This is a genomic window from Bacillus sp. 220_BSPC (genome assembly GCF_001054655.1).
Taxonomy (GTDB): domain Bacteria; phylum Bacillota; class Bacilli; order Bacillales; family DSM-1321; genus Peribacillus; species Peribacillus frigoritolerans.
The window spans coordinates 1-44,364 of sequence record NZ_JVPL01000160.1 but is presented as its reverse complement, the minus strand read 5'-3'; the positions used below and the strand labels follow the sequence as shown (position 1 = coordinate 44,364).

Sequence of the window (44,364 nt, the reverse complement as noted above, 5' to 3'; positions counted from 1 at the left end):
GTTGGCGCTTTGTTTTGTTCAGTTTTCAAAGAGCAATTTCGATGTCGTCTCTCTCAGAAGCGACCTCTATAATGTAACACATTCCGTCACGTTTCGTCAACAACTTTTTTAAATTCTTTTTAACAACTTGTTAGCTGTTTAAGTTGCTGTCTTAGCGACAAGAAATAATATACCATGTACTAAAAATGTTTGCAATACGTTTTTTAAAACTTTTTCAAAAAAAACATTTTCACCTATTTCCCTCTATATATTCTTTATCACACCTCTCCCCTGACATCCAGGCCATGCCCATGTTTTATGAATAAACGAAGCATATTTCCAAAGAAACACAAATAGTCATATATAGATATCTTTTTTCCATGAGGTGAAGCAATGAATCTGCCATTAATCGGATTACTCATTTCTTACAGTATGGCCCTTTACTTATTCAGTACCGCTTTTTATGAAGCCATCAAGTTCAGCAGAGAAAAAGGCAAGGTGAATGGTACGACGTTTTTATTCAGCTTTACTTTCGCTTTGATTTTCACACGGATCACCTATTTGTTTCACCCATATTAGCTAAAAGCAGTAAGTCGGGAGACTTACTGCTTTTATACGGAGACTTGCGCCTCTTTATGTTCCTTGCTTTTCTTTTCATCCTTTAAGAACATCATCAAACCACCCAATATGATGGTACCTCCAAGGACCTGCGTCCAGAGTATCGGTTCATCTAATATGAAATAAGCCAGAATTGTCGCTCCCACCGGTTCAAGCAATATTCCCATCGAAAGCGTCGATGTGCTTAACCATTTTAGTGACCAATTGAATAAAGAATGTCCTAATAAAGTCGGGAAAATGGCAAGCAAAACGAAATAGATCCAATCGGAAGCAGGATAAGGCGCCAATGCCTCTCCCTTGAAGATCACATAGAAAAACAAGGCGACGGCGCTGATTGCATACACGACAAATGTATATGTTATAGAAGAGATGCGTTTTCGGACATTTTGACCAAACAGTAAATATCCGGTTACGAGCGCACATGCGATAAGAGAAAGAATATCTCCCCAAAGCGCCATGCCGCTGATTCTCAAATCACCCCAGCTAATGACAAGGCTGCCTGCTATCGCAATGATGCCGCTCAATATTGCCTTCATTGAAAATCTTTCTTTAAAAAACAGGTAGGCTCCGGCAAAAGCGAATAAAGGCTGGAGGGTTACAAGGACGGTTGAACTTGCGACCGATGTGTAATTAAGCGATTCAAACCATAAAATAAAATGAAAAGCCAAAAACACTCCTGCCGCAATCGAATACAGCCAATCCTTTTTTTCAATGAATTTAAGTTCATGACGGTATTTCACCATGAAAACCGGCAACATAAGAAGGACGGTAAATAATAATCGGTAAAAGGCGATAACACCCGATGGAGCGGTCGCCAGTTTAACAAGGATGGCCGAAAAAGATACGGATGCCACACCGATCGCCAACGCTACATAGGGATTCACTTTTGGCATTTGCACTTAGATTCCTCCTTTCAACGGAATTACGTTACATAGAACTCTATTCTACTATGTTAAAATTATTAGGGTAGTTTTTTTTGAAAAACGGGTATATGGCAACAGACGATTTTATTCTTCGATAATAATTCGGAAGTGGTGAAACAAAATGGAATGGACATTCGACCCTCAATCGGAACTGCAAATCCTTATCAAATTGGGGATTTCTGCTCTCCTTGGACTAATTATCGGCCTAGAGCGAGAAATGAAACGAAAACCCGTTGGATTAAAAACAAGCCTGGTCATTTCAATCGTCAGCTGTTTATTAACGATCGTTTCCATGGAATCCGCTTATAAATTCCCGGGTAGCGACGACGTTAATATCACAATGGATCCCTTGCGTCTTGCGGCCCAGATCGTTTCCGGCGTCGGTTTTATAGGTGCTGGCGTCATTCTCCGGCGTGACAACAACAGCATATCCGGTTTAACGACAGCCGCCATCATCTGGGGAGCGGCGGGAATCGGGATTGCCGTTGGAGCTGGTTTTTTTCTCGAGGCCATAGCCGGCGTCATCTTATTGATCATTAGTGTGGAATTGGTGCCCGCAATCGTCACCTGGCTCGGACCGATGAAGTTACGGCAAAAAGAAATCTTCCTGCAGCTGGTCGTACAAAATAAAGATGACATTGCAATCGTACTGAAAAAAATCAAAGAAGAAAAAATATTCATCAAAAATCTCAGAATCAAAGATGTGGCAAATGACAACCACCTTTTGACCCTTAAAGTTCTGGTCGATCACAAAGTCAGAACATCGGAAGTGTATTACACCGTCTCCAATCTTAAGGAAATTGCACGGGTGGAAATCGAAAATGTATAATAAAAGGGCCGTTTGACTGCACTCAAACGGTTCACTAGATAAAAGGGTTGGGAATTAAACATTCCGAACCCCTTTTGAAATTCTCCTTAACTTTCCTCCATACCTATACGAGTCCACTCTGTTAAACCATTTTTGACCCCTTGGCAAGTCCATTTAGGCATCAATTAACGGCTAAGTCTTGCCTGCATAAACCAATCGAAACTTCCACAATCATCAGTTTTTATCTCCAGCATCAGAATCTAACACCTATATATGGACATTTACTATCATCCACCTGTCAGTGAGGAAGTCTGGTGTTACGTTACTTCACTGCGGCCTTATTCATCTATGGGGTCCACTCTATACATTTATTATAAATTTGCAAAATGACCAAACCGATATCCTGCTCTATACGTTTATATATAGTGAAAGGAAGAACTCCGGCTTGATTAAAAATTTTAAAGGAAGGTGGTCAGGACAACCAGCATGATAATGACAGGGATATAAAAAATTATCAAGAAAATAATTTCCCGAGGTGAGTGATGTTAAAAAAAATGAAGGTAAAAAGTATATGGATTATACCCTTACTATTTGTGTTTTTCATACCAAATATAATAGGTGCTTCTTCTATTAAAAGTAAAAGCCCAGAGTTGGCGACAGGCTTTGACACCCACATCACCAACAATTCCCTCGCCGTAAGTCCGGATGAACAAATAGCGATTGTCTCGGATAGCCGTGAACAATCCATCCTGGTCTATGATCTTACCAAAGGCAAGTTGCGTAAAAAGATCGACGGCTTCGGTTCACCGAGAAACATCGTGTTTATTGATGGCGGCTCAGAGTTTGTCGTCTCTGACAGTACGCTCGGTACGATTCGTTTTTACAGCTTAAAAAATTTCACCTTGAAAGATGAAGTTGTCGTTGGTCCGGGTGCATTTGGGACTGCTGTCAGCCCGGATGGCAAGACATTGTATGTGAACAATCAAGCACACAATTCAGTCACGGTCGTGGATCTGGAAAAACGAAAACCGATTGACGTCATTACCGGTTTCGCCCAACCAAGGCAGGGCATCAAAGTCTCTTCGGACGGAAAATATATCTTTGTCACGAACTTTCAAGGAGATAAAGTGTCTATCGTTGATGCCACCACCAAAAAAATCATTCGTGAAATAACTGGGTTCTCCAGTATACGCGGAATCTCGATTACCGCTGATGGAAAAACATTATATGCCGCCAACAGCGGACGCAACAGCATTTCCGCAATTGATACGCTAGACGGTAATATAAAGGGTGAAATCAAAGTGGGATGCGAGCCATATGGCGCTGCTCTATCGCCTGATGATAAACTCCTTTTCGCAAGCAACAAAGCTGATCATACGATTGACGTGATAAATGTCGCTGATCACCGCATAGTTAAAACAATCGGGGGGGTTCAAAGAACCAAGGCAAGCAATCGTCTTTAGCCAGGATAGGGATCAGGCTTATGTATTAAACCGTGATCTCTCCATTGCCCGTGTTGATGTTAAAACATACACCATCACGGATATAATTCAGGATGAGTAAAAAAATATAAGCTTAAATACTGGAATCTGATGAAGCACGTGATAAATGAAAAAATAAACCCAGAGATGGATTAACATGAAATCTTTTGCGGCAGGTCTTTTACATCCCAATCGTATAAACAAAAAAGCTGTAGGTTTACGTGATTCATCGCGTCTATAGTCTGATCCGTTTGACTACACTCAAACGGGTTTTTTATCATTTTTGCAAAAATCTCATATTTTATATTGACTTTTCACCAAAATCCGATAAAATAATTATTGTACCTCATTTCGGGGCATTAGCTCAGCTGGGAGAGCGCTACGCTGGCAGCGTAGAGGTCAGCGGTTCGATCCCGCTATGCTCCATTTCCGAAAACCCTTGATATATCAAGGGTTTTTTCTTTTTGTCAATTTGTCCACCACTGCCCCCTAATATTTCTTCAATCACTGCGATAAAATTTTCATGCTTTTTTAAACGTAATGTATGAGCCTTTTCCTCTCTCATGGTCGGAAGAAAATATTTTGCTTATTAACTCGATATAAAGAATAAAAAACCTACCCCCTTTAAGGAAGTAGGCGTAAAAAAACAGCGAAATAACTTATAGATTAACAAACTAACAATCCTTCAGGACAAACTAGATGCGATAAGCTGTCCTAGTCTTCGTATTCCCTCGATCATTTCTTTCTCATTGGCAAAACTGAACGAGAGCCGGAGAAACTCGGCTCCATCGTTTTGATCCAAGAAAAAGTATTTCCCTGGAACATATGAAACACCCTCAGCCAGAGCCTGTGATAATAACTGCGATGTATCCACTCCTGGAATTCTCACCCATACAAAGTAACCGCCATCTGGAACATACCAGGAAACGGATTCTGGAAGGAATTGTTCCATAGAATGGATTAACGCAGTGCATTTAGAACGATACGTATCTTTTAGAAGGTCGAGCCGTTTCTCAAAATCGGTGTTTTCTAAGTATACAGCCATTGAACTTTGAGCAAATGGATGGTCTAAATCTTTTTTAAACCACTCAAAAGCCTTGATGAATTCACTTTCTCCCGCTATCCATCCAATCCTCATTCCTGGCGCAACAACCTTGGATAATGACCCGACTTGGAGGACTCGCCCGCATGTATCAATAGATTTTATCGGGACCGGATTTTTATCGAAGGATAATTCCCCGTATGCATCATCCTCCAGAATGAGGAAATCATACTCGATGGAAAGCTCCAATAAATGCTTCCGGCGCTCAATTGTCATAGTCGTTCCAGTTGGATTTTGAAAAGTTGGGATTGTATATACAAAACGCGGGAGGGTTTGACCTGTGCGTTTCCTTTCATCCAGCATTTCCTTTAATCGGTATGTTTGGAGTCCCTGTTCATCTATAGGTATACTAATAATCCGTTTCGTATAGTTTTGAAAAACCTCCAAAGCCTCCATGTAGGTGGGAGACTCTACCGCTACAACCGCTTTATCATCAAGAAGAACGCGGGCAATAAGATCAATCCCCTGGCAAGCTCCTGATGTAATCAAAAGCTGTTCTTCCAAAACGCAAATTCCACGCTCTTCCAACCTTTTCTGGATTTGCTGCTTTAGTCTTGGAATTCGCGGACTTCCGAGATAATGGAGCGGCAAATCCTGCTCCTCATCAAGAAGTCTGGCTACAGCTACCTTGAGCTCCTCAGCAGGAACGAGAGCAGGATCAGGATAGCCTGAACTCAAGCGAATACAACCATCTGGCAGATCTGGCATCCATGCACCGGGCGGATCATTCTTAAGTGCCGCTTTAATGTTCTCAGAAAAAAAAGATTCAACTTTCACTTCAACCAAACACCTTTCCTTCAACCAAATCTTGATTGATTCTCGCAATCTTTAAAGTTAGCTGCTTATTTTAAGATACAAATCATAACCTACTATTAATTTTAAACGTTCTTCTGATGAGAGACAACAATCCCCCTCTTTATATTTTCCAAATTCCGGAGTCCTTCTTACACGTAAAAAATAAAGAAAGGCAGATCGTCCGCCTTTCTTCACTTTTTATTCAACTCATTCCATTTCTTTACCATACGCTTCGGTGCCGCACGTAAATAGCCTTCTTGAATTAGATAGGTCAATTCATCCCAGTCTTCCCTATCCGGATTTTGAATGGAAACCCAACCGTGACGACCTATATATGGGGTTTTGAAATATTTCTCTTTCTGCAGCAATAATTCTTGAGTTTCTCGATCTGACTTGAACGACAAGCTGAATCCTTCCTCGCTTTCACCAGTAATCACGAAGGATTTTCCATTGATTTTAAAAGTATTGTGACCGAAACCATCAATATGTTCATTAGCTTCCGGCAGTGCAAGACAGATATTGCGTATAATATCAAGCATCGCTTCCGTGTCTCGTGATTCCATGTTTCAATTCACCTATTATCCACTCTATTTTGCATTCACATCGGGTTGATGAATTCCAAAAGTATTGCCTTCGGGATCGATATAGTATCCTTGCCAAGCCATTCCGGGCAGGGCAAATTTGGGCATTGCGAGCTTGCCGCCATTCTCAATGATTTTAGCTTCCGTTAAATCGTAATTTCCCACGCCAATGGTACACGCAAATGCATTTAACGCTTGGTGTGTTTCCGGCGGAGCACTAGGACGCTGCATCAAAGCACCATCGATACCATGTTCATTCTCATTGCCAGTCACTGCTCCAAAGTAAGGCATCCCTGCATAATCACTCCAGTCTTGAAATGACCATCCGAACACCTCTCCATAAAACGTCTTTGCCCGTTCCATGTCATTCACATGAATTTCGAAATGAACTATTCTTCCCATGATTTCCTCCTAAGGTACATATGAATTAGCCATTCACTTACATTATTCAGTCTGTGTTCGCTGTCTATTTAGTATTATAATTTAAATGGAAATAAATTCAAATTAATTGAAACTTCATCATACAACCAACCCGGGAACCGCTTTTCAATTTTGCATCCCAAACATTTGCGAAACTATGTGTATATTTTTGTGAAAGCTGGACGAGACTGCTAGTAAATCATTCTAGGAGGTTATCAAATGTTTAGATTCGGGAAGAGAAAAGCGCGAAGCAAGGTCGGTAAATTAATCGATAAACACGGATATACACAAGAGGAGTTTGTAAGTGCGTCAGGAATTTCACGCAATACGATAAGCAGAGTTTGCAGTGATCCCAAGTATGTGCCGTCAGCCGGGGTTTTAAAGAAAATCATGAAGGCGGTTCGAAGTATAGATGCAGGAGCTAAGGCAGATGACTACTTTAATTTGTAAACAAAAAGGCCCTCGCTTATGGCCGGGCCTAAATGTATTATTCAATTCTTGTTCATACTCTCCTATCCAGGCTCCTAAAATCCAAGCTTTACTTTCAGAAATAACCTTCATTCCAACGGCCTCATCTTTTCAAATTCCAGGTGAAAAAGTTCATATCAGATTCAACGACATCCCCTGAATAAAAATCCCCCACTTCCATTAGGAGCGGGGGATTTTCTTCATTCACGGGTGATATGTATATATTTGGGGCTCTTTGTCCCTTTTAGACAAACCTTGCAGGGGTTTCATTAACAAGGGCCAGTTATCGATTAGGGACAAAAGGTCATGTATTCCGCTTGAGCTATTTTCGACCGACCATTTTCTTTATGAACTGAACCACAGGTGACACGATGGATTCATGTACATTCGTAAGCGCATAACCGATCAGCCCCATAATTACCAGGGCCATTATTAATCCTACTATCAATCCCGATGTTTCTCTAAGTTCTTCAAGTACAGCATCCATTCATTATCCTCCCCGGCTTGCCGATGCACTTATTTTTACGGTTTTTCATCGATTTTACGTATGAAAGCTCCATTTATCGTTTTTTCTTCGAACATTGACCGATTCTGTTAAATAAGGTTCATTATAACGTATTGGATGATTATGGTCGAGCTGCCACTTTTAAACGCATCCATAGAAGTCCTAATCACTAATAAAGGCTTTACTCTAGCGTTTCTCTTTAAGTCAAAAGATAAACCTTCGTTACAACTGCAGAAATGTAAACCTTTTCATTTGTCCAAAACCGACAAACAAATGACAGAATTATTGTTTTTTGAGAACATTGAGAATATTGTCGAAAAACCTTAAGCTTAATTTAAGAAATACATCTTCTTAGGGGGTGCGCTTTATATGGAAGCCATTACAAGGGACTTTTTCTTATTTTTATCTAAGAATAACCTGCTTAATAATATTGCTAAAAAAAGCGGAGGAAATTTTGCTGCTGGAAAGATCATTGGGGGAACCGATTTCCAAAGTTCCATTAAATTCATTAAACAACTTAATAATAGCGGCTTGTCGGTTACAGTCGACCATCTTGGGGAATTCGTTGATTCCAAGGAAGTGACTCTGGAACGGACGGCAGAATGCATCGAAACCATCGAAATGATCAGCAGGGAAAAACTTGATTCACAGGTTTCTCTGAAAATGACTTCTTTGGGTCTTGATATCGATCATAAACTAGTGATTGAGAATATGACGAAAATTCTTGATACAGCCGAAAAACATAAAGTCATGGTCACGATCGATATGGAAGATGAAGTTCGCTGTCAGGCAACAATCGATATCTTTAGACAGTTCAAAGAAAAATACAACTGCATAAGTACTGTTCTACAAGCATATTTATTCCGCACAGAGAAAGATCTGGAGGACCTTGGCCAATATAAGCCATTCCTGCGTCTTGTAAAGGGTGCCTATAAGGAATCTCCAGAGGTGGCTTTTCCCGAAAAGGATGATGTAGACGAAAACTATAAAAAGTTGATTAAGCAAAGTCTTCTTAACGGAAATTATACGGCCATTGCCTCACATGATGACAAAATCATCGAATATACAAAAGAGCTAGCCAAGAAATATGACATCCCAAATACACAATTCGAATTCCAAATGCTTTATGGCATGAGGAACAAGACTCAATACGAATTGGTCAAGCAAGGTTACAAAATGCGCGTCTATGTACCATACGGTCTGGATTGGTATGGATACTTCATGAGAAGGCTTGCAGAAAGGCCATCCAATATTGCCTTTGCCTTCAAAGGGATGGTCAGAAGCTAAATATACTTTCAACATTATTAATTGTTACAAAAAATCTATTAAAAGGTGTGATTATCAATGATTTCATATAAACACGAACCATTTGTTGATTTTAAAAACGAGGAAAACAAAAAAGCATATCAGGAAGCACTTCAAACTGTTGAGGGCTACTTAGGCCAAGACTACCCTCTTTATATCGGGGCAGAGCAAGTGACGACTGATGAGAAAATCGTTTCATATAACCCTGCAGATAAGCAAGAAATCATCGGCCGCGTATCGAAAGCTAATAGGGATCTTGCTGAAAAAGCCATGCAGGAAGCTGTTACCGCTTTTGAAAGCTGGAAAAAAGTGAAGCCGGAAATCCGCGCTGACGTTTTATTCAAAGCGGCAGCCATCATTCGCAGACGCAAGCATGAATTCTCTGCGTTATTGACGAAAGAAGCGGGAAAACCTTGGAATGAGGCTGATGCTGATACAGCGGAAGCGATCGATTTCCTTGAATTCTACGCCCGTCAAATGCTGACGCTTAAAGATGGTGTGCCTGTTCAAAGCCGTCCGGGAGAATTTAACCGCTATGATTACATTCCATTAGGGGTAGGCATCATCATTTCTCCTTGGAACTTCCCATTTGCCATCATGGCAGGTACAGCTGTTGCCGCTATCGTTACTGGTAACACAATCCTATTGAAACCAGCTTCGACTACTCCTATTGTTGCTGCGAAATTCGTTGAAGTGATGCTTGAAGCCGGCCTTCCAGCAGGTGTGTTGAATTTCGTTCCAGGAAGCGGAGCCGAAGTGGGCGACTACCTGGTCGATCATCCAAAAACACGTTTCATTTCCTTCACAGGTTCACGTGATGTAGGTCTGCGCATTTACAAACGTGCTTCTGAAGTGAACGAAGGCCAAATTTGGCTGAAGCGTGTCATTGCTGAAATGGGCGGAAAAGATACGATGGTCGTCGACAAAGAGGCAGATCTTGAATTGGCCGCTCAATCGATCGTGAAATCTGCATTTGGATTCTCGGGACAAAAATGTTCTGCTTGCTCCCGTGCTGTCATCGTAGAAGATGTATACGATCAAGTTTTAGATCGCGCTGTAGAGTTAACAAAACAACTTACAGTTGGTAATCCTGTAGAAAATCATTTCATGGGACCGGTTATCGATCAAGCAGCTTTTGACAAAATCATGAGCTATATTGAAATCGGGAACCAAGAAGGACGCATTATGACTGGAGGAGAAGGAGATAGCTCTAAAGGCTACTTCGTTCAACCGACAATCGTTGCTGATGTAGATCCGCAAGCCCGCTTGATGCAAGAAGAAATCTTCGGACCAGTCGTTGCCTTCACTAAAGCGAAGGACTTTAACGAAGCTCTTGAGATTGCCAATAACACTGAATATGGTTTGACTGGGGCTGTCATTACGACAAATCGCCTTAACATGGAAAAAGCACGCGAAGAATTCCATGTAGGGAACTTGTATTTCAACCGCGGCTGTACTGGTGCAATCGTAGGCTATCAGCCATTCGGCGGGTTCAACATGTCAGGAACCGATTCCAAGGCAGGCGGACCGGACTACTTGCAGCTTCATATGCAAGCCAAAACAACATCAGAAACGTACTGATAATGTTATTCGATCAAGCAATTTGAAGATGATTTGAAACCCCTATGGTTTTCGTATCTTCCATACTGGATACGAAAACCAAAATGAGGTTAAATGGAGGAAGTGACAAATAGGTTGCTTCCTCTTTTAAAACAAAAAATTATAAATTTCAACCTGAAGGGAGTCTTTTATGGATTACGCATTAATAATTTCAATCAGCATTTACATGGCTGGCATGTTGCTAATCGGATATTTCGCCTACAAAAGGACCTCTAATCTAAATGACTACATGCTTGGCGACCGGGGTCTTGGTGCAGCAGTCACTGCATTAAGTGCCGGGGCTGCGGATATGAGCGGTTGGCTTTTAATGGGGCTGCCTGGTGCCATGTTTGCAACAGGATTAAGTTCAATGTGGATCGTATTTGGCCTGACACTGGGTGCCTATGCGAACTGGCTTTATGTTGCACCAAGATTGAGAACCTATACGGAAGTCGCCAGTAACTCCATCACGATCCCCGCTTTCCTGGAAAATCGTTTTGGTGAGGGTTCAAGAATCCTAAGGTTCATTTCGGCTTTGGTTATCCTGGTATTCTTCACCTTTTACGTTTCATCAGGAATGGTATCCGGCGGGGTCCTATTCCGGAGTACATTCGGCCTGGAATACCATACAGGCTTATGGATCTTAACAGGAGTTGTTGTGGCATATACCTTGTTCGGCGGATTCCTGGCAGTTAGCTGGACGGACTTCGTTCAAGGAATCATCATGTTCGTCGCCTTGATCCTTGTACCAATTGTCACCCTATTCCACGTGGGAGGTTTCGGTCCTTCCATCGACACGGCACGCTCCATTGATCCAGCTCTATTGAATATTTTCACTGGAACGAGCTTTTTAGGAATCATCTCATTGTTTGCATGGGGACTGGGATACTTCGGACAGCCTCATATCATTGTCCGCTTTATGGCAATCAGTTCTATTAAGGAAATTAAGAAGGCTCGAAATATCGGGATGGGCTGGATGATTTTCGCCAGTATCGGTGCCATGCTGACAGGGTTCATCGGAATCACTTATTTTTCTCAAAACGACCTGAAATTAGATGATCCTGAAACCGTCTTCATGGTTTTAGGAGAAATATTATTTCACCCATTCATTACCGGCTTCTTGATTTCTGCAATACTTGCAGCCGTTATGAGTACGATAGCTTCACAGCTTTTAGTAACAGCCAGTTCTTTAACGGAGGATATTTACAAAACCTTCTTCCGGCGTTCAGCTTCTGATAAAGAGCTTGTCTTTCTCGGCAGATTATCCGTGCTGATCATATCCATTATCGCGCTCATCCTATCTTGGGAGCAGAATGACACGATTCTTGGACTTGTCGGATATGCATGGGCAGGATTCGGTTCTGCATTCGGTCCATTGATTCTGCTTAGTCTGTGCTGGAAACGCATGACAAAGTGGGGTGCTTTAGCAGGGATGATAGTCGGTGCCGGTACTGTAATTTTCTGGTCCATGGCAGGATTATCAGATACGCTTTATGAAATGATTCCTGGTTTTGGCGGAAGCTTGATCGCCATCATCGTGGTCAGTCTTCTTACAGCGAAACCATCAAAAGAAGTAGAAGATCAATTTGAAGAATTCGAAAGAATATTAAAACAATAATAAATCCCCTAAAAGGAACGGTATTTTTTCATATACCGTTCCTTCTTTGTGCTTGCCCCTATACACGCCATCCGTTTAAAAGTATTATTAAACTAAGTTGTCATACACTTCAAAAAATAACAGGGGGCCATATATGTCATTAGAAAAAATCCTGACTCTTACAAACATCAACGATATAACGGATATGGTCAGCACTTATTTAAAAAAACCAGTCGTCATCGAAAATGACCAATTTTTATTGCTGGCATATAGTTCATATTATATCGAACACTTCGACCAAGCCAATCGGCAAACCATCTTCACAAAGCATTGGCCGATTCCAATTTTGGAGAAATTCATGGATGAGGGCATTGTCGAACAGCTTAAAACGGTGGATCATCCATTTAGGGTGAAACAAATTGAGGAAATCGGATTAAATCAAAGAGTCGTTGTGAGCGCCGTTCACAAAGGACAGGTCTTCGGATTCATTTGGGTCCAAGAAACGGAAATGATGACTGATTCCGATTTGGAATTTTTACATGAAGTTTCCCATCATATCGGCAAGCTCCTTTATCAGAAAAAACAGATAAACATAAAAAAAGATGAAGAAAAAAATGAGTTTTATCAAAAGGTCATAGATGAAGTCTATCAAACGGAAAACCAAATAAAATGGGAAGCTGCCAATATGAATCTCCTCATTCCGGAAACTTTCCTTGTAAATGTCTTTACAATCGCTCAATCCGATGCGGAACATTTCGATGAATTAACGGATACAGTCAGTCTATTCGCCAATGCATTGAATCATTTTTCCCATGTATTCACTAACCAATTGAAGATCATCGTCTTGATTGGCAGCAACGGAAAAGGGAAAGAACTCCTTTCTGAAAGCGCCAATGATTTAACGAATACGGTTCTATCCCAATTCAATGACAAAAAGGTATTCCCTGGAATCGGAAATGAATATTCTTCGATTCTTCAATTAAGAAAATCCTACCTCGAAGCCCTGGAAGTAATCAATGCAGCGAAGTTCATCGGTAAACCTGAACAGCTTCCTTTCCAATATAGCAAGCTCGGGATTTTCCGTTACCTCGATATGATCTCCAATCATCATATTAAAACGAATTATATCAATATGGATTTAGCGATTCTTCAAAAGAAGGACCAGGAAAGCCAAACCAAACTCCTTCAAACACTGGAAATATATCTGTTTAACAATTGCCGGATCAAACCGACAGCTGAACAGCTATACATTCATACCAACACATTGAAATATAGATTGAATCAAATAACCGATCTCACCTCAATCGATTTTGATGACTTTCATTCGAGAATGCAACTATACATCGATTTACAGCTTATAAAACAGAGATCTTAAAGAGCGTCCGGTTTTTGAGTTCGGGAGATTCAATAAGCTAAGGAGAGAAGAAAACGCGGCTAGGTCTGCCGTATTCCTCTCTCCTTATACATGTTTCACCTATTTTCAAAAGGTTTAGAGTTTCGTTTTGTTACGATTTTACTGTACTCACCTTATACGGAACTTTATGCGTCCCAGTACGAATGAACTCCATGATTTCCTCTTTCGATAGTTTGCTGAGACCTAACGTTTCAATGGTTCTTCCACTTTGCCGATTCTCGATTTATCGCTTGAACCAAGCACCATTCCGTCTTTATCCGTAGTAAGCACATCATGGCCGATTACTTCACTGGTTATGTTCGCAATTTCTTGGGCTAGTTTCGCTAACATATCATCCCCCCTGGTTATCAACACCATGAAAAACCAGCTCGTAAATAACTTGAGCTGGTTTTTCATGTATCTTCTTCTATTAAAAGAATTCAAGGGCATTTTCCCTCAAGAAACGTTTTCCTTGTCGCCGGTGTATTCACGCTCCCAAAAATCGGCGTTTTTTATGCCTAAAGCTTTTGGATTGAAAACCGGATCGATTCCTGCTTTCTTTTGCTTTTCGTAATCCTTTAACGTAATGAGCGCCGGTTTAGCCAGAATTAAAATGGCAATGACATTGAGCCATACCATAATTCCTAATCCAGCATCACCTAATGCCCAAGCCATCTCTGCAGTACGAATGGTTCCATAGAAACTTGCCGCAAGTATGATAAGTTTCAATGCCAGCATGGCCCACTTACTGTTCCGCTTACGCATTAAATAGGCAATATTGGTTTCTGCAATATAATAGTAGGCCATGATCGTCGTAAAGGCGAAGAAGAAAAGGGCTATTGCAATAAAGCCAGCACCAAAACCTGGGATTACACTATCGATTGCCGCTTGTGTATACCCTGGACCAGGTGTTACTTCTCCCAAATTATTGACGATATATGAACCATTTTCCGCTTGTGTATTATACATGCCTGTAAATAAAATCATGAAGGCCGTAGCGGAGCAAACGAACAATGTGTCGATATAAACCGAGAATGCTTGGACAAGGCCCTGTTTTGCCGGGTGCGATACTTCTGCGGCGGCAGCCGGGTGAGGACCTGTGCCTTGTCCCGCCTCATTCGAATAAACGCCGCGTTTCACTCCCCAAGCTATCGCCATCCCGATTAGCCCGCCAAATGCAGAATCCATCCCGAAGGCACTTCTGAATATTAATGAAATGACACCTGGTAATTCTGTAATGTTCATTAGGACGATGACAACGGATAGCAATATATAGCCCAGGGCCATGAATGGAACGATTATTTGTGCAGCATTAGCTATCCTTTTTACACCGCCGAATATAATGAAACCAAGTAATAGAATGACAGCTATACCCGTGATTGCAGGTTGAATTCCAAATGCATTCTCCATACCGGCAGCGATTGAATTGGCCTGAACACCAGGCATCAGTACAGCCATGGCTATAAGGGCAGCGAACGCAAAAAGGACAGCAAACCACTTCACGCCCATTCCTTTTTCAATATAATAGGCAGGGCCCCCTCGATATTGACCGTCTTGTTTGACTTTATATATTTGAGCTAAAGTGGATTCCACAAATGCACTTGATGCTCCAATGAAGGCAATTGCCCACATCCAAAAAACAGCACCAGGACCGCCAAAAGCGATGGCCGTCGCCACTCCTGCAATGTTACCTGTACCGACCCGACCCGAAAGGGCTATGGATAAAGCCTGGAATGAGGAAACGCCCGCTTCCGAACTTTTGCCTTGGAACATCAAAACGACCATTTCCTTAATATGCCTCACTTGCAGAAACCGGGTTAAAATAGAGAATAATAAACCTACTCCCAATAAAATATAAATGACTGGCGTACTCCATAAAACCCCATTTAAAGCCGTAATAAAATCAGACAATCAAGCTCCCCCTTTAATCGAATTTAGAAAATTCAAACTTATCTTTTATTGATTATATTTCATCTTAATGGATTAAACAATAGTTTTTGCGTCAGGAAACCTAACATGGACATTTTTATTTTTCCACTTGCAAATGTCCCAATAATCACATTCCGAATTCAAAAAAAACGCCAGCGATTCCGCCGGCGTCATGTTTTTGCATATAGGTCAAGATACGCTGATTGCACCTAGTATTTCCTGTTCCAATTGATTGGTTCTCTCCATTTTTGTTGATTCCATCCATCCGAAATACACAGCCATATAATCGATCACTGCACGTTTATGCGCTTGGACTAAATCGATATCGAATAACAGGGTCCCGGTCCTGCGGAAGAAGAAGTCCACTGGAGTTGCGGCCATTTCATGATCTAGTGCGTATTTCAGCTGTACGAACAATTTCTTTGGAAGGTCACTGCTTGCTCCTCCGTCTCCTTCGCGTTTTGCGAAATCGAATAACACAGGTGCGTTGGACCCGTACATGGCCAATATCTCTTCGGAGTCCTTAACAGTGAGTCCTGAGTCAACTCCCCTTTGAATATGTTGCTTGATATAATCGGAGAAGTTGCTTGATCCCCCGACATCCCCTCCGGAAATCGGCATTCTTTTAGTGGTGCTGGCTGGGTAAGTTTTATTGGATTGCTGGGCAAGCTTCCCTGCCAAAAGGTCGACCGTCGTTTTTGCCATTTTGCGATAACCGGTCAATTTCCCACCCGCAATCGTGATAAGGCCAGAATCGGACTCCCAGATTTCATCTTTCCTTGATATCTCAGAAGGATCTTTCCCTTCTTCAAGAATCAACGGCCTTACCCCAGCCCAGCTGGATTCGATATCATCATCCGTAATGTTCACTTCTGGAAACATATAATGTATGGACTTTAATAGATAGGCACGGTCTTCGGAAGTAACGGTCGGCACTGCAGGATCACCATCATAAAAAGTATCCGTAGTCCCTACATAAGCTTTACCGGCTCTCGGGATGGCAAAAATCATCCGGCCATCAGGCGTATCAAAATAAAGCGCCTGCTTCAACGGGAATTTCGATTGGTCGATGACCACGTGAACACCCTTGGATAACTTCAGCGTCTTCCCTTTTTTCGATTGGTCCTTCTCACGAATGGAATCCACCCACGGACCTGCTGCATTAATAACTTTGTCTGCGTATATTTCAAAAGAATCACCTGAAAGTAAATCGGCAACTTGGACGCCGTTCACCTTTCCATTTTCATATAACAATTTATCTACTTTTGTATAATTTATCGGTGTTGCACCTTTATCGACAGCCGCCTTCATGACTTCAATAGTAAGACGTGCATCATCTGTCCGGTATTCAACATAGTAGCCTCCGCCCTTCAGTCCCTCTTTCTTAACGAGAGGCTCCCGCTTTAGTGTTTCATCTGCCGAAAGCATTTTCCTGCGTTCGGCTTTTTTAACACCCGCAAGGAAATCATATACCCGAAGTCCAATGGAGGTACTGAATTTCCCGAAGGTTCCTCCTTTGTGCATCGGTAACAGCATCCATTCCGGCGTGGTCACATGCGGCCCATTTTCATAAACGATTTCTCGCTCTTTACCAACCTCGGCAACCATTTTTATTTCAAATTGCTTCAAATACCGCAACCCGCCATGAACAAGTTTTGTCGAGCGGCTTGAAGTACCTGCTGCAAAGTCCTGCATTTCAACCAAAGCCACTTTCATTCCACGGGTCGTTGCATCCAGGGCGATCCCTGCACCGGTAATTCCCCCACCAATGACAACCACATCATATTTCTCTTTTTTCAGAGTTTCGACCGTTTCTTCCCGATATATATTTGAAAACCTCATGCCTGACTCCTCCTTTAAGTATTGCATTCTATTGTTTTTTGTATGAATTGGCGCTGTTCACTCGTGAATTCTGCACTTTTACTCGTGAATTCGTATGATTTACTCGTGAATTCTGCACTTTTACTCGTGAATTCGCACGGTTTACTCGTGAATTCACACGATTTACTCGTGAATTCGGTCATTATATTCAATTGGTTCATTTGTTCGCATAAGTTATATAGATATTAATATCCCTAATCTGCCGTTAAAAACAAAAAAAGAGACCATAAATGCACATTATCGAATTAACGATAACGCATTCATGGTCTCTCCTGTTCTCCGGCCGAGTTATTAACTTGATTTCATTATAGCATACTCCAGCTCATTTGAGAAAGGATACATGTTGTTTTTTATTTAAACGCCATAGCGGCATGTACGGCTTTCTTCCAGCCTTCATATAATTTTTCACTTTCTTGCTCTTCCATGGATGGTTCAAAGGTTTTATCCACCGCCCATTGCCGGGAGATTTCTTCTTGATCCTTCCAATACCCGACAGCAAGGCCTGCTAAGTATGCAGCACCTAATGCAGTGGTTTCGTTTATGGTCGGCCTCTCGACGGGCACACGTAATAAGTCGCCCTGGAATTGCATCAAGAAGTCATTCTTGACTGCCCCGCCATCCACTCTTAATGTTTGCAGCTCGATTCCTGAATCTGCCTCCATTGCATCAAGGACATCCTTCGTTTGATACGCAAGTGATTCAAGTGTGGCACGAATGAAATGTTCTTTTGATGTGCCGCGCGTCAAACCAAAAACGGCTCCCCGCACTTCGCTGTCCCAATATGGAGTTCCAAGTCCTACGAAAGCTGGTACCACATATACTCCATCCGTACTTTCCACCCGTTTTGCATAGGCCTCGCTGTCCTTGGCATCATGCAGCATCCGCAGGCCATCGCGGAGCCATTGGATGGCGGAGCCAGCTACGAATATACTGCCTTCAAGTGCATATTCGACCTTCCCATTCAAGCCCCAAGCAAGGGTCGTCAATAGTCCGTGTTCGGAGCTGACAGCCTTGGTTCCTGTATTCATGAGCATGAAACAGCCTGTTCCATACGTATTTTTAGCCATTCCTTCATTAAAGCAGGCTTGGCCGAATAATGCTGCCTGCTGATCACCGGCTGCCCCGGCGATCGGAATCGATTGGCCGAAGAAATGATAGTCGATCGTACGTGCATATTCCTCTGAGGAAGGCCTCACTTCCGGCAGCATCGACTTTGGTACAGTCAATATCTCAAGCAGTTCTTCATCCCATTTCAGTTCATGGATATTGTACATCAATGTCCGGGATGCATTGGAATAGTCCGTTACATGAGCCTTGCCTCCTGATAGCTTCCAGATCAGCCAAGTATCGATGGTACCGAATAACAGCTTGCCTTCATCTGCCTTTTGCCTTGCCCCTTCCACATTATCGAGGATCCATTTCACTTTCGTTCCGGAAAAATAGGCATCTATCAACAATCCCGTTTTATCCCGGAATAAATCATTAAGTCCCTTTTCCTTCAACTCATCACAGATTCCACTTGTTTGCCTGGACTGCCATACAATCGCATTATAGACAGGTGTACCTGTTTCCTTATCCCAAACGACTGCCGTTTCACGCTGATTGGTGATCCCGATACCGGCAATTTGCTCTGGTTTTACACCGGATTCAGATAGTACACCGGCAATCACCGCCAGGATCGATCCCCAAATCTCATTGGCGTTATGCTCGACCCAGCCTGGTTTAGGGAAATGCTGTGTGAATTCCTTTTGGGAGGAATGGACGATTTCCCCCTTTTCATTAAATAAAATCGCCCTAGAACTTGTTGTTCCTTGATCTAATGATAAAATGTATTTTTCCATTGTGTATGCCCCCTTTTAATTAACTAGCGATATTTCTGCTATCCATTTCATTTGACTGTTTTTTACCAAAAGCATAGGCTACTATCAATAGTACCAGGCTTGCACCCATAACAGACCAAAATCCTGCCGTTATTTCCCCCATAAAAAATGCTTTATAACAAACGGCACCAAGTGAACCCCCTACAATCGGTCCAACGACCGGAATCCATGAATAGCCCCAGTTGGAATTGCCTTTACCAGGTATCGGCAGCAAAAAGTGAGCGATGCGCGGCCCCAGGTCGCGGGCCGGGTTAATGGCGTATCCTGTCGTTCCCCCAAGTGACATCCCGATCACGACAATCAATAACCCTACTGCGAATGGGTTTAGACCCTCTGTAAAATCATTGGCCCCTATAAATAATAGACCAAGAATAAGGATGAAAGTTCCAATCATCTCACTTAGTAGATTTGAAAATGTGTGCGGGATTGCAGGTGAAGTCGCGAACACACCAAGCTTCGCCCCTGGATCATCCGTAGCTTTCCAGTGTGGCAAATAGTGCAGGAATACTAGAGTTGCGCCGAGTATCGCGCCAATCATCTGGGCAACGATGTAACCGGGCACATCACTCCATGGAAATTCTCCAATAATGGCAAACCCAACTGTGACCGCCGGGTTTAAATGCGCCCCGCTTATGGACCCCACTGCAAAAACACCCATGGTAACAGCCAATCCCCATGCAATCGTGATAACGATCCAGCCGGCATCTTTTGCATAGGAACCCTTTAAGGATGAACCTGCCCCAATACCTGCTCCGAATAAAACTAAAATCATCGTGCCTAACACTTCTCCCCAAAATGGAGTCATGATAAAACCCTCCCCTGATAATTTTTTAAACCTTGCCAACAAATAAAAGGAGATCCACAGCAGAACTATCTTCATAAAAAAATTATGAATAGATCTGTTGTGAATCTCCTAGTCTCCGTCACATATATTAACTTGTACTGTAAAATATACTAGGTTATGAAAACGCTGTCAATAATTTGTGAGAAATTAATCTATTTTTCTGTAATTTTTTTCAATTTTTCCCTATTAGACGATATCCCATAATTCCGTTTTTGAAGTGGTGATTGACGATGCCCCTGCATCAAGGGCATTCAGGACTTCATCCGAAGTACGTATGAGGCCGCCTGCAAAAATCGGTGTCTGCAATCGTTCCTTCACTTCTTTTATCATCCATGGCATGGCGCCCGGCAATACTTCGATATAATCCGGCTTTGTTTTCTGCACCAGCTTATAACTTTTCTCAAGCGCATGTGAGTCTATTAAAAAGATTCGCTGGATGGCAATGACCCCCTTTTGCTTCGCCTTCAATATAACGCTTGATTTAGTCGAAATCAGCCCATAGGGGTTATATTCCTGACAAATGAATTCCGTCGCGTACTCATCACTTCTTATGCCATGGATCAAATCGACATGATAAATCATTTTCTTATTATGCTGCTTTGCCATCATACTTACATTTTTCAATTGTGAGATATGCAAATCAAGAAACACACCTATTTCATAGGAACTTTCTAGAAATCTTTCGAAATCCTTCATGCTTGCTGAAGCAGGCAAAATCTTCTGATCCATCATTATCCTCCTCATTCCCAGAAAAACTCAAAACTTCAAGTCATTTAGTATATTTTAAAGAGCTTGATTTATCAAACACATTTTTTCATGAACCATGTCATCTTAACACTATCATACCTGGCAAACCCTTTATAGGTTACGGCTAAGGATATATGTAAAATATCCCCTTAAATCATATAGAAAGTTTCATTTTCAATGCACCTTCGGCGAGTTCATACGATTTAATTGTGCCAATCGGAATTTTCCTCACGATGCTCCAAGCATTAACATTCATTTTGATTGCTCTTTTTTCATATTCAAAAAATGGCGGTCTGTTAAATATCCTTTGGTTGATGAAATTCCTGTCAATGGGTTCCATTTCCACTAATTCGAATGAAATCGTTCTTTTTTCCACATGAACCGGTTTTAATGTAATCCGGAAAGCCACGTTTTTCTTAAACATCATTTTTTTCACTTCCATCGTACCGGAAAGCACAATATGCCTTGGCGTAATCTCGACTTTAATATCCTGACCAGATGATTTCATTTTTATGATTCTCTCTATCATGGCTTCAGTTACCGTAAACGGTATGCCATTTTTGAATGGACTCATCCTTGCATCCCCTCCACACTCAAAGCATATGCCGGATTCCCTGATGCCGTTAACATTTCAGCCCGGGTTAATAAACGGTATATTCGAAATATTCCACCTCCACCCCTTGACCTTCATAAAAACTACCTGTATAGTCATAGTTAATTTAATAGACAACTCTTATCCAGAGAGGTGGAGGGACTGGCCCTTTGATGCCTCAGCAACAGACTGATCTTGTACTGTGCTAATTCCAGGAGTGTAAAAACTTGAAGATAAGAAGAGTATATAGCTTTATTGCCAACACCTCTTCTTATTTTTAAGAAGAGGTTTTTTATTTTTAAAAGGAAAGAAGGAATCAACATGTCAATCACATTAACGAAAGCACCATTCAGGGCGGACCACGTCGGAAGTTTATTAAGACCGGAACGTTTACATATTGCCAGAAAGGACTTTAAGGAAGGTACCATTTCAGCTGAGCGGCTTCGTGAAATTGAAACCGAAGAAATCAAACGGATCGTCGATAAACAAATTGAAGTTGGTTTAGAGTCCGTTACGGACGGTGAGTTCAGACGAACATGGTGGCACTTTGACTTCCTCGAACATTTAAATGGCATCGAGGGATATGTAACTGAAAAAGGCCTCACATTCGATGGTGCCGAAACAGAGAGATATAATGTTCGCAATACCGGGAAGGTTTCATTCAACCCTGAACATCCCTTCATTCGTGATTTCATTGAATTGAATAAAATCGTGAACGGACGTGCCGTTGCCAAGCAAACCATTCCCAGTCCGAATCAATTATTTGCTGCAGGCATTCATAATGAAGACGTCTACCCTGATATCGAAGACTATGCAAATGATATCATCAAAGCCTATCAGCATGCTTTGAAAGCCTTTTATGAAGCAGGTGTGCGTTATCTTCAATTGGATGATGTATATATTGCCAGACTTTCAGCTCCGGATTTCCAGTTCAAGGATGGAAAATATACGAGGGAACAATTAATTGATCTTGCACTTCGGGTCATTAATGGCGCATTGGAAGGCAAACCAGAAGACCTTATCGTCACTACCCACCTATGTCGCGGAAACTACCAGTCGACATGGGCGTTTGAAGGAAGCTATGCCCGTATCGCCCCAACTTTATTGGCAAAAGAAAAAGTGGATGGATTCTTCTTGGAATATGATGATCAACGCTCAGGGGATTTCAAACCCTTGAAATACATTCCAAATGGCGGTGCACGGGTCGTACTGGGTGTCGTCACTTCAAAAAATGGGGAAATCGAGGACAAGGAAGCTGTTAAGGCACGCATTAAAGAAGCCTCACACTTCGTTCCGCTCGAACAATTATGCTTAAGCCCCCAATGCGGCTTCGCCTCCACACATCACGGCAACAAGCTAACCGAAGCACAGCAATGGGAAAAACTGAAATTCGTCGTTGATTTAGCAAAAGAAGTATGGGAATGATTCATCCTTAAATGTAAAGTAAAAGCTAGGCATTAGGAAGGCCTAGCTTTTCTTCAAAACAACTCAATAAAATGTTTTGCCGTTTTGGAAAGATAACGATCTTGTCTAAAAACCAAGGCTATATTCGATTGAATTGAAGAATCGATAATATCCAGCACTTTCACTCCTTTTAAAATATGGGGTGAAACAGCTGATTTCGGAACAATACTCGCCCCAACTCCAGCTGCAACCAGAGAAAGCAGAACATTTACATCATGGCATTCGCATAAAATATTTAGCTGTATTTCCCGCTTTTTAAATTCCTCGATAATTTCCTCGTAAATCCCTGGTCCTTTTTCCCTATGCACTAAAAGCAATGGGATGTTTTCAATATCCTTTAAATGAACCCTATCCTTCGAAGTGAAGCTGTCCCAATCCTCAGGTACAACAAAAACATTCGGCACTTGTCCTAAGTTCAAACTGGAAAGACCCTTCATCTCGACAGGTAAATGAACAATGGCAAGTTCGATATCCTGATTCTCCAAATAATTACTTATTTCATATGGATCTCCTGCGAATATTTTAAAGGAAACGGAAGGATATTTTTTCTTGAAACTATTAATTTTATCAGGTAAATAAGACATATACGCAAGTACGGAACCTACTGAAAGTGTACCTTTAATTCCCTCACCCGTTTCCTTCACTTCGAGCAAGGAGTCCTCGAAATATTGCAGCATATCCTTAGCCTTCTCGTAAAGTACCCTCCCAGCTTCGGTCAACTCCATACTTTTACCGTTCCTTTTTCGCTCAAGTAAAGTAGTCCCTAATTCTTCTTCCATAAGGCGGAGCTGCTGGCTTAATGGCGGCTGTGACATATTCAACTTTTTGGCTGCACGGGAAACCTGGCCTTCTTCTGCAAGAATGAGAAAATATCGTAATTGTCTAATATCCATATTGGCACCTCTGATATATATGTATATCGTATATAAACTTAATTATATAGATATTTTAAATATGATACAAACAGCAGTAAAATATATTTGTTTACAACATAAAGGGGTGTTCAAAATGGAGAAATTCAAGGATTTAAACAAAAGCTTCATCAATGGGGAATGGATGGAAGGCTTAAGTCAACGCAGATATAATATTTTAAACCCATACAATAATGCCGTGATTTCAAATGTGAGCTTGGCTACATCAAAACAGCTCGAAGAATCATTTGAAATAGCAAAGAATGCTCAAAAAGGTTGGGCAAAAACATCAGCCGAAAAACGTCGTCAGGTCCTGCTTAAAGTTGGTGAATTCCTGCAGGAAAACCGGAATGAAATCGTTGAAATGATTTCCCGTGAAACAGGTGGATCGCTTATTAAAGCAAACGTTGAATTTCAGCTTACTATGGAAATAGTCGGAGAATCTACTAACATGGTGGATGAAATATATCAAATGCATGAAGTTCCGTCAGCTATAGAGCATAAAGTCAATCATATACATCGTCTGCCACTAGGAGTTATCTCTTCAATATCTCCGTTTAACTTTCCGATGAACTTGTCAATGAGAACCATCGCACCAGCCATTGCATTAGGAAATGCAGTCGTTCATAAACCGGACGTTCAAGTTGGATTTACTGGAGGAATCATCATCGCTGCAGCATTTGAATATGCCGGTCTTCCAAAAGGGGTCTTTAATATGATCCTTACTGACCTGGAAGAAATCGGTGATGGCATGCTGACAAACCCGATTCCTAAATTAATCAGCTTCACAGGCTCTACTCCTGTAGGACAGCACATCGGGGCCATTGCAGGGAAAAACCTAAAACGAGTTGCGCTGGAGCTCGGCGGTAATAATCCTTTCATTGTATTATCTGATGCAGATGTGGACCGTGCCGTTGATGCTGCAATCTTCGGGAAGTACATTCACCAAGGACAGATTTGCATGTGCATTAACCGCATAATCGTGCATAAAGACCTTTACGAAGACTTTACTGCAAAATTCGTTGAACGTGCAAAAGCTCTTCCATTTGGTGACCAATTAGATCCTAAAACAATCATTGGACCACTTGTCAACGAGCGTCAATTAGAAAAAGTACAACAAATCATCGAGGAAACTAAAGCTGCCGGGGTCAATGTTGCACTTGAGGGAAAACGCATTAGCAATGTGCTGACACCAACTATTTTCCGGGATGTACAGAACTCGGATAAAATCGCACAAACAGAAATGTTTTCTCCTGTCGTGTCCATCATTCGAACAGAAACGGATGAAGAAGCCATTGATATCGCCAATGACACCATTTATGGTTTAAGTTCGGCTATCTTCACTTCTGATCTGGAAAAGGGCGAACGCTTAGGGTTACAAATCGACAGCGGAATGACACACATCAATGATCAAACCGTTAATGATGGAACGAACATACCATTCGGCGGGAACAAAATGAGTGGTTTAGGCAGATTCGGAAGCCCATGGATTGTCGAAGAATTCACTGTTACGAAATGGATTTCCCTTCAAACTCACTATCGCGAATATCCATTTTAACCATTAATTCATCGGGCATCTGATACAACCTTTTAGGATGTATACAGATGCCTTTTTTCAGTAATTGCGTACTAAGGAAAGGCAAAAAAAAGAACGGCCATCTGCACGTTCCCTTTTTACTTGCAGCTATCATCTTCATCCTCCATTTTCTTCATGAATATATCATCCGTCACCCTATCTTCCAGCTTATTCCTCAAGGCTAATTCCGCAGCCTTCCCATCACTAGGCGATCCGTCCGAGAAATACATCGGAAACAGGGAGAAAAACATAATATAAAAAGAAAAATAGATAAATTGATACCAGATTACCGAGCTGTCCAGGATATTCTGATACACTAAGCTATATATGATCAGCATGCTGATCAAATTGAAGATGGCCCCCCCTAAATAGATCAGGGTATTCGTCAATCGATTATCATGTTTCAATCCCTTGAACTCACAAGTACCATTCCAAAAATAATATTTCCTCACTTCTATGTTCCGAAAGGCGAAAAGCTTATTCCCACACCCGATCAAGATCTTCTTTTCTGATCCCCCAAAGATCGTAACAAAGAAAATATGCCCGCTCAAATGTATCAGTGTAACGATCGGCATGATCAAAAAAAAGGAAAATAGAAATTTAATGATATCAGAGAGACCAAACATATTTAACTAACCCTCCTTACCAGCGATTTCCTTACCAGGATGCTACTCTGATACCCTGCCCACACTGGTTATAACTAGTAAATTTTCACAGTGGGAATATGTTGCTTTCCACAAATGATAAGAGGATAATTGTTCTCCTCCCGCTTCACTTCGAACTTCGAACGATCATATCGACCCTCCCCCTGCTTTTTCCGGCATTCAAAAAAAAACAGGCTATCACCTTCCAAAAAAACCGGAAAAGTGATAGCCTTTACATTTTTATTTAGCGATTGGGGGTGCGAAGGATTTCTGCGTTGTTTTGTCCTGGCTCCAAGCCTGCATGTTTATATTCAGGGGTGAAAACCGATGTTTTGATCGGGCAGGCGATTTGCCTCTGGACATTCCCTTTTCCGTCAGGTACCTCGACGATCATTCCCCTCCCCTTCAATTGGGGATGCTCGGCCGCTTCGGTGAAAGTCAGCACTGGTTCTGCGCAGGCCTCGAATTCAGCGAATATCTCCTGCCATTCATGAAAATCTCTCTCGCGGAAAGCCAGCCGGACGGCCGTTTTAAACCTGATTCCGCTTTCTTCATCGCTTTTCATGCTCAGCTCATATAATTCGGGTGCACCGATCGCTTCACATAATGCTTTTCGAAAAGGGGGCTCAAGGCTGCCTACCGAAAAATAGCGTCCATCTTTCGTTTCGTAAAAGTCATAAAAAGACCCTCCGTTCAGCATCAGTTTTTCTGGTTCAAGTTCAAGGCCCCTTTGTAAATTCCGAGGTGCGGATATGGCATTCAAGGCAAAACTGCAGTCGGTCATGCTGATGTCGATGGCTTGGCCGAATCCTGTTCTTTCCCTGTGAATGACTGCAGATAATATTCCGATGACAGCATGCAGTGAGCCTCCGGCAAGATCTGCTATTTGGGTTCCGTTTTTTGCCGGGCCGTCCTTTTTCGTACCGGAATATCCTGATAAGCCAGCAATCGAAATATAATTGATATCATGTCCCGGTCGGTCTTTATAGGGGCCAGTCTGGCCGTAGCCCGTGATGGAACAGTATATCAGCTTCGGGTTGATCGATTTTAATGCCTCATACCCCAGTCCCAGACGTTCCATGACACCTGGACGGAATTGTTCAATGACGATATCGTATTCCGTCACTAGGTTTCTTACGGATTCGATAGACTCGGATTGCTTTAAATCCAATGTGATCGACTTCTTCGATCTGTTAAGATATTGGTTTACACCCCATGAATCCTTTGTCCCCGGCCTCTCCACCTTCAAAACATCCGCTCCTAAATCCGCTAGCATCAAAGTGGCAAATGGGCCTGGCAGTAACGTTGAAAAGTCCAATACTTTTAAATGAGTCAATAAGGTCATCAGCCGTGCACCTTCCCTTTCCCTTGAAAATAGTAAAAGCCCTCCAGTCGTTCTGTACATGCAATAAAGCCGAGTTTACGATTATCATATAACACCTCCCATAACATTTGTATAAATTTCCATTTAATAAAAATAAAAAGCCAGGAATCAGCTTCCTGGCTTTTTATAATGAGCCTATAGAAAACAAGTAAAAGCCGGACAATTTAAAACTGCATTGTCCGGCTGCTTTTACTTTAAGCTTGTTCATTCATATTTTTTGTCAAAGTCAAATTCGACTTCATCAAGTTTAACGAATTTAGTTTTTCTTACAAATTTATAGCCAAGCCATAGACCAAGGAAAAGCGGGATTCCCAGGTATGCAGCTACAACACTGCCCCAATCGATATGGTCTGAGAAAAAGGCTTGGATATTTTGGGACAGGATGACGATCATGCCGATTAAAATGGCAAAGATCGGTCCGATCGGGAACCATAATGCCTTATATGGCAGCTTTTCCAATGAATGGCCTTGAGCGATGAACGCTTTCCGGAAACGGTAATGGCTGATGGAAATGCCGAGCCAAAAGATGAATCCTGTAATTCCAATGGCATTCATTAACCAAATATACACTTTACCATCGCCGAATATGGAGGCTAAAAAGGCCAGCATGCCGATGGAGCATGTCAAAATCATGCCTGCAACCGGTACGCCGCGTTTATTAAGTTTTGCAAAAATACGCGGTGCTTGCCCATCTTTTGCCATTGAATATAACATGCGCGTAGATGCATATAGACTAGAGTTACCAGCAGATAATACCGCTGTTAAAATGACGGCATTCATAAGCGAAGCGGCAAAGGCCACTCCAGCTTTTTCAAAAATGAGCGTGAATGGGCTTACCATGACGTTATCACCTTGCAAACTCGAGTTCGTATAAGGGATAAGCAGTCCAATTACGAAGATTGCCAATACGTAAAAGAGCAAGATCCTCCAGAAGACACTTTTAATGGCCTTCGGTATATTCCGTGCAGGATCTTCACTTTCCCCGGCAGCCACACCGACAATTTCGGTACCTTGAAAAGAAAAGCCAGCCGCTATGAAAACGATGAAGACACCCATGAACCCGCCCGGGAAAGGAGCGTCATCGACGGTGAAGTTTTTAAATCCTACGGCTTCGCCGCCCATAATGCCGACGATCATTAGCAGCCCGACGATAATAAAAATAACGATGGCGGTTACTTTTATGAAGGAAAACCAGTATTCCCCTTCACCATATCCTTTAACGGATAAATAGTTCAATAGGAAAATGAGCACCAAGAATGATGAACTCCATAACAATGATGGACTATTCGGAAACCAGAATTTCATGATCATTGTCGAGGCTGCCAACTCTGCAGCTATCGTCATCGACCAATTGAACCAATACGTCCATCCCAAGGCAAAACCAAATGCCGGATCGACGAATTTCGATCCATAGGTACTGAAAGAGCCGCTTGTCGGCATAAAGGCTGCCAATTCCCCTAAGCTCGTCATCACAAAGTACACCATTGCCCCAACTAAGGCATAAGCAAGTAATGCCCCGCCTGGCCCAGCTGTATGAATGGCTGCCCCGCTGCTGAGGAACAGCCCGGTACCAATAGCCCCGCCAATGGAAATCATCGTTAAATGGCGGGATTTCAAACCGCGCTTTAACCCTTGTTCTTCTTGCTTTGGAGGATGCAAGATGTCATTTTCTTGTTTTGGTATCATAATTTTTCATCCCTTTCTATATAAGCGCTTTCATATATGGGGAAATCATTTAATAAATTTTCCTATTTCATAGACTCTCAAATAGACCTAATTTACAATTCGAATTCCTTTTCTGAATATATGCAATTTTCATGCCAAGTTTACAAAGCGCAATATTCAACAGATTATCCAAAAAAATGCCTTCAATAGACAAATTTCTTTGCACTTTACGCCATGTTTTTTTTGCACATTATGCCATGTTTTTTTGCACATTTATTCATTTGGTTTAATTTAAATACATTCCAAATATTACTAAAAGAATATATTCAAAGAATATTTCTATTAAAATCCATTTTTCTCCATTTTATTCCTTTAAATGTCATATTTTTTGCGAGTTTTCTCCATTTGATAATAATTATGAAACGATGTAAAAATGAGGTATTCTCATGAAGGAGTTGAATGTTATGAAAGGTAAGGTATTTTTAGGAACTGCACTATCAATCGGTCTATTATTTTCTGCTATTCCCCATCAAGAAGCTTTAGCGGCAAAAAATGTGTTAAGTGTTGAAAAGTACAATAAGCATAGGGATTCGCTAGAATACAAGTCTGGGAAGCTTACGGACCCCTCAAAGCAAACGGCAGAAGATATCATTCTTACCTTTTTTGATCAAAACAAAAAGTCTTACAAGCTAGAAAAGCAAAAGGCGAAGGACTCCTTCACGATCGAGAAAGAAAGCAAGGATGAACTGGGCAATACCGTCCTTAAATTGCAACAAACCTATAAAGGCGTACCAGTATGGAATTCCACACAAGCCGTATTGATTGACGCTAAAGGTGTATTGACCGTCGTGTCCGGTACGGTTGAAGCCAATCTAAACACGAAATTAGGGAAAAAGGCTAAAAAAGGCATCAGTGAATCCGAAGCTATCAAGATAGCTGAAGCGGATCTGGGGTTCACACCTGCCTACGAGCAATCACCTGAATCCGACCTATATGTATACGCAAATGAAGGCAAGGCCGATTATGTATATAAAGTCAATTTGAAATTCTTAAGTCCGGAACCAGGAAATCATAATTATTTCATTTCAGTCAAAACGGGTAAAATCCTGAATAAATATAATACATTGGATGAAGTGACGGGGACCAACTCCGTCGGAACGGGCACTGGCGTCTTAAACAATACGGTGTCGCTGAACACTACCTTATCCAACGGTCAATACTACTTACAAGACAATACACGCGGTAAAGGCATCTACACCTATAACGCCAATAACCGTTCAAGATTGCCTGGTACACTCTTTTCCAACACAACAAATGCTTTTACTGCTTCTGCCGATAAAGCTGCGGTGGATGCCCATTATTATGCGGGTAAAACCTATGATTATTACAAATCCACATTTGGCCGGAACTCCTATGATGGTAATGGAACCATCCTGAAATCAACCGTCCATTATGGCTCAAGATACAATAATGCTTTTTGGGATGGCACCCAAATGGTTTACGGTGATGGAGATGGCACGACGTTCATCCCATTGTCCGGCGGGCTCGATGTCGTTGCGCATGAATTGACGCATGCCGTCACTTCCTCGGAATCGAACCTTACCTATCAATATGAATCCGGTGCTTTGAATGAAGCGATATCTGATATTTTTGGCACTGTCGTAGAATTTAAGAATCAAAGTGCCAAAGCCGATTATTTGGTCGGGGAAGATATTTACACACCTAACATTTCCGGTGATGCACTCCGCTCGATGGCTAATCCAACATTGAATGGGGACCCTGACCATTATTCGAACCGTTATACAGGAACGGGTGATAATGGCGGAGTCCACACGAACAGCGGAATTATTAATAAGGCAGCTTATTTAATCTCTGCAGGCGGAACCCACCATGGCGTGAGTGTTTCCGGAATCGGCATCGATAAACTAGGAACCATCTTTTATCGGGCAAACACAACATATTTAACTTCGTCGTCTACTTTTTCACAAGCCAGAGCGGCCGTCATACAATCGGCCTCTGATTTATACGGTTCAAGCAGTGCAGAAGTCACGGCTGTCAAAAATGCCTTTACAGCTGTCGGTGTGAATTAACAGATTTACCCATATATCAAACACCTCCCTAGCTTCCCTTTTAGCGGAGGTGTTTTTTCGTATCGGTCTACCTTGCGAGGATCATTTCGGCCGTTCGTTCCCTTTTTTCGTCCTTGATGTGAAGAATTCCGTCCTACGGTACAGGCGGGGCCTCAATAAAAACAAACTGAGTCGTTTACTAAAAATGATTAATTCCGTAAAATAGTTGCTTTTCTTCTTATTAACTGTCAAGCTTAGATGATCTGGACTATATTGAATAGAACAAGTAGGTGACGAACATGATTGAAGTTAAAACTTCCACACTCAGTGATGGCGAGTTCAATAGAGGCGTATTCGCAACACGAGATATTAAAAAAGGTGAGCTTTTGCATGAGGCACCTGTCATTGCATATCCGAACGAGGAGCATGTTTTCATTGAGAAGACATTGCTGGCTGATTATGCGTTTGAATATGGAATTAACCATACTGCCATGCTTTTAGGCTATGGCATGCTGTTTAATCATTCTTATACACCCAACGCTACGTATGACATAAACTTCAAGAATCATACGTTTGATTTCTTTGCTTACACCGACATAAAAGCAGGAGAGGAAATCCTGATTAATTATAATGGTGAAGTCGATAATGAGGATCCGCTTTGGTTCAATAAAGAAAATGACGGCGAAGATGAAGCTGAATGATCATTGATCCTTCATGAAAGCACTTGTACTTTTGAATGCCTGTCCATGGCCTTCGAAAGAAACGAGTGCTTTTCATTTTTCCTTTCACCTGCTTGAAGATTTCACGGTGATTTTAAATCGTTTTAGTTGTTTACTATGAGAATATTAAGCAATAAAAAAGCCCCAATAAGAAAAACTTAAAGGGGTATTTGGATTTCGGAATGCTCGCACCCCGAACCATGATTTTAAACTTGATTATCTGTTGATTATACGAATGGAACCCTCTCTAAATTGAAGAAATTTGCGACACTCCTGCCGAATAACTGGCTAGACGAGACCCCAAAGACGCTTGCGTCGAGGAGGCTTGGCAGACAGTCGGCGGAAAGGGAGCGGATTTCTTCAATCAGCGGGAACTTTTTAAAAAAACTGGTTCTTCTCTATTTTGTTTACAGTTTGACCCCATTAAGATTAACTTAATGGGGTCAATTCACCTTAACGTACGGATGGGTTACTTGATTTTGTTTTGGTTATTGATTGGAATTGGCTCTTCACCTTGTCAATGGTTTCTGGGGTGGCTAGAGATCTTATTTGACTCATGGTTTTTTCACGGGTTTTCTTATTGCGCATTAAAAATGCGGCTGCTCCTATCAGGACGGTTCCAAGCATTTTGTTTGATGGCATGTAGTTTCCTCCTTCAAGTTAGTCCTATATAGTGTTCCCTCTATCAGCTGATTTAAACAAAGCATCCTTTCGAGAGAGCGGTTTCGCTTTTATTCATCCTCGCTCAGGCTTTCGATGTACTTTATGCTTTCGGGATTTTTCACGACTTTTTCCGCTTGATCCGGGTCAGCTTTCGTTTGCTTCATGTTGTTAAGTTTATATGTCAGCACTCTTTTCACTGACTCGTTAATTCTATCCATTGGAACTTCCCCTGCTTTTACTGCTTGCAGTAAACCGTTATATACCTCAAGCTCATGGGAATATTCATGACAGACAAGTAATAAGTCGGCTCCTGCGAGGATTGCCTGCTTCCCCATCTCATCATAGGAGAAATACTTGTTCACAGCCCCCATTTCCAAATCGTCGGTAACGACAAGTCCCTCATATTTGAGTTTCCCCCGAAGCAGGTCTTCTATGATGATTTTAGAAAGGCTTGCTGGTTTTTCTTTATCATAGGCTGGATATTTAATGTGGGTCACCATCACAAAAAACTTTTGGTTATCCATTTCACTTATGATTTGCTTGAAGGGATAGATATCCGAATTTTCCAGATCAAGTTGGTTTGCCTCCACGGAAGATGTTTCGACATGCGGATCGATTTCGCTGCGTCCGTTTCCGGGAAAGTGCTTCAATGCACCAGTTATCGATACATCATTCAAGCCTTGAATGGCTTTCTTTCCGTATTGATAGACCTTTTCCGGATCTTGCCCCAATGAACGTTTATCCGTTTTCGATAGATCAAGTACAGGGGCAAAATTAATGTTAATCCCCATGGTGCCCAGTTCTGTCCCATTCAATTTGGCCACCTTGTACATGTCTTCAATAGAGGCATTTTTTCCAAGATCCTGTTGCGCAGGGAGGGGCGATACCCTTTCCTTCATCCTGATGATGTCCCCGCCTTCCTGATCGATGGCCACCATCAACGGAAGCGAATGTGCACTTTGATTGGCCGTTTGCTGAAGCGAGTTGGATAACCTGGCCACTTGTTTAGGTGATTTCATATTCCGGTCAAAATAAATGACGCCTCCTATATGTTTTTGTTCGATGAGCTCCGTAATTTCATCGCTCTTTTCAGTCCCCTTGAAACCGACCATCATAAGCTGTCCGATTTTTTCTTCAAGCGTCATTTTATTCAGTAATTTCTCTATTCTCTCATGATTAGCTGCATCGTCGTCTTTCCCTTTTTCCGCTCTGGAATCGACATCCATATTCAACTGAATGAACACGGCTGAAAAAGCGAGGATTGCGATGAAAAGCAGGCCCATAAATATTTTTTTATTCCTCATATTTTGACCTTCTGTCCTTTCTTGTTTGCCCTTTTATTGATTTTGTTGCACACTTCTTAATCATGTTCATAAAGTAACGATTCTATATCATCATTGCGGATTTTTTTGCATAAACCATTAGCCGCGTCTAATACTACATACATAGCCTAATTCCAAAGGAGATGCACCCATGAACGGAATCTTGAAGAACATTGCCGTCACTTTCGGTCATGCAGTCGATTATGCAAAAGAAAAAATAACAGCCATTACAGGAACAACTTCTGTTACGATAGCGGAATTGAGTGAGCATATCATCAATCAGCCCGAAACAAAACTAATCAGGAAAGACCTTTTAGGGATACCTTTTTCCTTTTATCATTTACAAATGGAAGACGTTACGTACTATTTGGAAATGAAAAGCTCACAGGTTCTCCAGTTGGATGTTCAAGCGCATAATCATACGATTGTGTCTTACAGGTCTTATCGAGATAAATCCAGCTTGCCCACGGCCATTAAATTTCCTAAAACCCTTTTATCCGAATGACTCTGGTACAAAAATAAAAAAGCTGATATCCCCTGCATATGGGGTTATCAGCTTTTTTTCAAATCTTATAGGGAGAAAAAACGGTCTCTTTCACTTGAAATCCATTTCTCGGCATCTTCTTCATCCTTTTTAACCAAGCGGTTAACGAGGATATCATGCCAAATGTAATTTTCGAGAAAATTGATATGAATGGGATCATCTGTGTAGAACGCCGTTTCTCTCGTTTCGGGCGAAGGGCCGTAAATCGTCTCCTTGCCATCAATGGATAAGATGAACCATTTGTTTTCCCCGATATTTTCCACATAGCTTGTTTGGCGATGTATATCTATACCCGATAATGGGTTTTCAACCTGAAATGCAATCCCCTTGAGCGTGCAATGCGCAGCGGCCCCTATTAGCTCTTGTTCAAGTTTTCCATACATCTCGTCCCATAGGGAAACCACCACCCTTTTCTCGGCTTTTTGAATCAAGGTACGGCAGAAGGATAGGATGTGCCCTTCACCTTTAAGCGTCATTACACGATTGTCGGACATCGGTTCGTTTTTCTCGAATTGCTTTAATGTATGGCTGATGGATTGATAGGTATTGTTCCATTTTGACTGAACCGATTCCAAAAAAACATCGACTGGCAGCGGTGAATATTTTATCGAGTCATTGATTTCCTCTTTTAAGACGATTCCTTCTTCTTGCAGTCCATTTAATATTTCATAGATGCGGGCCCTTGGAATTCCTGACTCCTTGCTTACTTGATAGGCACTGGTTGGGCCTTGGCGAACCAAAGAAACATAAGCCTTTGCTTCATATTGACTAAACCCGAGAGACTGTAGTTTTTGAATGATATCTTGCATAGTACCTCCTAGTGCTTTGGTAAGTTATATGCCTATCATACCAAATCTCTTATCGAAATCTATTCGATTTCAAACAGTATGGCTCAAATATTCTTATTTACAGGACGGTTCATATTAGTTACTATCTAAATAGTGACTAATATGAACGCGTGGATTATGGCTCCAGCAAAACAAGCATTTCAGCCATAATGCCACTGATACGGAGGCTTCTTGGATGGAAGATATACAAATTTCAACACTTTTGCTGCTGATGTTTTTCGGATTTTTGGCAGCATTCATTGATTCCGTGGTCGGCGGCGGCGGCCTGATTTCGATACCCGCTTTATTATTTTCAGGACTTTCCCCGTCAGCAGCGATCGCTACGAATAAGTTAGCAAGTTCCATGGGGTCCTTAATAAGCACCATTGCATTCATTCGCTCAGGTAAGGTTGATTTCAAATTGGTTTCAAAACTTTTCCCATTGATTTTCATAGGTTCCCTGCTAGGAGCTTGGGTTGTCAATTTCGTCTCGCCTGAATTATTAAAGCCAATGATCCTGGTTTTATTAATAGCTATTGCCATCTATACCTTTTTTAAAAAGGACTGGGGCCAGAAATCGACTTACCATACACTCACATGGCAAAAGGCTGGACTATTTGCGTTCGCTATATTTGCCATTGGTTTTTATGATGGCTTTTTGGGCGCTGGAACGGGATCCTTCATTTTGTTTGCCTTTTTAATGATTGGCTTTGATTTTTTGAACTCTGCAGGAAATGCCAAATTTTTGAACTTCGGAAGTAATTTGGCGGCACTGATCATGTTCATATTCCTTGATACCGTCAACTTTTCCTATGGAATTCCAATGGGGATCTCCATGATAGCAGGAGCGTTGGCCGGTTCTAAATTTGCCATTAAGAAGGGAGTGGCATATGTAAGAGTATTATTTATCATCGTAACCGTCATTCTGATCATGAAAAATATATTGGATTATATAATGGGCGGCTAATCTTTTAAAAAAATAGACGACAGCACAACGTCCCCGCACAGAATTTGACATATAGGAATTATTTGGGTATATGATAGGTAAAGACTGTGTGGAAAGGTGTGATTGGATGGTTGGAAAGTGGAATGGCGAAGAAATGGCAGATGTATCGGGGCAAACCATTGTGATTACTGGTGCAAATAGCGGGCTTGGCTTCGAAACGGCTTTTGCTCTGGCCGGTAAGGGGGCAGAGATCATCCTTGCGGTCCGGAATGCTTCAAAGGGTGAAAAGGCGGTCGCTAGAATCTTATCGGTCCATCCAAAGGCAAATGTACGTGTGATGGAGCTGGATTTAAGTGATTTGAGCAGCATTCGGCATTTTGCCGCTTCCTTTCAGGAAAACTATGAATCTCTCTCCGTCCTCATCAATAACGCAGGTGTGATGATTCCGCCGTACAGTAGGACGAAGGATGGCTTCGAGCTGCAATTCGGCAGCAATCACCTCGGTCATTTTGCTTTGACCGGCCTCCTTCTTCCGCGTATCCTTTCTACGCCAAAATCGCGTGTGGTCACATTGAGCAGCTTGGCCGCCATCAATGGATATATAGACTTCGAAAATCTAAATGGTGAAAACGGTTATAAACCAATGAAATACTATGGGCAAAGCAAGCTGGCCAATCTACTCTTCGCCCGCGAATTACAGAATAAATTCAACCAGCATGGCGCAACCCCAATCAGTGTTGCCTGTCATCCGGGCCTTTCCCATACTAATCTCATGTCACGCGGTTCTGGCAAACCCATAAATAGATTCGTGCACTTTCTTTCCAAAACCATCACCCAGCCGGCAAGTATGGGGGCATTGCCTACCCTTTATGCCGCAACGGAACCTGCATTGACAGGCGGGGAGTATATCGGACCCGATGGAAAGAAGAGCAGAAAAGGCTTTCCCAGAAAAGACGAGATCATCGACACCTTATATAATGAAGAAACGTCGAAAAGATTATGGGATATTTCAGAAACCTTGACAGAGGTCAAATATCGTTTCACTGAAAGCATGACGCCAAAATGACTCTATATTTCCCTGTCTTCGCTCATGAACAGTGCAAAAAGAAAGAGGGAGCATAATGCCCCCTCTTTTCGCTTCCATCATTCAGCGTCAAAAACTTCGACTTTTTCCATTTTGTCGCCATTTTTCATGGCTTTGGCTGTTTCAAGTCCAGAAGTCACTTTACCGAATACTGTGTGAACACCGTTAAGATGCGGTTGTGGTTCATGCACGATAAAGAATTGGCTTGAGCCTGTGTCTTTTCCAGCATGTGCCATAGATAGGCTTCCTGCCTCATGTTTATGAGGGTTTCCTTCTGTTTCACATTTGATTTGTGTGCCGCTTCCGCCTGCGCCTGTACCTGTTGGATCTCCGCCTTGGCTTACGAAACCAGGGATTACACGGTGAAAGACTACGCCATTATAAAATCCTGTGTTTGCCAAGTTTTCGAAGTTAGCCACTGTGTTAGGTGCTTCGTTCGGGAAAAGGTCGAATTCGATTTTTTCTCCATTTTCCATAAGTATGTATCCTTTTTTAGCCATGTTAAACATCTCCTTTAATATGAATTGAATCAAATCTAATAGTACCATTTTTAGTAGCAGAAAGAAAAGGAAGCGCTACTTATTTCGAATTGTATCATTATACATTCCTCTATTTTTTCTTTTATAATGGGATAGATTCATTATTATAAGGGGGAACGAACCATGATACAGCAATTTGATGCATTAGTCGTGAATAAGCAAGATGATCAATTCACCGTTAACATTCAGCAGCTATCACTTGATGATCTACCTCAAGGCGAAGTGCTCATCCGTGTTCATTATTCCGGTGTGAACTATAAAGATAGCCTTGCAGCCATTCCAAATGGAAACATTGTCAGCAGCTATCCGATCGTTCCTGGAATTGATATGGCTGGTGTTGTCGTTTCATCTGAGGATTCCCGCTTTAAAGAAGGAGACGAAGTCATTGCGACCTCCTACGGAATTGGCGTTTCCCAATCAGGGGGCTATAGTCAATTTGCCCGTGTTCCTGCCGAGTGGATCGTCCCGCTTCCTGATGGCCTAACAATGAAAGAGGCGATGATCATCGGAACGGCCGGTTTCACTGCAGCACTATCGGTACTGCGGCTGGAAGAAAATAACCTCACACCTGAGCAAGGGAGCGTTCTTGTCACTGGTGCAACTGGCGGGGTCGGCAGTTTTGCCGTCTCGATCCTTTCCAAACTTGGCTATTCCGTTGAGGCGAGTACTGGAAAGGAATCGGAACATGGATATTTGAAGGCAATCGGTGCGTCGACCATTGTATCGCGTGAAGATGTATATGATGGCAAGCTTCGGGCTCTGGGCAAACAGAAGTGGAGCGGGGCGGTAGATCCCGTCGGCGGTGAACCGTTAGCTTCGGTCCTTAGCCAAATCAAGTATGGCGGAGCTGTGGCGGTAAGCGGATTGACAGCTGGGACAAGCCTTCCTGCCACCGTCTTTCCATTCATCCTAAGAGGTGTTAATCTACTTGGGATCGATTCGGTCAATTGCCCGATGGATACAAGATTGAAAGTTTGGCACCGCCTTGCCACCGACTTTAAACTAGAGGATTTGGAACAGCTCGTTCAACAGGAAATTACACTTAAGGAATTGCCTGACGTCCTTCCTACCCTATTAAAAGGGGAAGCAAGAGGCAGGACGATCGTTAAACTATGAACCAAAAAGTGACGAGAGCATTGCTTCTCGTCACTTTTCATTGTGAACTTTCATAGATAGGGAGACTGATATCGACAATCGTCCCTTCTCCCACTTCGCTGCTGAAATGAATTTCCCCATTATGCTCATGGATGATTTTGGTGCTGACCATGAGCCCAAACCCTGTTCCTTTTTCAGATGTACTATAAAAAGGCTGCCCTAGATGCTTCATGCGCTCATTTGAGATTCCGCAGCCTTGATCAATGAACCGGATCATCGCAGATTCACCTTCATGGTTTAACTGTATATGAAGTTTGCCGCCATTCGGCATGGCTTCTATCGCATTATTGACGACATTCGTGAATACTTGTTTTAACTGATTCGGTTCGCCAAAGACAGATGCCGAATCCGTATTATATTCCTTGATGATTTCGACATCGTTCAATATCGCTTGAAACTCGGCTAACGTAATCACACTGTCCAATATCTCGTTAAGCTGAATGAGTTCACAAACCTTCGCTTCAGGCTCTGCTAAACTTAAAAACTCATTGGCCAGGATTTCGATTTTTTTAACTTCGCTGACCGTCATTTCAAGATAGTCCTTTTGCTCAGGGTCTTCCCTTAATAATTGCAAAAACCCTTTGACCGTAGTTAATGGATTTCTTATTTCATGTGCGATGCCTGCAGCCATCTGTCCTACCGCCGATAACATATTGGATTTACAGAGCAGCTCTTCGGTCTTTTTACGCTCCGTAATATCCCTACAGAATACCTGTATTGCTGGTTGCCCTTTATAAATAATCGGAAGACCGAGTGTTTCTCCATAAAATTCTTGTCCGTCAAGCCGAATGAACTTTTGTTCCAGTAAACCAACCGCCTGATGATCGTCCCTCATGATTTCGATTCTTCTTTGTACACTTTCCCGGGACTCCAGGTGGACGAACTGAAAAACCGATTTACCGATAATATCTTCCACACTATCCATCCCAAGCATTTTTGCCCCCATGGGATTCATATACTCGATGATCCCATTGCGATGTACAAAAATCGCTTCAGGTGACACCTCCACTAAACTGCGATACCTTTGTTCACTTTCCTTCAAGGCAGCTTCAGCAAGTTTTTGATTCGTAATATCCCGATAAACGAAAACCAATGCGCACGGCTCATTTTCATTATCGCGGATATTAAACAGGGAGATGCTTACATCTATTAACTGGCCATCCTTCCTTAACCTGACCGTTTCAAAGCCTTTCTTTTGTACCCCTGCCTTAATTTGGTCATGCAATTCATTGACTGACTCCTTCAAGAAATCAGGAATAATTGGAAACGGCATGCCAATGAGCTCCTCATTCGTCCATCCGAAAAACTCTTCAAAAGCTGCGTTCACCTGAAGGGTCTTTCCTTCCAGATCAACAATGGAAATGGCGTCCGGGTTGTTCTCCATGAAAGACTTGAATTTCTCGGTACTATCCTCCGGCTGTTCTCCCATTTGCCCTTGTCCATAATCAATAAGCCTTTTACTCATCAATTTTTTATTCCTTTCTTATCCGGAAATTTACAGTCTCAATTTTACAGTATCAGTAAATCATTTGCCAGTTTTATCATATGTTTTTTCCAAGTTAAGGATTGATGCACAAAGAGGCCAAACCCCCATAAGGTTCAGCCATTTCCTTAAAATGTATTATAAATATTGGGACATTCTGTACCTGTTGGTTCATAAAAGCAATGGAGCTTGAAACGCCCAACAAGGGGCTGATTATACCAGGTTGCCGGGCAATCTCCCGGTGGCCTGAAGTACCATAGGCTAAATTTCGAAGGCCATAGCCTTTCGCCGCTTACGCTGCGGCGTGCAAGCCTCTTTTCCCTGTCTCTTGCCCGCTGATAAAAATACCCCTTCTGTACAGCCTCAAAGGCATGCTCCTGATAAATCATGTCTGGAATCGTCCTCAACCCTTTGAAATCGGAACAATTCGACCTAATCCGATTGACCCCTACATTACCGATCATCAGCATGCCTTGATCACCTTCACCCTCGCCTTCCGCCCTAAGCAATCTAGCCAATAAGGCAATATCGGCATCAGTGTGCTTTACAACGGCCATCCCATCACCTCCACTTTTTAATCCTATGCCTTTGATATGGAAAAATACTCCGTTTATTAACAAAACCTTCATATGGAGTACACGTCCTATCAATAATACAACCCTATACTTAAGTAAGGCTGGATAGCACGCGTGGCTATCATGGTATTTGGCGAAGGCGGGGCCGGTACTTTCCTTATACATATAAAAAAGACGGCACATTGTGCCGTCTTTTATCTTGTCATTCTTTCGCTTCAAATGCCGCTTCAAACGCCAATGATACCTTTTCGAATTCTTCATCCGATTCGATATCGAGCAGTTCACCTTCGCCTTCGACCCTGAAAAAGAAAATATCGATATCTTCATCCGTATCCTCTTCAATATCTTCAAGCAAGCCTACTGCAACATATTCCGTTCCTTCTACATCCAATGAACCTAAAACCTCAACTTCATGGCCTTCATCACTGTCATCAGTAAGAGTGAAAACTTCACCTTCACGAATTTTTCCCATACTACCTCTCCTCTCCTATCCATTAATAATGGAGTTGTTTCCATAGTATATCGACTATTCCATTTAGAAACAAATTTTTGCCCTGGAAAATGATGAATACATTTCTTTCCAAGAAAATAATCTATCAAGAGATACTATGGAAGAAAAGTATTATCCCATAAGCCATTTGTCATTTTTCATTATTCACCAATACTTTCCCTTTATTAACATCATTTTAAAAATTATCTAAAAACGGCTATAAAAAAGTAATTTAATTCCGAATAATCTTATATATACTACTATTAGCAAGTTGCATACGGATTTAATGAAGGAGGAAGATTTCTTGGCTGTAAAAAGGGTCGATCACATTGGCGTTGTTGTAAAAGATCTTGAAAAATCCATCGCCTTTTATCAAGATGTGCTGGATTTAAAATTAAAGGCACGCATGACTCATACTAATGGAGTGATCGAACTGGCATTCCTCGGTTACGAAGAGTCGGACGAAACAGAAATAGAATTGATTCAGGGATATAGCGACACACTTCCCTCCGAAGCAACGATCCACCATTTTGCCATTACCGTGGATGATATCGAAGAAGAATATGACCGGATCAAAAGCTTGGATAACACCGAACTGATTGATGAAGAGATCGTCACCCTTCCGAATGGTTATCGCTATTTCTACGTATATGGACCGGAAAAAGAGTGGATTGAATTTTTCCAAAGGTAAAAACCATCCTAAAAAGGCAGAGTCTTATAGACTTCTGCTTTTTTTTCGTTCACTCTATTCTTCAAACAAAATTTACAGATAAAAAACCTTTCTTAACTTACTTGAAGTAATTTCTTAATATACTGTATTTATCCTAAAAGTAATCATATTTTTGGAGGTATGCATTTTGGGGAAAATGAGCAAAAAGGTAGCAGGAATTACTTTAGCTGGTGCGGTGGCCATATCATCACTTGGTATTTCAACAATGAAGGAAGATGTCCAGGCTAAAGACAAGAAAAAAGAACCAACAAACGTCATCATGATGGTGATGGATGGAACAAGCACAGGAGCCACAACCCTTTCAAGGTGGTATAAAGGCGATAATCTAGCCATGGACGAAATGCTGTCTGGCGGCATGCGTACATATTCGGCTGAATCGGCCATTACCGACTCAGCTCCTGCAGCAACAGCGCTTGCGACAGGAAATAAATCAAATGATAAATTTGTCGGTGTCCTGCCAACCATCGTTAATTCTCCAGGGCTCGATCCGGTTAATCCGAAAAATGCCCATAAACCAGTCGCTAACGTTTTGGAGGGTGCAAAACAAGCTGGAAAGGCTACTGGCATCATTTCTACATCTGAAATCCAGCATGCTACACCCGCAGGCTTCTCCGCTCACGTGACACATCGAAGCAATTATGGTGATATTGCGGAACAGCAGGTTTATCAGGGAATTGACGTCGTTTTGGGAGGGGGCAAGGAATCCCTTTTACCAGGTAAAACAAAAAATGCAAGAATTGATGGAGAAAACCTTTTGGAAGTGCTCGATGATGACAAATATGATTTTGTTGAAACCCGTGACGAGCTGTTAAACTCCAAATCGAATAAAATTTGGGGAAGCTTTGCACCAAGCGCCCTGGCATATGATTTAGATCGTAAAACAACAAAGCCAAGTGAACCCACTTTAGCTGAAATGACCAATAAAGCCCTTAAAACCTTGAAAAAAGATAAAGATGGCTTCTTCTTATTTGTTGAAGGAAGCAAGATTGACTGGGCTGCTCACGGAAACGACACGATCGGAATGATTAGTGATACTTTAGCTTTTGATGATGCCGTGAACGAAGCCCTTACGTTTGCAAAAAATGACGGAAACACGATGGTCATTGCTGTAACGGACCACGGGAACAGCGGAATTACAATGGGTAACGTAAACACGAACTCCTCCTACCCGGAAACACCCGTATCAGCTTATATCGATCCATTAAAGAAAGCGAAGATGACTGTTGAAGGGGCCTTAAGTAAACTAAAACCAGATCATTCCAATCTGAAAGAAGTTGCAGCACTGTATGGACTGGATAATCTGACTTCTGAAGAAACAGCAAAACTTACCTCTACTAAAAACGTAGGTGCTGAAATGACAAAGCTGCTTGCTAACCGTGCCAACATTGGCTTTACAACTGGCGGTCATACAGGTGAAGACGTATTCCTGTATTCTTATGGCCCTTCAAAACCGACTGGATTAGTGGAGAATACAGACCTCGCTAAAAAAATGGCCGAATTCATGGGCTTTGATTTACAAAAATTATCGAACAAACTATACATGAATGCTAAAGATTCCTTTGAGAAAAAAGGATATTCAACCCGCATTGATGTTACAGACCCGAATAACCCGGTTTTCGTAGCGAAAAAGGGGCAGCAAAAAGTGGAGTTGCCTGCAAATAAGAATATCGTTATCAGCAAGACTCCTAAATCCACTAAACAAAAAGAAATTAATGCGATTACCGTTTACAACGGAAAAGACTTTTATATATCCGAACAAGCATTAAAGGCAGTCAAGTAAGCAACACTATTGAATGGGAAGGAGCCCTTGTTTTTAACAAGGGCTCCTCAGACTGTAAACAAATTAATTATTGTCCCAGTTGATTTCAGAAATCCGCTCCCTTTCCGCCGACTGTCTGCCAAGCCTCCTCACCGCAAGCGGCTGTGGGTTCTCGGCTAGCCAGTTTTTCGGCAGGAGTGTCGCAATTTTCTTCAATCTAATGAGGTTTCGTCCGTATAAACAAGCACTACACTGCCCTTTATTCGGACTCCATCCCCTTTTGTTGCCAAACTGAGGAGCCCTTCTTTAACAAGGGCTCCTCAGACTGTAGACAAACTCGATGAAAATCGAGTTTGTCTATTTTTATG

At 41.9% G+C, this 44,364-nt stretch carries 41 protein-coding genes, 1 tRNA gene and 1 riboswitch; of the genes, 19 read left to right on the top strand and 23 right to left on the bottom strand.

Translation table 11 applies throughout. The features are described from left to right. Window positions 1–372: 372 nt before the first annotated feature. A complete protein-coding gene (locus ADA55_RS10750) occupies window positions 373–558 on the top strand; it encodes a hypothetical protein (RefSeq protein WP_034310479.1) in 186 nt (61 codons plus the stop codon). A 32-nt stretch (window positions 559–590) separates the two neighbouring features. On the opposite strand, the gene ADA55_RS10745 is transcribed toward ADA55_RS10750, so the two are convergent. Then, window positions 591–1,490: a DMT family transporter gene (locus tag ADA55_RS10745; protein WP_048683347.1), complete on the bottom strand. Its 900-nt coding sequence runs from the start codon at window positions 1,488–1,490 to the stop codon at window positions 591–593. A gap of 151 nt (window positions 1,491–1,641) precedes the next feature. On the opposite strand from ADA55_RS10745, the gene ADA55_RS10740 reads away from it, so the two are divergent. The 3 genes from ADA55_RS10740 to ADA55_RS10730 all read left to right on the top strand — a co-directional run bounded on the left by ADA55_RS10740 (window position 1,642) and on the right by ADA55_RS10730 (window position 4,235). Then, window positions 1,642–2,349 (top strand): MgtC/SapB family protein, encoded by a 708-nt coding sequence (locus ADA55_RS10740; RefSeq protein ID WP_048683326.1) that lies wholly within the window; start codon window positions 1,642–1,644, stop codon window positions 2,347–2,349. A 521-nt stretch (window positions 2,350–2,870) separates the two neighbouring features. Continuing rightward, on the top strand, window positions 2,871–3,791 hold the full coding sequence (locus ADA55_RS10735; RefSeq protein WP_226990449.1) for a beta-propeller fold lactonase family protein: 921 nt from the start codon (window positions 2,871–2,873) through the stop codon (window positions 3,789–3,791). A gap of 371 nt (window positions 3,792–4,162) precedes the next feature. Continuing rightward, window positions 4,163–4,235, top strand: a tRNA-Ala gene (locus ADA55_RS10730). 259 nt (window positions 4,236–4,494) lie between these two features. Here ADA55_RS10730 and ADA55_RS10725 read toward each other — a convergent pair. From ADA55_RS10725 to ADA55_RS10715, 3 genes are all read right to left on the bottom strand, one after another. After that, the gene (locus tag ADA55_RS10725; protein ID WP_048683344.1) at window positions 4,495–5,688 is read right to left on the bottom strand and encodes a PLP-dependent aminotransferase family protein; all 1,194 of its coding nucleotides are present in this window, start codon (window positions 5,686–5,688) and stop codon (window positions 4,495–4,497) included. Window positions 5,689–5,897: 209 nt separating this feature from the next. Further along, entirely contained in the window at window positions 5,898–6,269 is a 372-nt protein-coding gene (locus tag ADA55_RS10720) for an MmcQ/YjbR family DNA-binding protein (RefSeq protein WP_048683320.1), read from the bottom strand. Between the two features lie 24 nt (window positions 6,270–6,293). Then, window positions 6,294–6,689 carry a VOC family protein gene (locus ADA55_RS10715; protein WP_048683314.1) on the bottom strand — a complete coding sequence of 132 codons (396 nt, stop codon included), beginning with the start codon at window positions 6,687–6,689 and terminating at the stop codon, window positions 6,294–6,296. Between the two features lie 237 nt (window positions 6,690–6,926). On the opposite strand from ADA55_RS10715, the gene ADA55_RS10710 reads away from it, so the two are divergent. After that, window positions 6,927–7,157 (top strand): helix-turn-helix domain-containing protein, encoded by a 231-nt coding sequence (locus ADA55_RS10710; protein ID WP_048683312.1) that lies wholly within the window; start codon window positions 6,927–6,929, stop codon window positions 7,155–7,157. Between the two features lie 340 nt (window positions 7,158–7,497). On the opposite strand, the gene ADA55_RS29315 is transcribed toward ADA55_RS10710, so the two are convergent. After that, on the bottom strand, window positions 7,498–7,662 hold the full coding sequence (locus ADA55_RS29315; protein WP_153246116.1) for a hypothetical protein: 165 nt from the start codon (window positions 7,660–7,662) through the stop codon (window positions 7,498–7,500). Window positions 7,663–8,049: 387 nt separating this feature from the next. Between ADA55_RS29315 and ADA55_RS10695 the strand changes: the two genes are divergently transcribed. From ADA55_RS10695 to ADA55_RS10680, 4 genes are all read left to right on the top strand, one after another. Beyond that, complete coding sequence (locus ADA55_RS10695; RefSeq protein ID WP_048683301.1) at window positions 8,050–8,967, top strand: proline dehydrogenase family protein; 918 nt, start codon at window positions 8,050–8,052, stop codon at window positions 8,965–8,967. A 57-nt stretch (window positions 8,968–9,024) separates the two neighbouring features. Then, on the top strand, window positions 9,025–10,566 hold the full coding sequence (pruA, locus tag ADA55_RS10690) for an L-glutamate gamma-semialdehyde dehydrogenase (RefSeq protein WP_048683297.1): 1,542 nt from the start codon (window positions 9,025–9,027) through the stop codon (window positions 10,564–10,566). A gap of 169 nt (window positions 10,567–10,735) precedes the next feature. Beyond that, window positions 10,736–12,202 (top strand): sodium/proline symporter PutP, encoded by a 1,467-nt coding sequence (putP, locus tag ADA55_RS10685; protein WP_048683294.1) that lies wholly within the window; start codon window positions 10,736–10,738, stop codon window positions 12,200–12,202. Between the two features lie 133 nt (window positions 12,203–12,335). Beyond that, window positions 12,336–13,556: a PucR family transcriptional regulator gene (locus ADA55_RS10680; protein WP_048683291.1), complete on the top strand. Its 1,221-nt coding sequence runs from the start codon at window positions 12,336–12,338 to the stop codon at window positions 13,554–13,556. A gap of 222 nt (window positions 13,557–13,778) precedes the next feature. Here the strand turns inward: ADA55_RS10680 and ADA55_RS29310 are convergent, their stop codons facing one another. The 7 genes from ADA55_RS29310 to ADA55_RS10650 all read right to left on the bottom strand — a co-directional run bounded on the left by ADA55_RS29310 (window position 13,779) and on the right by ADA55_RS10650 (window position 21,429). After that, complete coding sequence (locus ADA55_RS29310; protein ID WP_105718875.1) at window positions 13,779–13,925, bottom strand: sugar diacid recognition domain-containing protein; 147 nt, start codon at window positions 13,923–13,925, stop codon at window positions 13,779–13,781. 105 nt (window positions 13,926–14,030) lie between these two features. Next, the gene (locus tag ADA55_RS10675) at window positions 14,031–15,485 is read right to left on the bottom strand and encodes an alanine/glycine:cation symporter family protein (protein ID WP_048683290.1); all 1,455 of its coding nucleotides are present in this window, start codon (window positions 15,483–15,485) and stop codon (window positions 14,031–14,033) included. 207 nt (window positions 15,486–15,692) lie between these two features. Continuing rightward, window positions 15,693–17,345: a glycerol-3-phosphate dehydrogenase/oxidase gene (locus tag ADA55_RS10670; protein ID WP_048683287.1), complete on the bottom strand. Its 1,653-nt coding sequence runs from the start codon at window positions 17,343–17,345 to the stop codon at window positions 15,693–15,695. 389 nt (window positions 17,346–17,734) lie between these two features. Continuing rightward, a complete protein-coding gene (gene glpK / locus ADA55_RS10665; protein ID WP_048683285.1) occupies window positions 17,735–19,225 on the bottom strand; it encodes a glycerol kinase GlpK in 1,491 nt (496 codons plus the stop codon). 19 nt (window positions 19,226–19,244) lie between these two features. Further along, window positions 19,245–20,069 (bottom strand): MIP/aquaporin family protein, encoded by an 825-nt coding sequence (locus ADA55_RS10660; protein WP_048683279.1) that lies wholly within the window; start codon window positions 20,067–20,069, stop codon window positions 19,245–19,247. Between the two features lie 225 nt (window positions 20,070–20,294). Further along, complete coding sequence (locus tag ADA55_RS10655) at window positions 20,295–20,837, bottom strand: glycerol-3-phosphate responsive antiterminator (protein WP_048683275.1); 543 nt, start codon at window positions 20,835–20,837, stop codon at window positions 20,295–20,297. A 172-nt stretch (window positions 20,838–21,009) separates the two neighbouring features. Then, window positions 21,010–21,429 (bottom strand): hypothetical protein, encoded by a 420-nt coding sequence (locus ADA55_RS10650; protein WP_048683271.1) that lies wholly within the window; start codon window positions 21,427–21,429, stop codon window positions 21,010–21,012. A gap of 156 nt (window positions 21,430–21,585) precedes the next feature. After that, a riboswitch (SAM riboswitch) is annotated at window positions 21,586–21,687 on the top strand. Window positions 21,688–21,768: 81 nt separating this feature from the next. Between ADA55_RS10650 and ADA55_RS10645 the strand changes: the two genes are divergently transcribed. Next, entirely contained in the window at window positions 21,769–22,872 is a 1,104-nt protein-coding gene (locus tag ADA55_RS10645) for a 5-methyltetrahydropteroyltriglutamate--homocysteine S-methyltransferase (protein ID WP_048683270.1), read from the top strand. Window positions 22,873–22,925: 53 nt separating this feature from the next. On the opposite strand, the gene ADA55_RS10640 is transcribed toward ADA55_RS10645, so the two are convergent. Further along, a complete protein-coding gene (locus tag ADA55_RS10640; RefSeq protein ID WP_048683267.1) occupies window positions 22,926–23,804 on the bottom strand; it encodes a LysR family transcriptional regulator in 879 nt (292 codons plus the stop codon). 115 nt (window positions 23,805–23,919) lie between these two features. Here ADA55_RS10640 and ADA55_RS10635 point away from each other — a divergent pair, with 115 nt between their 5' ends. Then, window positions 23,920–25,380 (top strand): aldehyde dehydrogenase family protein, encoded by a 1,461-nt coding sequence (locus ADA55_RS10635; protein WP_048683264.1) that lies wholly within the window; start codon window positions 23,920–23,922, stop codon window positions 25,378–25,380. A 116-nt stretch (window positions 25,381–25,496) separates the two neighbouring features. Here the strand turns inward: ADA55_RS10635 and ADA55_RS10630 are convergent, their stop codons facing one another. The 3 genes from ADA55_RS10630 to ADA55_RS10620 all read right to left on the bottom strand — a co-directional run bounded on the left by ADA55_RS10630 (window position 25,497) and on the right by ADA55_RS10620 (window position 29,112). Next, a complete protein-coding gene (locus tag ADA55_RS10630; protein ID WP_048683261.1) occupies window positions 25,497–26,024 on the bottom strand; it encodes a membrane protein in 528 nt (175 codons plus the stop codon). A 262-nt stretch (window positions 26,025–26,286) separates the two neighbouring features. Beyond that, entirely contained in the window at window positions 26,287–27,387 is a 1,101-nt protein-coding gene (locus tag ADA55_RS10625) for a CaiB/BaiF CoA transferase family protein (protein WP_048683341.1), read from the bottom strand. Between the two features lie 243 nt (window positions 27,388–27,630). Further along, a complete protein-coding gene (locus ADA55_RS10620) occupies window positions 27,631–29,112 on the bottom strand; it encodes an amino acid permease (protein ID WP_048683255.1) in 1,482 nt (493 codons plus the stop codon). A 443-nt stretch (window positions 29,113–29,555) separates the two neighbouring features. On the opposite strand from ADA55_RS10620, the gene ADA55_RS10615 reads away from it, so the two are divergent. Both ADA55_RS10615 and ADA55_RS10610 read left to right on the top strand, forming a co-directional pair. Beyond that, window positions 29,556–31,181 (top strand): M4 family metallopeptidase, encoded by a 1,626-nt coding sequence (locus tag ADA55_RS10615; RefSeq protein WP_048683339.1) that lies wholly within the window; start codon window positions 29,556–29,558, stop codon window positions 31,179–31,181. Between the two features lie 278 nt (window positions 31,182–31,459). Continuing rightward, the gene (locus ADA55_RS10610; RefSeq protein WP_034310428.1) at window positions 31,460–31,861 is read left to right on the top strand and encodes an SET domain-containing protein; all 402 of its coding nucleotides are present in this window, start codon (window positions 31,460–31,462) and stop codon (window positions 31,859–31,861) included. 471 nt (window positions 31,862–32,332) lie between these two features. On the opposite strand, the gene ADA55_RS10605 is transcribed toward ADA55_RS10610, so the two are convergent. Continuing rightward, a complete protein-coding gene (locus ADA55_RS10605; RefSeq protein ID WP_034310424.1) occupies window positions 32,333–32,521 on the bottom strand; it encodes a hypothetical protein in 189 nt (62 codons plus the stop codon). An 89-nt stretch (window positions 32,522–32,610) separates the two neighbouring features. Then, window positions 32,611–33,846, bottom strand: a complete 1,236-nt coding sequence (gene nagZ / locus ADA55_RS10600) for a beta-N-acetylhexosaminidase (protein ID WP_081088497.1) — start codon at window positions 33,844–33,846, stop codon at window positions 32,611–32,613. Window positions 33,847–34,015: 169 nt separating this feature from the next. On the opposite strand from nagZ, the gene ADA55_RS10595 reads away from it, so the two are divergent. Continuing rightward, window positions 34,016–34,369 carry a hypothetical protein gene (locus ADA55_RS10595; protein ID WP_048683253.1) on the top strand — a complete coding sequence of 118 codons (354 nt, stop codon included), beginning with the start codon at window positions 34,016–34,018 and terminating at the stop codon, window positions 34,367–34,369. 65 nt (window positions 34,370–34,434) lie between these two features. On the opposite strand, the gene ADA55_RS10590 is transcribed toward ADA55_RS10595, so the two are convergent. Further along, window positions 34,435–35,217 carry a TrmB family transcriptional regulator gene (locus tag ADA55_RS10590; RefSeq protein WP_034310422.1) on the bottom strand — a complete coding sequence of 261 codons (783 nt, stop codon included), beginning with the start codon at window positions 35,215–35,217 and terminating at the stop codon, window positions 34,435–34,437. 214 nt (window positions 35,218–35,431) lie between these two features. Here ADA55_RS10590 and ADA55_RS10585 point away from each other — a divergent pair, with 214 nt between their 5' ends. Next, window positions 35,432–36,202 carry a TSUP family transporter gene (locus ADA55_RS10585; protein ID WP_048683250.1) on the top strand — a complete coding sequence of 257 codons (771 nt, stop codon included), beginning with the start codon at window positions 35,432–35,434 and terminating at the stop codon, window positions 36,200–36,202. A gap of 106 nt (window positions 36,203–36,308) precedes the next feature. Further along, window positions 36,309–37,247, top strand: a complete 939-nt coding sequence (locus ADA55_RS10580) for an oxidoreductase (RefSeq protein ID WP_048683246.1) — start codon at window positions 36,309–36,311, stop codon at window positions 37,245–37,247. 77 nt (window positions 37,248–37,324) lie between these two features. Here the strand turns inward: ADA55_RS10580 and ADA55_RS10575 are convergent, their stop codons facing one another. Further along, window positions 37,325–37,765, bottom strand: coding sequence for a peptidylprolyl isomerase (locus ADA55_RS10575; RefSeq protein ID WP_034310415.1), 441 nt, complete (start codon window positions 37,763–37,765; stop codon window positions 37,325–37,327). Between the two features lie 162 nt (window positions 37,766–37,927). On the opposite strand from ADA55_RS10575, the gene ADA55_RS10570 reads away from it, so the two are divergent. Beyond that, entirely contained in the window at window positions 37,928–38,920 is a 993-nt protein-coding gene (locus ADA55_RS10570) for an NADPH:quinone oxidoreductase family protein (RefSeq protein WP_048683242.1), read from the top strand. Window positions 38,921–38,957: 37 nt separating this feature from the next. On the opposite strand, the gene ADA55_RS10565 is transcribed toward ADA55_RS10570, so the two are convergent. The 3 genes from ADA55_RS10565 to ADA55_RS10555 form a co-directional block, all read right to left on the bottom strand. Next, window positions 38,958–40,424, bottom strand: coding sequence for a PAS domain-containing sensor histidine kinase (locus tag ADA55_RS10565; RefSeq protein WP_053087387.1), 1,467 nt, complete (start codon window positions 40,422–40,424; stop codon window positions 38,958–38,960). Between the two features lie 146 nt (window positions 40,425–40,570). Further along, a complete protein-coding gene (locus tag ADA55_RS10560; RefSeq protein WP_034310408.1) occupies window positions 40,571–40,999 on the bottom strand; it encodes a cell wall hydrolase in 429 nt (142 codons plus the stop codon). A gap of 220 nt (window positions 41,000–41,219) precedes the next feature. Next, window positions 41,220–41,489 carry a DUF1292 domain-containing protein gene (locus ADA55_RS10555; RefSeq protein WP_034310405.1) on the bottom strand — a complete coding sequence of 90 codons (270 nt, stop codon included), beginning with the start codon at window positions 41,487–41,489 and terminating at the stop codon, window positions 41,220–41,222. Window positions 41,490–41,811: 322 nt separating this feature from the next. Here ADA55_RS10555 and ADA55_RS10550 point away from each other — a divergent pair, with 322 nt between their 5' ends. Further along, the gene (locus ADA55_RS10550) at window positions 41,812–42,198 is read left to right on the top strand and encodes a VOC family protein (RefSeq protein ID WP_055348503.1); all 387 of its coding nucleotides are present in this window, start codon (window positions 41,812–41,814) and stop codon (window positions 42,196–42,198) included. Between the two features lie 175 nt (window positions 42,199–42,373). After that, window positions 42,374–44,017, top strand: a complete 1,644-nt coding sequence (locus ADA55_RS10545) for an alkaline phosphatase (RefSeq protein WP_082162839.1) — start codon at window positions 42,374–42,376, stop codon at window positions 44,015–44,017. Window positions 44,018–44,364 lie beyond the last annotated feature (347 nt).

What these genes read in the sequence shown, in the direction of transcription:
- ADA55_RS10570 (WP_048683242.1), top strand. Translation starts at nt 37,928, where the DNA reads ATGATACAGCAATTTGATGCATTAGTCGTGAATAAGCAAGATGATCAA.
- ADA55_RS10735 (WP_226990449.1), top strand. Translation starts at nt 2,871, where the DNA reads ATGTTAAAAAAAATGAAGGTAAAAAGTATATGGATTATACCCTTACTA.
- ADA55_RS10670 (WP_048683287.1), bottom strand. Translation starts at nt 17,345, where the DNA reads ATGAGGTTTTCAAATATATATCGGGAAGAAACGGTCGAAACTCTGAAA.
- ADA55_RS29310 (WP_105718875.1), bottom strand. Translation starts at nt 13,925, where the DNA reads ATGTTAGCGAAACTAGCCCAAGAAATTGCGAACATAACCAGTGAAGTA.
- ADA55_RS10560 (WP_034310408.1), bottom strand. Translation starts at nt 40,999, where the DNA reads ATGGCCGTTGTAAAGCACACTGATGCCGATATTGCCTTATTGGCTAGA.
- ADA55_RS10740 (WP_048683326.1), top strand. Translation starts at nt 1,642, where the DNA reads ATGGAATGGACATTCGACCCTCAATCGGAACTGCAAATCCTTATCAAA.
- ADA55_RS10680 (WP_048683291.1), top strand. Translation starts at nt 12,336, where the DNA reads ATGTCATTAGAAAAAATCCTGACTCTTACAAACATCAACGATATAACG.
- ADA55_RS29315 (WP_153246116.1), bottom strand. Translation starts at nt 7,662, where the DNA reads ATGGATGCTGTACTTGAAGAACTTAGAGAAACATCGGGATTGATAGTA.
- nagZ (WP_081088497.1), bottom strand. Translation starts at nt 33,846, where the DNA reads ATGAGGAATAAAAAAATATTTATGGGCCTGCTTTTCATCGCAATCCTC.
- ADA55_RS10720 (WP_048683320.1), bottom strand. Translation starts at nt 6,269, where the DNA reads ATGGAATCACGAGACACGGAAGCGATGCTTGATATTATACGCAATATC.
- pruA (WP_048683297.1), top strand. Translation starts at nt 9,025, where the DNA reads ATGATTTCATATAAACACGAACCATTTGTTGATTTTAAAAACGAGGAA.
- ADA55_RS10605 (WP_034310424.1), bottom strand. Translation starts at nt 32,521, where the DNA reads ATGCCATCAAACAAAATGCTTGGAACCGTCCTGATAGGAGCAGCCGCA.
- ADA55_RS10575 (WP_034310415.1), bottom strand. Translation starts at nt 37,765, where the DNA reads ATGGCTAAAAAAGGATACATACTTATGGAAAATGGAGAAAAAATCGAA.
- ADA55_RS10655 (WP_048683275.1), bottom strand. Translation starts at nt 20,837, where the DNA reads ATGGATCAGAAGATTTTGCCTGCTTCAGCAAGCATGAAGGATTTCGAA.
- ADA55_RS10595 (WP_048683253.1), top strand. Translation starts at nt 34,016, where the DNA reads ATGAACGGAATCTTGAAGAACATTGCCGTCACTTTCGGTCATGCAGTC.
- ADA55_RS10580 (WP_048683246.1), top strand. Translation starts at nt 36,309, where the DNA reads ATGGTTGGAAAGTGGAATGGCGAAGAAATGGCAGATGTATCGGGGCAA.
- ADA55_RS10715 (WP_048683314.1), bottom strand. Translation starts at nt 6,689, where the DNA reads ATGGGAAGAATAGTTCATTTCGAAATTCATGTGAATGACATGGAACGG.
- ADA55_RS10615 (WP_048683339.1), top strand. Translation starts at nt 29,556, where the DNA reads ATGAAAGGTAAGGTATTTTTAGGAACTGCACTATCAATCGGTCTATTA.
- ADA55_RS10585 (WP_048683250.1), top strand. Translation starts at nt 35,432, where the DNA reads ATGGAAGATATACAAATTTCAACACTTTTGCTGCTGATGTTTTTCGGA.
- glpK (WP_048683285.1), bottom strand. Translation starts at nt 19,225, where the DNA reads ATGGAAAAATACATTTTATCATTAGATCAAGGAACAACAAGTTCTAGG.
- putP (WP_048683294.1), top strand. Translation starts at nt 10,736, where the DNA reads ATGGATTACGCATTAATAATTTCAATCAGCATTTACATGGCTGGCATG.
- ADA55_RS10620 (WP_048683255.1), bottom strand. Translation starts at nt 29,112, where the DNA reads ATGATACCAAAACAAGAAAATGACATCTTGCATCCTCCAAAGCAAGAA.
- ADA55_RS10625 (WP_048683341.1), bottom strand. Translation starts at nt 27,387, where the DNA reads ATGACCTTATTGACTCATTTAAAAGTATTGGACTTTTCAACGTTACTG.
- ADA55_RS10545 (WP_082162839.1), top strand. Translation starts at nt 42,374, where the DNA reads ATGAGCAAAAAGGTAGCAGGAATTACTTTAGCTGGTGCGGTGGCCATA.
- ADA55_RS10635 (WP_048683264.1), top strand. Translation starts at nt 23,920, where the DNA reads ATGGAGAAATTCAAGGATTTAAACAAAAGCTTCATCAATGGGGAATGG.
- ADA55_RS10555 (WP_034310405.1), bottom strand. Translation starts at nt 41,489, where the DNA reads ATGGGAAAAATTCGTGAAGGTGAAGTTTTCACTCTTACTGATGACAGT.
- ADA55_RS10745 (WP_048683347.1), bottom strand. Translation starts at nt 1,490, where the DNA reads ATGCCAAAAGTGAATCCCTATGTAGCGTTGGCGATCGGTGTGGCATCC.
- ADA55_RS10640 (WP_048683267.1), bottom strand. Translation starts at nt 23,804, where the DNA reads ATGGATATTAGACAATTACGATATTTTCTCATTCTTGCAGAAGAAGGC.
- ADA55_RS10650 (WP_048683271.1), bottom strand. Translation starts at nt 21,429, where the DNA reads ATGAGTCCATTCAAAAATGGCATACCGTTTACGGTAACTGAAGCCATG.
- ADA55_RS10750 (WP_034310479.1), top strand. Translation starts at nt 373, where the DNA reads ATGAATCTGCCATTAATCGGATTACTCATTTCTTACAGTATGGCCCTT.
- ADA55_RS10660 (WP_048683279.1), bottom strand. Translation starts at nt 20,069, where the DNA reads ATGACTCCATTTTGGGGAGAAGTGTTAGGCACGATGATTTTAGTTTTA.
- ADA55_RS10565 (WP_053087387.1), bottom strand. Translation starts at nt 40,424, where the DNA reads ATGAGTAAAAGGCTTATTGATTATGGACAAGGGCAAATGGGAGAACAG.
- ADA55_RS10610 (WP_034310428.1), top strand. Translation starts at nt 31,460, where the DNA reads ATGATTGAAGTTAAAACTTCCACACTCAGTGATGGCGAGTTCAATAGA.
- ADA55_RS10590 (WP_034310422.1), bottom strand. Translation starts at nt 35,217, where the DNA reads ATGCAAGATATCATTCAAAAACTACAGTCTCTCGGGTTTAGTCAATAT.
- ADA55_RS10645 (WP_048683270.1), top strand. Translation starts at nt 21,769, where the DNA reads ATGTCAATCACATTAACGAAAGCACCATTCAGGGCGGACCACGTCGGA.
- ADA55_RS10695 (WP_048683301.1), top strand. Translation starts at nt 8,050, where the DNA reads ATGGAAGCCATTACAAGGGACTTTTTCTTATTTTTATCTAAGAATAAC.
- ADA55_RS10710 (WP_048683312.1), top strand. Translation starts at nt 6,927, where the DNA reads ATGTTTAGATTCGGGAAGAGAAAAGCGCGAAGCAAGGTCGGTAAATTA.
- ADA55_RS10630 (WP_048683261.1), bottom strand. Translation starts at nt 26,024, where the DNA reads ATGTTTGGTCTCTCTGATATCATTAAATTTCTATTTTCCTTTTTTTTG.